At 71.4% G+C, this 56,011-nt stretch carries 52 protein-coding genes and 3 pseudogenes (1 of these 55 cut by a window edge); 32 read left to right on the top strand and 23 right to left on the bottom strand.

What is annotated here, in order from left to right; genetic code table 11:
• On the bottom strand, positions 1-143 hold the 5' end (the start) of the coding sequence (locus tag ABEA15_RS20960) for a DoxX family protein (RefSeq protein WP_345558455.1). It extends 220 nt beyond the left edge of the window; only the first 143 of its 363 coding nucleotides appear in the window; the start codon lies at positions 141-143; its stop codon lies off the left edge, out of view.
• A 105-nt stretch (positions 144-248) separates the two neighbouring features.
• On the opposite strand from ABEA15_RS20960, the gene ABEA15_RS20955 reads away from it, so the two are divergent.
• Entirely contained in the window at positions 249-641 is a 393-nt protein-coding gene (locus tag ABEA15_RS20955) for a winged helix-turn-helix transcriptional regulator (protein ID WP_345558453.1), read from the top strand.
• 81 nt (positions 642-722) lie between these two features.
• Here the strand turns inward: ABEA15_RS20955 and ABEA15_RS20950 are convergent, their stop codons facing one another.
• Positions 723-1,580 carry an alpha/beta fold hydrolase gene (locus tag ABEA15_RS20950; RefSeq protein WP_425579427.1) on the bottom strand — a complete coding sequence of 286 codons (858 nt, stop codon included), beginning with the start codon at positions 1,578-1,580 and terminating at the stop codon, positions 723-725.
• Positions 1,581-1,694: 114 nt separating this feature from the next.
• Here ABEA15_RS20950 and ABEA15_RS20945 point away from each other — a divergent pair, with 114 nt between their 5' ends.
• From ABEA15_RS20945 to ABEA15_RS20925, 6 genes and pseudogenes are all read left to right on the top strand, one after another.
• Positions 1,695-2,231 (top strand): CGNR zinc finger domain-containing protein, encoded by a 537-nt coding sequence (locus ABEA15_RS20945; RefSeq protein ID WP_345558476.1) that lies wholly within the window; start codon positions 1,695-1,697, stop codon positions 2,229-2,231.
• A gap of 126 nt (positions 2,232-2,357) precedes the next feature.
• A complete protein-coding gene (locus ABEA15_RS20940) occupies positions 2,358-2,738 on the top strand; it encodes a hypothetical protein (protein ID WP_344148899.1) in 381 nt (126 codons plus the stop codon).
• Complete coding sequence (locus ABEA15_RS20935; protein ID WP_345558451.1) at positions 2,735-3,175, top strand: MarR family winged helix-turn-helix transcriptional regulator; 441 nt, start codon at positions 2,735-2,737, stop codon at positions 3,173-3,175. Before ABEA15_RS20940 ends, ABEA15_RS20935 begins: the two co-directional genes overlap by 4 nt.
• 40 nt (positions 3,176-3,215) lie before the next feature.
• A pseudogene (locus ABEA15_RS25695) lies at positions 3,216-3,539 on the top strand (DUF6597 domain-containing transcriptional factor); the annotation flags it as partial.
• Positions 3,540-3,621: 82 nt separating this feature from the next.
• Positions 3,622-4,044 carry a helix-turn-helix domain-containing protein gene (locus ABEA15_RS20930; RefSeq protein WP_345558449.1) on the top strand — a complete coding sequence of 141 codons (423 nt, stop codon included), beginning with the start codon at positions 3,622-3,624 and terminating at the stop codon, positions 4,042-4,044.
• Between the two features lie 71 nt (positions 4,045-4,115).
• On the top strand, positions 4,116-4,733 hold the full coding sequence (locus ABEA15_RS20925; RefSeq protein ID WP_345558448.1) for a dihydrofolate reductase family protein: 618 nt from the start codon (positions 4,116-4,118) through the stop codon (positions 4,731-4,733).
• Between the two features lie 89 nt (positions 4,734-4,822).
• Here ABEA15_RS20925 and ABEA15_RS20920 read toward each other — a convergent pair whose 3' ends face one another.
• From ABEA15_RS20920 to ABEA15_RS20910, 3 genes are all read right to left on the bottom strand, one after another.
• Complete coding sequence (locus tag ABEA15_RS20920) at positions 4,823-5,008, bottom strand: DUF397 domain-containing protein (RefSeq protein WP_345558446.1); 186 nt, start codon at positions 5,006-5,008, stop codon at positions 4,823-4,825.
• The gene (locus tag ABEA15_RS20915) at positions 4,998-5,795 is read right to left on the bottom strand and encodes a helix-turn-helix domain-containing protein (RefSeq protein WP_345558444.1); all 798 of its coding nucleotides are present in this window, start codon (positions 5,793-5,795) and stop codon (positions 4,998-5,000) included. Before ABEA15_RS20915 ends, ABEA15_RS20920 begins: the two co-directional genes overlap by 11 nt.
• A 216-nt stretch (positions 5,796-6,011) precedes the next feature.
• The gene (locus tag ABEA15_RS20910) at positions 6,012-7,331 is read right to left on the bottom strand and encodes a DUF418 domain-containing protein (protein WP_345558442.1); all 1,320 of its coding nucleotides are present in this window, start codon (positions 7,329-7,331) and stop codon (positions 6,012-6,014) included.
• A 71-nt stretch (positions 7,332-7,402) separates the two neighbouring features.
• Between ABEA15_RS20910 and ABEA15_RS20905 the strand changes: the two genes are divergently transcribed.
• Positions 7,403-8,170 (top strand): TetR/AcrR family transcriptional regulator, encoded by a 768-nt coding sequence (locus tag ABEA15_RS20905; protein ID WP_345558440.1) that lies wholly within the window; start codon positions 7,403-7,405, stop codon positions 8,168-8,170.
• A gap of 222 nt (positions 8,171-8,392) precedes the next feature.
• Here ABEA15_RS20905 and ABEA15_RS20900 read toward each other — a convergent pair whose 3' ends face one another.
• Positions 8,393-8,770, bottom strand: coding sequence for a hypothetical protein (locus ABEA15_RS20900; protein ID WP_344147473.1), 378 nt, complete (start codon positions 8,768-8,770; stop codon positions 8,393-8,395).
• A gap of 1,141 nt (positions 8,771-9,911) precedes the next feature.
• On the opposite strand from ABEA15_RS20900, the gene ABEA15_RS20895 reads away from it, so the two are divergent.
• The 6 genes and pseudogenes from ABEA15_RS20895 to ABEA15_RS20875 all read left to right on the top strand — a co-directional run bounded on the left by ABEA15_RS20895 (position 9,912) and on the right by ABEA15_RS20875 (position 16,185).
• Complete coding sequence (locus tag ABEA15_RS20895; protein WP_345558438.1) at positions 9,912-10,556, top strand: GntR family transcriptional regulator; 645 nt, start codon at positions 9,912-9,914, stop codon at positions 10,554-10,556.
• A gap of 197 nt (positions 10,557-10,753) precedes the next feature.
• Entirely contained in the window at positions 10,754-12,067 is a 1,314-nt protein-coding gene (locus tag ABEA15_RS20890; RefSeq protein ID WP_345558436.1) for an MFS transporter, read from the top strand.
• 312 nt (positions 12,068-12,379) lie between these two features.
• Positions 12,380-13,027, top strand: a complete 648-nt coding sequence (locus ABEA15_RS20885) for a DUF1449 domain-containing protein (protein ID WP_345558434.1) — start codon at positions 12,380-12,382, stop codon at positions 13,025-13,027.
• A 127-nt stretch (positions 13,028-13,154) separates the two neighbouring features.
• Positions 13,155-13,413, top strand: a pseudogene (locus ABEA15_RS25690) (hypothetical protein); the annotation flags it as partial.
• 227 nt (positions 13,414-13,640) lie between these two features.
• Positions 13,641-15,464, top strand: a complete 1,824-nt coding sequence (locus ABEA15_RS20880) for an acyl-CoA dehydrogenase (protein ID WP_345558432.1) — start codon at positions 13,641-13,643, stop codon at positions 15,462-15,464.
• Between the two features lie 511 nt (positions 15,465-15,975).
• A complete protein-coding gene (locus ABEA15_RS20875; RefSeq protein WP_344147488.1) occupies positions 15,976-16,185 on the top strand; it encodes a DUF6458 family protein in 210 nt (69 codons plus the stop codon).
• Positions 16,186-16,317: 132 nt separating this feature from the next.
• Here the strand turns inward: ABEA15_RS20875 and clpB are convergent, their stop codons facing one another.
• The 5 genes from clpB to dnaK all read right to left on the bottom strand — a co-directional run bounded on the left by clpB (position 16,318) and on the right by dnaK (position 23,431).
• Positions 16,318-18,939 carry an ATP-dependent chaperone ClpB gene (gene clpB, locus ABEA15_RS20870; protein ID WP_345558430.1) on the bottom strand — a complete coding sequence of 874 codons (2,622 nt, stop codon included), beginning with the start codon at positions 18,937-18,939 and terminating at the stop codon, positions 16,318-16,320.
• A gap of 160 nt (positions 18,940-19,099) precedes the next feature.
• Positions 19,100-19,522: a heat shock protein transcriptional repressor HspR gene (locus tag ABEA15_RS20865; protein ID WP_344147494.1), complete on the bottom strand. Its 423-nt coding sequence runs from the start codon at positions 19,520-19,522 to the stop codon at positions 19,100-19,102.
• Positions 19,523-19,527: 5 nt separating this feature from the next.
• Complete coding sequence (dnaJ, locus tag ABEA15_RS20860; RefSeq protein WP_344147497.1) at positions 19,528-20,685, bottom strand: molecular chaperone DnaJ; 1,158 nt, start codon at positions 20,683-20,685, stop codon at positions 19,528-19,530.
• 129 nt (positions 20,686-20,814) lie between these two features.
• Positions 20,815-21,549: a nucleotide exchange factor GrpE gene (gene grpE / locus ABEA15_RS20855; protein ID WP_344147500.1), complete on the bottom strand. Its 735-nt coding sequence runs from the start codon at positions 21,547-21,549 to the stop codon at positions 20,815-20,817.
• Between the two features lie 34 nt (positions 21,550-21,583).
• Positions 21,584-23,431 (bottom strand): molecular chaperone DnaK, encoded by a 1,848-nt coding sequence (gene dnaK / locus ABEA15_RS20850; protein ID WP_344147503.1) that lies wholly within the window; start codon positions 23,429-23,431, stop codon positions 21,584-21,586.
• Between the two features lie 559 nt (positions 23,432-23,990).
• Here dnaK and ABEA15_RS20845 point away from each other — a divergent pair.
• Positions 23,991-26,177, top strand: a complete 2,187-nt coding sequence (locus tag ABEA15_RS20845; RefSeq protein WP_345558427.1) for a (Fe-S)-binding protein — start codon at positions 23,991-23,993, stop codon at positions 26,175-26,177.
• Between the two features lie 133 nt (positions 26,178-26,310).
• On the opposite strand, the gene ABEA15_RS20840 is transcribed toward ABEA15_RS20845, so the two are convergent.
• Positions 26,311-26,514, bottom strand: coding sequence for a hypothetical protein (locus tag ABEA15_RS20840; protein ID WP_344147509.1), 204 nt, complete (start codon positions 26,512-26,514; stop codon positions 26,311-26,313).
• 419 nt (positions 26,515-26,933) lie between these two features.
• On the opposite strand from ABEA15_RS20840, the gene ABEA15_RS20835 reads away from it, so the two are divergent.
• The gene (locus ABEA15_RS20835; RefSeq protein ID WP_344147512.1) at positions 26,934-27,353 is read left to right on the top strand and encodes a hypothetical protein; all 420 of its coding nucleotides are present in this window, start codon (positions 26,934-26,936) and stop codon (positions 27,351-27,353) included.
• A gap of 168 nt (positions 27,354-27,521) precedes the next feature.
• Here the strand turns inward: ABEA15_RS20835 and ABEA15_RS20830 are convergent, their stop codons facing one another.
• The gene (locus ABEA15_RS20830; RefSeq protein WP_345558424.1) at positions 27,522-28,022 is read right to left on the bottom strand and encodes a DinB family protein; all 501 of its coding nucleotides are present in this window, start codon (positions 28,020-28,022) and stop codon (positions 27,522-27,524) included.
• Between the two features lie 608 nt (positions 28,023-28,630).
• Here ABEA15_RS20830 and ABEA15_RS20825 point away from each other — a divergent pair.
• A complete protein-coding gene (locus ABEA15_RS20825; protein ID WP_345558422.1) occupies positions 28,631-29,236 on the top strand; it encodes a helix-turn-helix domain-containing protein in 606 nt (201 codons plus the stop codon).
• 126 nt (positions 29,237-29,362) lie between these two features.
• Here the strand turns inward: ABEA15_RS20825 and ABEA15_RS20820 are convergent, their stop codons facing one another.
• Positions 29,363-30,508, bottom strand: a complete 1,146-nt coding sequence (locus ABEA15_RS20820) for an aromatic acid exporter family protein (protein ID WP_345558420.1) — start codon at positions 30,506-30,508, stop codon at positions 29,363-29,365.
• A gap of 320 nt (positions 30,509-30,828) precedes the next feature.
• Entirely contained in the window at positions 30,829-31,383 is a 555-nt protein-coding gene (locus ABEA15_RS20815) for a gamma carbonic anhydrase family protein (protein WP_345558418.1), read from the bottom strand.
• 364 nt (positions 31,384-31,747) lie between these two features.
• Here ABEA15_RS20815 and ABEA15_RS20810 point away from each other — a divergent pair, with 364 nt between their 5' ends.
• Complete coding sequence (locus ABEA15_RS20810; RefSeq protein WP_345558416.1) at positions 31,748-33,133, top strand: hypothetical protein; 1,386 nt, start codon at positions 31,748-31,750, stop codon at positions 33,131-33,133.
• A 203-nt stretch (positions 33,134-33,336) separates the two neighbouring features.
• The gene (locus ABEA15_RS20805) at positions 33,337-33,786 is read left to right on the top strand and encodes a GNAT family N-acetyltransferase (RefSeq protein ID WP_344147531.1); all 450 of its coding nucleotides are present in this window, start codon (positions 33,337-33,339) and stop codon (positions 33,784-33,786) included.
• Between the two features lie 135 nt (positions 33,787-33,921).
• On the opposite strand, the gene ABEA15_RS20800 is transcribed toward ABEA15_RS20805, so the two are convergent.
• Positions 33,922-35,484, bottom strand: coding sequence for an MDR family MFS transporter (locus ABEA15_RS20800; RefSeq protein ID WP_425579426.1), 1,563 nt, complete (start codon positions 35,482-35,484; stop codon positions 33,922-33,924).
• 282 nt (positions 35,485-35,766) lie between these two features.
• On the opposite strand from ABEA15_RS20800, the gene ABEA15_RS20795 reads away from it, so the two are divergent.
• The 3 genes from ABEA15_RS20795 (at position 35,767) to ABEA15_RS20785 (ending at position 38,882) form a co-directional block, all read left to right on the top strand.
• A complete protein-coding gene (locus tag ABEA15_RS20795; protein WP_345558414.1) occupies positions 35,767-36,351 on the top strand; it encodes a TetR/AcrR family transcriptional regulator in 585 nt (194 codons plus the stop codon).
• Between the two features lie 161 nt (positions 36,352-36,512).
• Positions 36,513-37,868, top strand: a complete 1,356-nt coding sequence (locus ABEA15_RS20790; RefSeq protein ID WP_345558412.1) for an alkaline phosphatase PhoX — start codon at positions 36,513-36,515, stop codon at positions 37,866-37,868.
• Positions 37,869-38,366: 498 nt separating this feature from the next.
• The gene (locus tag ABEA15_RS20785; RefSeq protein ID WP_345558410.1) at positions 38,367-38,882 is read left to right on the top strand and encodes a C40 family peptidase; all 516 of its coding nucleotides are present in this window, start codon (positions 38,367-38,369) and stop codon (positions 38,880-38,882) included.
• Positions 38,883-40,783: 1,901 nt separating this feature from the next.
• Here ABEA15_RS20785 and ABEA15_RS20780 read toward each other — a convergent pair.
• Positions 40,784-41,326, bottom strand: coding sequence for a Clp protease N-terminal domain-containing protein (locus tag ABEA15_RS20780; protein ID WP_345558408.1), 543 nt, complete (start codon positions 41,324-41,326; stop codon positions 40,784-40,786).
• Positions 41,327-41,490: 164 nt separating this feature from the next.
• Positions 41,491-42,642, bottom strand: a complete 1,152-nt coding sequence (locus tag ABEA15_RS20775) for an aminotransferase class V-fold PLP-dependent enzyme (protein ID WP_345558406.1) — start codon at positions 42,640-42,642, stop codon at positions 41,491-41,493.
• Between the two features lie 84 nt (positions 42,643-42,726).
• Here ABEA15_RS20775 and ABEA15_RS20770 point away from each other — a divergent pair, with 84 nt between their 5' ends.
• A complete protein-coding gene (locus ABEA15_RS20770) occupies positions 42,727-43,695 on the top strand; it encodes a LysR family transcriptional regulator (RefSeq protein ID WP_345558404.1) in 969 nt (322 codons plus the stop codon).
• A 43-nt stretch (positions 43,696-43,738) separates the two neighbouring features.
• Here ABEA15_RS20770 and ABEA15_RS20765 read toward each other — a convergent pair whose 3' ends face one another.
• On the bottom strand, positions 43,739-44,434 hold the full coding sequence (locus ABEA15_RS20765; RefSeq protein ID WP_345558402.1) for a class I SAM-dependent methyltransferase: 696 nt from the start codon (positions 44,432-44,434) through the stop codon (positions 43,739-43,741).
• A gap of 297 nt (positions 44,435-44,731) precedes the next feature.
• On the opposite strand from ABEA15_RS20765, the gene ABEA15_RS20760 reads away from it, so the two are divergent.
• From ABEA15_RS20760 to ABEA15_RS20735, 6 genes are all read left to right on the top strand, one after another.
• Complete coding sequence (locus ABEA15_RS20760) at positions 44,732-45,622, top strand: SDR family NAD(P)-dependent oxidoreductase (RefSeq protein ID WP_345558400.1); 891 nt, start codon at positions 44,732-44,734, stop codon at positions 45,620-45,622.
• A gap of 148 nt (positions 45,623-45,770) precedes the next feature.
• Positions 45,771-46,034: a phosphoribosyl-ATP diphosphatase gene (locus ABEA15_RS20755; RefSeq protein ID WP_425579425.1), complete on the top strand. Its 264-nt coding sequence runs from the start codon at positions 45,771-45,773 to the stop codon at positions 46,032-46,034.
• Positions 46,035-46,119: 85 nt separating this feature from the next.
• Positions 46,120-46,974: an ATP phosphoribosyltransferase gene (gene hisG / locus ABEA15_RS20750; RefSeq protein WP_345558396.1), complete on the top strand. Its 855-nt coding sequence runs from the start codon at positions 46,120-46,122 to the stop codon at positions 46,972-46,974.
• 393 nt (positions 46,975-47,367) lie between these two features.
• A complete protein-coding gene (locus tag ABEA15_RS20745; RefSeq protein ID WP_345558394.1) occupies positions 47,368-49,611 on the top strand; it encodes a hypothetical protein in 2,244 nt (747 codons plus the stop codon).
• On the top strand, positions 49,604-50,113 hold the full coding sequence (locus tag ABEA15_RS20740) for a hypothetical protein (RefSeq protein WP_345558392.1): 510 nt from the start codon (positions 49,604-49,606) through the stop codon (positions 50,111-50,113). Before ABEA15_RS20745 ends, ABEA15_RS20740 begins: the two co-directional genes overlap by 8 nt.
• 108 nt (positions 50,114-50,221) lie before the next feature.
• Positions 50,222-50,962 (top strand): spermine/spermidine synthase domain-containing protein, encoded by a 741-nt coding sequence (locus ABEA15_RS20735; protein ID WP_345558390.1) that lies wholly within the window; start codon positions 50,222-50,224, stop codon positions 50,960-50,962.
• Positions 50,963-51,017: 55 nt separating this feature from the next.
• Here the strand turns inward: ABEA15_RS20735 and trxA are convergent, their stop codons facing one another.
• Positions 51,018-51,401 (bottom strand): thioredoxin, encoded by a 384-nt coding sequence (gene trxA / locus ABEA15_RS20730; protein ID WP_344147572.1) that lies wholly within the window; start codon positions 51,399-51,401, stop codon positions 51,018-51,020.
• 356 nt (positions 51,402-51,757) lie between these two features.
• Here trxA and ABEA15_RS20725 point away from each other — a divergent pair, with 356 nt between their 5' ends.
• Positions 51,758-52,156 (top strand): YidH family protein, encoded by a 399-nt coding sequence (locus tag ABEA15_RS20725; RefSeq protein WP_345558388.1) that lies wholly within the window; start codon positions 51,758-51,760, stop codon positions 52,154-52,156.
• Positions 52,153-52,575, top strand: a complete 423-nt coding sequence (locus tag ABEA15_RS20720) for a DUF202 domain-containing protein (protein WP_344147578.1) — start codon at positions 52,153-52,155, stop codon at positions 52,573-52,575. Before ABEA15_RS20725 ends, ABEA15_RS20720 begins: the two co-directional genes overlap by 4 nt.
• 89 nt (positions 52,576-52,664) lie before the next feature.
• Here the strand turns inward: ABEA15_RS20720 and ABEA15_RS20715 are convergent, their stop codons facing one another.
• From ABEA15_RS20715 to ABEA15_RS20705, 3 genes are all read right to left on the bottom strand, one after another.
• The gene (locus tag ABEA15_RS20715) at positions 52,665-53,657 is read right to left on the bottom strand and encodes an NAD-dependent epimerase/dehydratase family protein (protein WP_345558386.1); all 993 of its coding nucleotides are present in this window, start codon (positions 53,655-53,657) and stop codon (positions 52,665-52,667) included.
• Positions 53,658-53,733: 76 nt separating this feature from the next.
• Positions 53,734-54,447 carry a PIG-L deacetylase family protein gene (locus tag ABEA15_RS20710; RefSeq protein ID WP_345558472.1) on the bottom strand — a complete coding sequence of 238 codons (714 nt, stop codon included), beginning with the start codon at positions 54,445-54,447 and terminating at the stop codon, positions 53,734-53,736.
• Positions 54,448-54,636: 189 nt separating this feature from the next.
• Positions 54,637-55,356 carry a WbqC family protein gene (locus tag ABEA15_RS20705; protein ID WP_345558384.1) on the bottom strand — a complete coding sequence of 240 codons (720 nt, stop codon included), beginning with the start codon at positions 55,354-55,356 and terminating at the stop codon, positions 54,637-54,639.
• A 375-nt stretch (positions 55,357-55,731) separates the two neighbouring features.
• Between ABEA15_RS20705 and ABEA15_RS20700 the strand changes: the two are divergent.
• Positions 55,732-56,011 (top strand): annotated as a pseudogene (locus ABEA15_RS20700) (glycosyltransferase family 2 protein); the annotation flags it as partial.

Below are 56,011 nucleotides of genomic sequence, written 5' to 3'. Positions count from 1 at the left end.
CAGCGGACCAGCCACATCGGGATCGTGTCGACCCAGCCCATCATCGGCTCCAGCCGCTCCCGGCTCTGTACCGCCTTCTTTCCGCCTGCGTAGAGATAGAAGACTCCCAGAAGCGCGGCGACGATCCAGTAGGCGAACTCCATGACGGCCCTTCCGATGGTTACGGCTTGTAAGCATGCTCATCATGGGTGACTATCGGGATCGGTACAAAAGGCACAACCGTGTGCGTAACTGACAGGAGCGTGTCCATGTCGCGGTACGAGAGGACCTGCCTGATCCGGGGCGACGGGGGCCGTGCGATCCGCGGAATCCTGGACCGGATCGCCAACAAGTGGACCCTCCTGGTGGTTGCGACGCTCCACGAGCAGCGCATGCGGTTCGGCGAGCTGCAGCAGCGCATCCCCGGTGTCTCGCAGCGGATGCTGTCGCTGACCCTGCGGCACCTCGAACGCGACGGGCTCGTCTCGCGGACCGCGTACCCCGAGGTGCCGCCCCGCGTCGAGTACGAGCTCACCGACGTCGGCCGCACCCTGATCGACCCCGCAGTGCGGCTCGCCGAGTGGGCGGTGGAGCACAACCCCGACATCGACCGGAGCCGGCGGTCCTACGACGAGCACCGTCCGCCGGAGCCGGACCGCTAGCACTGCGGCGGCGGCCGGTCGGTCCGCAGCGGACCGCCGCCGCTGTGGTCGTGGTCCCGTGCGTGCTGGGGCGGGCGGCGGCTATGCGACGGCCCGGCCGAGGAAGTCGCGGACGCGGGCCGCGACCGTGTCGAGATCGGATTCGAGTGCGAAGTGCCCCGCGTCGAGAAGGTGGATCTCGGCGTCGGGAAGGTCGTCGCGAAACGCGCGGGCGCCGTCGGGACCGAAAATCCCGTCGTTGGCCCCCCACACGGCCAGCAGCGGCACTCGGCTCTCGCGGAAGTACTCGTGCACGCGCGGATAGAGGGCGACGTTGGTGGCGTAGTCGCGGAACAGGCGCAGTTGGATCGCGTCGTTGCCGGGGCGCTGGATCAGAGCGTGGTCGTGGGTCCAGGTATCGGGGCTGACGAGGCTGGGGTCGGAAACGCCGTGCAGGTACTGCCAGCGGATCGCCTCCAGGCCGAGGGCGCCGCGCAGGGCGGTCTCGTTGCCCGGGCCGGGATCGGCCGCATACGCCCAGATCGGTGCCCAGAACGACTCCACGAAGCCGGCTTCGTAGGCGTTGCCGTTCTGGCTGATGATCGCGGTGACCCGCTCGGGCCGGGCCAGGGCGAGCCGCCAGCCGATGGGCGCACCGTAGTCCTGCACGTAGATCGCGAACCTCTCCACATCCAGCGCGTCCAGCAGGCCCTCGGTGATGGAGGCCAGCGCGTCGAAGCTGTACTCGAACTCGTCGACCGGCGGTGTGTCCGACTGGCCGAATCCGAGATGGTCCGGGGCGATGACGTGATAGCGGTCGGCCAGTGCCGGGATGAGCTCGCGGAACATGTGTGAGCTGGTCGGATAGCCGTGCAGCAGCAGCACGGTCGGCGCCTGGTCCGGTCCGGCCTCCCGGTAGAAGACCCGATGGCCGTCGACGGTCGCCGTTCGGTGGTGCACCACGTTCACTCTAACCCCATTGCAAGATTTAACAGGTTAACTCGACGAAGGCGACTGTAGGCCGCCGTGCTAACCTTGTCAATGAGTTGTTACTGGTTAGATTGGTGGGTGGTGATGGTCGAGGACGGTGAGCTGCTGCTCGCGCTCCTCAACACCAGGCCGATACGGGACGGCGTCGAAAACGACGAACTCTCCGACGACGGATGCGCCCGAAGGTGGTCCCAGGCGCGCGGCGGCACCGGGTCGACGGCCGAGCTTCGACGGCTACGGCATCTCCGAGAGCACCTGACCGATGTGGTGCTGGGTCGAGCGCCCGTGACGGTGCTTGCCGAGGCGCTTGAGGGCGTCCATCAGCGTCCCCGGCTCAGCGAGGCCGGCCTGAGCTGGGAGCTCGTCACCGAACCCGACATGCGCCTGCCGGCGCGCGTGGTGTTGGCCTGGGCCCGGGTAGACGAGAACCTGCCGGGGCGCCTGCGCCCGTGCGGCAACGACGAGTGCCGGCTGTTCCTCCTGGACCAAAGCAAGGCCAACAGGGCCCGCTGGTGCTCGATGGCGACCTGCGGCAACCGCATGAAGGCCCGACGGCACTACGAACGCAGTCGAAGCCGTGTCCCGGCCGGACCGGGTGATCGGCAGGGCGAGCCCGGATGAACCGCGGGCCGCGGCACGGGTCGGGGGAAGGCCTGTTCGACACACGCAGGGCCGGGTGCTGCGGGGGCAGGCCGTCACCGACATCCCGGCCGTCGCTTAAATATGCGTTTCGCATATAATCGCGCTATGGAGTCAGCACTGGAAGCGGCCGTAAACGAGTGGCACGCGAGCGTCAACGACGGTGACCCGGAGCGTTCAGCCAGTGCGGTCGGCGATCCGGTCGTCGTCTTGGGACCGAAGGGCGCCGGTCCGATCACGCCTGCGCAGTTCGCGGAGTGGGTGGAGCGCTCGGGGATCACGCTGGCCCCGCGGTCGTGGCATCCGGTCAGTGAGCGCCTCATGGTCGTGGAGGAGGACGCCGCCTGGCCCCAGAGCACGGCCCCGACACGAGTGGCGACGGTGTTCCGGGTCGCCGGCGACAAGGTGACCGCATCGCTCCGGCTGCCCGATCTCGCGTCGGCGCTGGAGCTCGCCTACATCTGCCGCGAAATGGCGGCCACCGAGTGAGCGCCCCCGGGCCCGGGGAGGTCCTGTTCGCGTTCGTCCGGCACTGGTCACGCAGGTCGTCGGCCGGCGACGCCGCTGCCGCCGAGCAGGAGCGGCTGGTCCTCGCCACCGAGGCCGTCGACTCCCTGAACCGCCGTGGGACAGCGGCGACGGTCAACGCCGTCGCCCGCGAGATCGGCATCGACCAGAGCGGAGCGTCGCGGTTGATAAGGACCGCGGCGGAAGCGGGGTACCTCACGATGCGGGGATCGCCGACCGACGGCCGCCGACGCCAGGCGAACGTCACCCCCTCGGGCCACAGCCTGCTGGAGCAGGCTCACGCCTGGCAGGAGCGTGTCTTCGACCGGCTGACCGAAGGCTGGACCGAGCAGCAGCGCCGCGACTTCCAGCAGGCCATGACGGCCCTGATCGACCGGTCCTACGCGTTGGACGCCTGACACCCTCGCGCCCCGCGCCCTCGTTGGCGAAACTGAGTGGATGGAGTACGTCGGCCACGTGCCCGCGCCGCCGCTCGACCGGTTCGTCGACGACGTCTACTGCCTGACGGGGGTGCCGCGCCACCGCTGGATGACCGTCCCGCCGATGCCCTCGGCGCACCTGTTCGTCAACCTCAGCGGGCCCGTCCGCCTGCGGGACTCCGACCCCTCGGTACCGCCGGCGGTGTTCGCCGACGGATGGTTCATGGGCGTGTGGACCAGGCGCTTCCACTTCGAGTACCCCGCACGCGTGCGGCTCGTCGGGGTGCACTTCAAGCCCTGGGGCATGTCGCCGTTCGTCGACCTGCCGGCGGCGGAGCTGCGCGACCGATGGGTTCCGCTCGACGCCGTCTGGCAGCGGTCGTGGGACCGGATCCGCAACCGGGTCGGCCACCGAGGCGCTGCGGGTGCTGGAGGAGGAGCTGCGGTCGCGGCTCGCCGAGGAGCCGCCGCGCGGCCTCGACCTGGTCCGCCACGCCGGAGGGCGGCTGGAGGCCTCCCACGGCGCGCTCTCGGTCGGAGCACTGACCGATGCCGCCGGTGTGAGCGGCAACCACCTGGCCACGCAGTTCAAGGCTCAGATCGGGGTGACCCCCAAGCGGATGGCGCGGATCTACCGCTTTGCGCGGCTGATCGTGTCCGTGGACGCCCTGCGTCCGGTCGACTGGTCGGAGCTCGCCCAAACGGCGGGCTACTTCGACCGCGCCCACTTCAGCAGGGAGTTCACGGACTTCACCGGCCACACCCCGGCGGCGTACCTGGCCCTGCGGCGCCGGTTCCCACCCGAGAAGGGGTTCCCACCGGACAACGGCCCGATGCCCGCCGATTGATTTCTTACAAGCCCGGAGCCCCCCGGCAGCGGCAGGATCGGAGTAAACGCGCGAGAGAGTCGGGAGAACCTGTGGGCACGGTAATCATGCACAACGTGGTTTCGGTGGACGGCTTCATCGCCGACGAGAACGACGGCGTCGGCCCGCTCCACGAGTGGTACTTCAACGGGGACACCCCGATCACCGAAGGCGACGACCAGCACGACCATTCCGGAACGGGAACCGCCTTCAAGGTCTCACGTGCGTCGGCGGAGTACGTCCGGCCCATGTGGGAGTCGATCGGCGTGATCGTGATGGGCCGCCGCCTCTTCGACCAGGTGAACGGCTGGGAGGGTCGGCCGCCCACCGGCGACCACGTGGTCGTGGTGTCCCACCGCCCCAAGCCGGCGGGCTGGCACCCGGAGGCGTCGTACCACTTCGTCGACGACGTGGCGGCCGCGATCGACAAGGCCCAGGAGCTCGCCGGTGAGCGCACCATCTCCGTCGCCGCCGGGGATGTGGGCGGCCAGATTTTCGCGGCCGGCCTCGTGGACGAGGTGGCGATGGACGTGGTGCCCGTGGTGTTCGGGTCGGGCAGGCGCTACTTCGGCGGCATTCGCGGGCAGCACCTGCTGGAGGAGCCCCACGTGGTCGTCCAGGGCGACCGGGTGCTGCACCTGAAGTTCGCGGTGCGCCGCCGGACCGACTAGGAGGCCGTGTCGGCCGGGGTGGGCGGGACCGGCGGTCCCGCCCACCCCGCTCTGCCGCTTCGTCTCGGGGGCGGACGGCTGCCGGCGCCTCAGAGGTCGCCGGTTCTCAGCGCGGTGACGAAGGCCCGCCACTCGTCAGCGGGGAAGGCCAGATGGCCCAGATCACGGTGCCGCGTGTCCCGCACCAGCGTCCGCGCCCCCTCAGCCACCTCGACGCAGTCGGCGTCCTTCGCTCCGCTGTGGCTGCTCTTGTGCCACTTGGTTTTAGAGTTCATCCCTCATCTTCCTGAGCAACGCTATCGAGTCCGTGGGAGAGAGGGATTCGGCCTGGAAGTCGCCGAAGAGTCCGACCAGTTCGACGACCTCAGACGGCTTCTCCTTGACGACGTGGCCGAAAATGTGCGTCAGGTGCACGATCTGCCGCCCTCCCTCCAGGGTCATGATGCGGAACGCACCTTTGGCAATCGGTCGCCAGGGAGCATACTCGGGCGTAATCATCAGGATGACCCGTCCCGACTCGGCCAGATGCAGAATGTGGTCGTACTGCTCGCGCATGATGTCGACCGAACCGGGGATACGACGAAGCACCGGCTCGTCTACTACAGCGCGGAAAGTGGTTCCCGGCTTGAGTTTGTCGAGTCGAGCGAGCCGAGCCGAGACGGCCCTGTCCCACGTGCCTTCGCCTTCGCGTCCGCGCCTGAAGATCCAGCGCATATACTTGGCGGACTGGAGGAGTCCGGGAATCAGGATCGCCTGGTACTCCCGGATATCGATCGCCTGCTGTTTAAGGGCCAGGAAGTCGACCCACTCCGGCGGAACGTGCCCAGTTCCATCGATGTCCTTCCACATCTGGTGGAGCAGCCCGCCTGTAGACGAGACCCGGTCCAGACGATGCACTATGTCCAGGTTCGGCTTTCTTGTCGCCATTTCGTATTTACTTACCGATTGCCGACTCATACTGGCCGGACCGGAGAGTTGACCTTGAGTGTGACCTGCAAACTCGCGTACCCGCCGCAACTCCTGACCCCAACCGGCCCAGGGCGTAAGCACTTCCTCAACCATGGGGCCATACTCGAATACGGAGATACTGACGTTCTACAGATTCTCCAAAAAAATACGAACGTGTAGCACTGCAGACAGGCCGATGCTCTTCAGGTGAAGCTGAACATGAATGACCCCCGCGGCGACGAATCGCGGTGCAGACTCGCCGGGGCGCGGTGACTCGTCGGCGAACCGCGGACGTCCGCGGCCCGGCGTCCGAAGGCTCGGGTGCGTGCTTCAGCTTCGCGGAGCCAGGTGCTTCCGCGCCCAGGCGGCCAATTTGGTGAGCGGAACACCGGCCGTCGCACGCACCTCGCCGTCCGCTGACGCCGGCGGGCGGCCGTACATCAGCCGTCGTAGGACCGCCTCCGCGGGGCCGCGGCGGTGGGCGCGGTCGAGGGCGCAGGCGCCGACGACGGTGACCAGCCAGACGCCGACCGCGAAGAGGGCCATGCTCCAGCTGGTCAGATGCGCGCCCCAACCCAGGCCCCAGGCCGCCAGCAGCGGGGCGAAGATCAGCGAGTGCGCCAGGTAGCAGGACAGCGACCGCCTGCCGACCGCGGCCACGGCGACGACCGGGAGGCTGCGCCGCGCACGGGCGGAGGGGGCGTGGGCGACGAGCGCGAACACCGCGACGTAGCCGAGTCCGCCCGCCAGGCCCGTGATCGACTGCGCCGCGTACAGCGGCCCGGCCTCCGCCAGCACCGCGGGCGGGGCGTCCACCGCGTTGATGTGGGCGAGGGCGGCGGGCAGTCCGCCGAGCCATCCGATCGCCAGGCCGACGACCGCGGTGGTGCGCAGCAGCGGCAGGTGCCGGCCCGGTTCCTCCAGGACGCGCCGTCGAGCGCACCAGAACCCGAGCAGCATCGCCGCGTGGAAGGAGAAGCCGAGCAGCCCGCCCCCGAAGGCGACGAACAGCCACGTGGAGAACCGCGTGGCGACCGAGGCGGGATAGCTCTCCTCACCGGAGGCGTAGTAGAGCGTCGAGGGGTTCACAGCCCGGGCGGCGGCGTTCCCGGCGTCGAGGACGTCGAGCGCGGATCCGACCTCGCCGAACACGAGGAGAGCGACCGCGATCCCCGCCCACACCAGCAGGGTGGTGTCGCGGCGGCGCAGGAACAGCGCGCCGACCACGAGGCTCGCCACACCGTAGGCGCCGAGGATGTCGCCGCCCAGCAGCAGCGCGCCGTGCAGGAGGCCGAAGGCGAGCAGCCACAGGCTGCGGCGGCGCAGCACCCGGACGGCGCCGCGCTCGGTGCCGCCGGCGGCGGTCTGCCGCTGCATGACCTGCATCATGCCGTAGCCGAAGAGGAACGCGAAGAGCGGGAACACGCGCAGGTCCAGGCCCGTGATCATCGCGAACTGCACGGCCCGGTCGGCCGCGGAGCCGTCGACGGGGTGCCAGCCCGACGGCCCGTGCTCGGCGGCGTAGAGGAAGAAGGCGGTGTTGGACAGAACGATCATCAGCAGCATGGCGCCGCGCGCCAGATCGGGGGCGAGAGCGCGCTCGCCGGTGCGTACTCCGCCCCGCGCGGCGGGGCGTGTGCGGACATCCATGGCCAGAAACTCCGAACACCATTCGATATTATTTCTCCGAACGGTATACGGAGTTCTATGCTGTCTGCAAGATGACTACTCACGACAACGCCGCCGCCGAGCCGGACAACGACCCCACGCCCGCGCTGAAGCTGCTGTGGGGCGTGGACGAGCCGCACCCCAGCCGCGGGCCGAGACAGGGGCTCACCCGCGAGCGGGTGGTACAGGCCGCGATCGAGGTCGCCGAGGCCGAGGGGCTTGCCGCGCTGTCCATGCGCAGGGTGGCCCAGCGCCTGGAGGTGGGCACGGCGTCGCTGTACACCTATGTCCCGGGCAAGCCGGAACTGCTCGCACTCATGCTCGACGCGATGATCGGCGACGGCGTGCTGCCGCACACCCTTCCGGGCGGATGGCGCGAGCAGCTGGAGGCCGCGGCCCGCTCAGACTGGGAGGGGTTCCGCCGGCACCCGTGGATCCTGCAGCTCGCCTCGGACCGCCCGCTGCCGGGACCGAACTTGATGGCCTGGTTCGACTCGGCGCTGAGCGTGCTGGAAGGCACCGGCCTCACCGACGCGGAGCGGTTCACCGTGGTCGAGGGGATCGACGGCCTCGTTCGCGGCATGGCGCGCAACGCCACCGATCCGGCCTCGGACGGGGGGCCGGGCGAGAGCGCGAAGACCTGGCGTGCGACGCGCGACGCGTTTCTGGAAGAGCATGTGGACTTCGGCCGCTACCCGCATTTCGCCGCGGCGCTCGGCGTCGGCGCGCCGCCGGGTGCGGACGAGGTCTTCGAGTTCGGCCTGCGGCGCATGCTCGACGGCGTCGAGGGCCTCATGAGGGAGCGCGGCGGCGCCGACTGAGGTGGCGGCGGGCGCCGCCGCGCGTGATGCGGACACACCTGTGCCGCAGGAGTGTCGGGAAGCAGACGGGATGGTGCGAGATTTTCGCGGGAAGGGGGGAACTCAACGGGCCGATGCGGCGTCTGAGTGGGTAGGAGCGGCACTCGCCGACCTGGGCGGGGGAACCGTCGGACCGGTGCCGAGTGGGCGCTCTGACGCAGGCTCAGCGACGCCGTCGCCTCTTCAAGCGGCCGAGAGGGAGGAAGCGTGGTGCCGGCCGCGTTGGAAGGGGCTGGTGAAGGGAAAGGAGAGGGAGTTCAGCAGGGCCGCCGCGCCGGCGGGGTCGTTCGCCGGGTGGGTGACGGTGCTGCCGAAGAGGTCGTTCCAGAAGAACTTGCCGTCGCGGCACCAGACGTTGATACCGCGCATGACCGAGATGACCGCGAGTTCCGACGTGCCGGCCCGGTACATCGGGCTTGCCGCGATCGCCACGAGTTCGTCCCAGAGTGCGGTGACGGCCCGTTCGGCGCAGAACGCGTGCCGGGGTCTGTGCTTCACGCGGTTGGCCAGCGCCGCCTTCGCGCGGTTGGCCCGCGGGTTGTTCAACCGCCAGTGACTCACTTCGACGTCTCCTGATCAGTCCGGTTGCCGTGGAACGCCATCCGCAAGGGGGCGCGACCGCGGTCCGAGCATGGGCCGGGCAGTCAAAGATCCACGATCTTCGCAAAGTTGGTAGGCAGCGAACTCTGTCGTTACCTCCTGGTTATTCTTTGCGCTCCGGATAGTAGCAGCAATCGCCCCCTAGGGGTCGACCCTCGAAAATGTGACCCATGCCACAGGCAAGCACGGGGTGACATGCGGGTGGACGGGAAGTTTTTGCAGGTCACGACAGCTTCTTCGGCGTTTCGTGGCCACAGCTGGCCGCCCGCCACCCCCCAGGGACGTCAGGTGGGTCACCCGGCGCGACGGAGGGGCACCGATCGCGTCATCCCAGCTAAGAGCGGCAATCCCGGGGCCGGAAGGGGTCCCCTCGAGCGCTCCGCGCCGCTCAAAACCTGTTGAACCGTACAAATCTGCCGGTCGACTGCGAAGCGGGTGCCGCACCCCCCGTTCTGTAGGCGCCGAGCACCCGAGCAGTCACCCAACGTGGTATCCGGGAGAGGTGCTTGGAGCCGCGTCGCATTCGTACCGACCCGGCGTTTCGACCCCGGTTTGCGACGGAATCACCGTGTCTTTGCGCCCCCATGGGACCAACCGGACCAACAGGATCCTCGCGACCACTCGACTCCTCCGCACCGGCGGTGCACCCGGCGCCCGGGAAAGACGGGGCGGCCGGCCCGCCGCGCCGCTCAGGTCGCCCGCAGGGCGGCGCGGAGCCGCGGCCGAGCGCCGGCCCCGCGCTCGCCGGTGTGCGCCTCCTGACGCCCCTCGCGCGCGTGCGAGAGCCTTCCCCACCGTCCGGCACGCCGTCGCGCTTCCCTGCAAGCCCCCGCGTGGACGCGAGAGCGAGCGCGAGGGGGCGAGGGGCCCTCAGAGACTCACGCGGTCCCTACATTCATCCGCATTCATCCGCGCGCGGAGCCGGCGGAGCCGCTCAGGCTACGGCCCGCTCACTGCGGCGGCCCGCCCCTTCTCCGCTTCCGCTGCGCCGGGCCCCCGGCGCGGCGTGCTCCGCGCCACCGCCGGACGTGGCCGGTCACACCCCTCTTCTTCCCGCGTATGCCGCCACAGAGCCGCAGGCCGCCGCTAGCATAGATACAAGATGCATACAAAGACCTCGGCGACCGACCGCGCCTACCGCCACACCAAGGACGCGATCCTCGACCGCCGCTACGCCGGCGGCGATCTGATCAGCGAAGGCGACATCGCCGCCGGGGTGGGCGTGTCCCGCACCCCCGTCCGCGAAGCGCTCTTGCGCCTGGAGGCCGAGGGGCTCGTGCGCCTCTACCCCAAGCGCGGCGCTCTGGTCGTGCCCGTCTCCCAAGACGAGATCGACGACGTGATCGAGACGCGGCGGCTCGTCGAAGGGCACACGGCGCAGAAGGCGGCCGCCGCCGAGGCCGGGGAACGCGGCGCGCTCGCAGTGCGGCTGAACGAGCTGCTCGACCGGATGCGCACCGAGGTCGACGGCGACCGCCAGGCGTTCGTCCTGGCCGACCGCGGCTTCCACCGCGAGATCGTCGCCGCCGGAGGCAACGCGATCCTGGTCGGCCTGTACGACTCACTGCGGGACCGGCAGCTGCGCATGATGGAAGAGGGGGTCCGCACCGTGGCGCGGATGTGCAGGAACATCGACGAGCACGCCGCGATCCTCGCGGCCGTCGAGGCGGGCGACGCGCCTTCCGCGGGCCGCGCCGTCCAGGTCCACCTGGACGGGGCCGCACAGCTGCTGGGGGCGCGAACGTGAGCGGCGCCGGGCGCGATTCCACCTCCGCCGGCACCGGTACTCGCGGCGCCTTCCGCAGGGCAGGCCCGCGGAGGGGGCGACGTCCGGGCCGGGTGGGCCCGGTGCGCCGTGATTCATCCGGTGACCGGGTGACCGACGTCTCCTCGTCCTCGCGACCTGCGACGTCCTCCGCACCGTCGACCGCCTCCGCTGCCGCCATGACCGAAACCGCCGCGCACACCGCCACAACCACGACCGCACCGGCCGGCCCCGCCGCGTCCCCGGCCCGCACCGTCCCCGCCGGACCCGCCGGCGGCGCCCGCGCCTGGCTGGTGTGGGGAATCGGCGTGGGCGTCTACTTCCTGGCGATGTTCCACCGCAACGGGCTGGGCGCCGCCGCGCTGGAGGCCCAGGAGCGCTTCGACGCGGGCCCGGCGCTGCTGTCCATGCTCCCGATGCTGCAGCTGCTGGTGTACGTGGTGCTGCAGGTGCCCACCGGCCTGCTCGCCGACAGGGTCGGCCCGCGGGTCTCGCTTACGGCGGGCGCGGTGCTGATGGCGGCGGGCGTGGCGCTCTTCGCGGTCGCGCCCTCCCTCGGAACCGCCATCGCCGGCCGGGTGCTGATCGGCATGGGCGACGCCGTCACCTTCCTCAACGTCATCCGCCTCGCCGCGCTGTGGTTCCCCCGCTCCCGCTACGCGCTCGTCAGCGGGCTCACCGGGGTGGCCGGAGGCATCGGCCAGGCCGCCAGCGTCGCCCCGCTGTCCTTCGCGCTGCACGGCCTGGGCTGGACCGGCGCCTTCCTCGCCTTCTCCGCGGTCACCCTGGTGATGTCGCTGCTCGTGCTGCTGGTGGTGCGCGACCGCCCCACCGGGCCGCTGCCCGGGGGTACGCGGCCCCGCGTCCGCGCCCTGGAGAGCATCGCCGAGGCGCTGCGCACCCGCGGACCGCGGCTGGGTATGGTCCACCACGCCGCGATCATGCCTCCGTACACGACGCTCGGCGTGCTGTGGGGCTACCCCTTCCTCGTGGAGGGGGCCGGCTTCGCCCCGGGCGTGGCCGGCACCCTGCTCTCCGGAATCGGCGCCGCCGTGCTGTGGGTCTCCCCGCTCATCGGCGCGCTCGCCGGACGCCACCCGGGGGTGCGGCGCCCGCTGGCCACGACCCTGGCGAGCCTGTTCGCGGTCGGCTGGCTGGCCGTGGTCGGCTGGCCCGGCGGCCTCCCGCCCACCGGGGTGGTACTGGCGGTGCTCGTGGTCAGCGCGGCCGGGGCCGTCGCGGCACCCGCGCTGTCGTTCGACTTCGCCCGCGACGGCCTGCCCGCCGAGCGCACCGGCGTGGCCTCGGGGCTGGTGAACATGAGCGGCTTCCTCACCACGGTCGTGGTGACCGTGGCGGCGGGCGTGGTGCTGGAGACCGGTGCCGGGTTCCAGGCCGCGTTCGTGCCGCTGACGGTGACCACCGCACTGGCGGGCGGCGCGCTCGTGACCATGCTCTGGAGGCGCCCGCCCCGTCCGGTCGCCGACGGCTGAGCCCACTGGGCGAGGGAACCGCGCCAGGGGGCGGGCCCGGGTGACGACGCAAGCGGTCGGGGAGGGGCGCCGAGGGGCCGCAGCGGCGCGTCGGCGCCCCTCCGGCGCCCGGCCGTGCGGGACAGGCGAACCCCCTGCCCGGTGGCCCTTTCGCGACCGCGGGTGCCGGGGCGGGCGGCCTGCTGACCGGTTGAGGACAATGCACCGGCCGGGGCTGCAGGGGCGCGCACCCCCTTCGGTAAAGTCGGTGCGCACGTGCCGGATGCCGCTGGCGCGGTCGGTCCGGTGTGCGACGGGGGGCTCCAGCGAGCTATGCGTGGTCTACTCGAAGCCTCGCTGTCCTTTCCCACGGTCCTGTTCAGCGTTCTGCTGCTGGTGGTCGCGGGCTACTGGCTGTTCGTGATCCTCGGCGCTGTCGACGCCGACGTCCTCGACGGCGACGCCGGTCCCGACTCCCGCTCCGCCGGCGGGTTCGGCGGCGCCCTCGGAGCCGTCGGCCTCGGCGGCGTGCCCGTGACCGTGGCGCTGTCGCTGCTGATCGCGGTGGCCTGGTTCGTGAGCCTGGTGGGAACCGTGCTGATCGGCTCGCCGGCCGGCTCCTCTCCCCTGATGATCGCCCTGGCACTGGTGATACTGGTGGCGGCGGTGATCATCGCCTGGGGTGTAACCAGTGCGATCGTCATGGGGCTGCGCAGGCTGCTGCCCGCGAAGCGGCGGAGCAGAGGCGCCGACGTCGTCGGCCGGACCTGCGTCGTGCGCACCGGCAGGGTCGACAGCGCGTTCGGCCAGGCCGAGATCTCCGGCGGCGACGGCTCGTCGTCGCTGATCGAGGTACGCACCATCGGCGAGGAGCGGCTGAGCGCGGGCAGCACCGCGCTCATCTTCGACTACGACTCCGAGTCCGGCGTCTACCGCGTCACGCCGTTCGACTCCGCGTCCGACCACGGGTCCTCGGCCTGAAGGCCTGAATCCGACCGCCGCCTCCGCGGTACCGCTGCCGCAGGCCACGACCTGCGACGGCGGCCGCCGTCCCCTCGCTGCCCGGGTGCCGCGGGGCACCGGCGCTGCACAGGCAACGTCCTGTCCGGGCGAGGCGCAGACGCTCCCCTCGGGGGCCGAGGCCGACCTGCCCAAGCTGGGCGAGCTGCGCGGCACGCTCACGCCCGAGGAGGCCGAGCGCTGGAAGGGCGTCAAAGCCCTCCCTGCGCGGCAAGGCGCTGGGCGGTGACGGCGACGACCCGCTGAACCGGGCGGTGGGCGCCATGGGCCTGCTGGCCGACCGCGTCGGGGCCGTCGAGACCGCCATCGAGCGCGCGGCCGACCGCATGCGGGCCGGAGGCGGCTGAGGGCGGGCCTCCTGCCCGGGGTGGGGCCCGGCGCACATCGCCGCGCCCCCGTTGCCGTGCGGATCCGGCAGGTCCCGAGGCGGCGGTTCGGTGGGGTGACGGGACTCTCTCCGGCCAAGTGCGGCCTCCCGCTGGCAGATCTCTACTACTGGGTAGTAACCTATATTTGTTACCAGTCAGTAGATCGCGTGTGGACACACAGCGGCCCGGACAAGCGGAGCGCGCCCATGTCGCATTACAAGAGCAATCTCCGTGACCTCGAGTTCAACCTCTTCGAGGTCTTCAAGCGCCAGGACGTGCTGGGCGGCGGCCCGTTCGAGGAGCTGGACGAGAACACGGCCCGGACCATCCTCGACGAGGTCAACCGCCTCGCCACCGGCGTCGTCGCCGAGTCCTTCGAGGACGCCGACCGCAACCCGCCGGTGTTCGACCCGGCTACCAACAGCGTCGCCCTGCCCGAGAGCCTGAAGAAGTCCTACCGGGCCTTCATCGACGCCGGCTGGTACAACCTCGACCTGCCCCCGGAGCTCGGCGGCCTCAACGCGCCCCGCTCGCTGGCCTGGGCCGCCTCCGAGCTGATCCTGGGCGCCAACCCCGCCGTGCACATGTACGCCGCCGGACCGGGCTTCGCCAACGTCCTCTACCAGGAGGGCAACGATGCCCAGAAGCGCATCGCCCACCAGGCGATCGAGCGTGGCTGGGGCGCCACCATGGTGCTCACCGAGCCCGACGCGGGCTCCGACGTCGGCGCCGGGCGCACCCGGGCCGTCGACCAGGGCGACGGCACCTGGCACATCGACGGGGTGAAGCGCTTCATCACCTCCGGCGAGCAGGACATGACCGAGAACATCTTCCACCTGGTCCTGGCGCGCCCCGAGGGCGCCAAGCCCGGCACGAAGGGCCTCTCGCTGTTCCTGGTACCCAAGTTCCTCATCAACGAGGACGGCTCGCCCGGCGAGCGCAACGGCGTCTACGCCACCAACGTCGAGCACAAGATGGGGCTGAAGGCCTCCACCACCTGCGAGCTGACCTTCGGCGCCAAGCACCCCGCCGTGGGCTACCTCGTCGGCGACAAGCACGACGGCATCCGGCAGATGTTCCTCGTCATCGAGCACGCCCGGATGATGGTGGGCACCAAGGCCATCGCCACGCTCTCGACCGGCTACCTCAACGCGCTGGAGTACGCCAAGGAGCGCAAGCAGGGCGCCGACCTCACCCAGATGGCCGACAAGACCGCCCCGCGCGTGCCCATCACGCGCCACCCCGACGTCCGGCGCAGCCTGATGACCCAGAAGGCCTACGCCGAAGGGCTGCGCGCGCTGGTCATCTACACCGCCAGCCAGCAGGACGCCGTCCAGATCGCCCAGTACGAGGGCGCCGACTACAGCGAGACCGACGCGCTCAACGACCTGCTGCTGCCCATCGTCAAGGGCGTGGGCTCCGAGCGCTCCTACTCGCTGCTGGCCGAGTCGCTGCAGACCCTGGGCGGGTCGGGCTACCTGCAGGACTACCCGATCGAGCAGTACATCCGCGACGCCAAGATCGACACCCTCTACGAGGGCACCACCGCGATCCAGGCGCAGGACTTCTTCTTCCGCAAGATCGTCAAGAACAACGGCGAGGCCTTCGGTCGGCTCGTCGGCGGGATCAAGGAGTTCGCCGCGGGCGAGGCCGGCAACGGCCGGCTCAAGGAGGAGCGCGGCGCGCTCGCCGACGCCGCCGGGCACGTCGAGAAGATGGTCGAGACCATGGTCGGCGACCTGATGCGCTCCGCCGAGCAGACCGACGAGCTCTACAAGGTCGGGCTGAACACCACCCGGCTGCTGATGAGCGCCGGCGATCTGGTGCTCGGCTGGTTGCTGCTGCGCCAGGCCGAGGTGGCGCTGGCCGCCCTCGACGGCGCCGAAGGGGCCGACCGCGACTTCTACACCGGCAAGGTCGCCGCCGCCCGCTTCTTCGCCGACCAGGTGCTGCCGCGCCTGGCGACCGAGCGCGCGCTGGCCGAGAACGTCGGCCTGGACCTGATGGAGCTCCCGGAGTCGGCCTTCTAGAGGCCCGCCCCGAACCCGCCCCGGGAGCGGCACGACCGCCCCGGACTTCGGGCCCGGTGCGCACGACCCCTGCGCACCGGGCCGTCGCGCGTCCTGCGGCGGTCGCACCGAAGCGCCGCCGACCGCCGACCGGTGCGGCGCGCCGGCTCCGCGAGCCGCCCGACCGGCTGGGGCCGAGAGCCTCGGCTCCCCCGGCCCGGAGCCCGCCGACACGCGGCCCACGGCCCACGGTGCTCCGCCATCCCGTGCGGCCTGCTGAGCATCGGCGTCCCCGGCTTCAGCGCCGCCGGCGCGGCCGGATACCGGCTCGTGGTCGGCCGCGACAAGGCCGCGATCAGCTGAGCGCCCGTCGCCGGGCCGTGCGCCGCGCGACCCGCGCCACCCCGCCGGCTGCCCGCTCGCCCGACCGCCCGACCGCCGCCGATACGTGGCCGGGCGCGCGGGATGGCACGTCGACGAACGGGTAGTAGTAGGCAACGGGATCGCAAAAGACGCGGCGCGGAGGCAGCGAATGGGAATCGGACTCGGCATCTTCCTGGTGGTCATCGGGGCCGTGCTCGCGTACGGCATCACCGCGGAAATCGCCGGACTCAACCTGGACGCCATCGGCATGATCTTCATGGTCGCCGGTGTGGCGGTGGTCGTCCTGACCATCATCCTCATGATGGTCCGCCGCGACCGCACCCGGCAGTCGATCCAGGACGACTCCGACGTGCTCTGACGCGAACGGGCACCCCCGGCGGCACCGCGCGGCGGCGCCTCTCGCCCCCTCGTCCCCTGACACGGCGCCGGCCCCGGCACCGCGAACACGGTGCCGGGGCCGGCGCTTGGGTCGAGGCGCCGCGCCGCGGCGTCAGGCCGAGGCGGGCTCGGGCCGGGCCGCGGGGCGGACGCTGAGGGCGTCGGCGTCCTCGTCGAGGTCGACGACCACCGTGTCGCCCTCGGTGAGCTCCCCCGCCAGCATCGCCTTGGCCAGCGGGTCGCCGATCGCGGCCTGCACCAGCCGGCGCAGCGGCCGGGCGCCGTAGACCGGGTCGTAGCCGGTCAGCGCCAGCCACTCGCGGGCGGCCGGGGTGACCTCCAGCTCCAGCCGCCGCTCGCTCAGCCGGGCGGCAAGGCGGTCGACCTGCAGGTCGACGATGCGGGTCAGCTCGTCGGTGGACAGCGCCTCGAACACGATCAGGTCGTCCAGCCGGTTCAGGAACTCCGGCTTGAAGGTGCTGCGCACGACCGACATCACCTTCTCCCGCCGGTCCTCGCTCGCCAGCGCGGGGTCGACGAGGAACTGCGAGCCGAGGTTGGACGTCAGGACCAGCAGCGTGTTGCGGAAGTCGACGCTGCGCCCCTGGCCGTCGGTGAGCCGCCCGTCGTCGAGAACCTGCAGCAGCGTGTCGAAGACCTCGATGTGCGCCTTCTCCACCTCGTCCAGCAGCACCACCGTGTAGGGCCGACGGCGCACCGCCTCGGTGAGCTGGCCGCCCTCCTCGTAGCCGACGTAGCCGGGGGGCGCGCCCACCAGCCGCGAGACCGAGTGCTTTTCGGAGTACTCGCTCATGTCGATGCGCACGATCGCCCGCTCGTCGTCGAACAGCAGCTCGGCCAGCGCCTTGGCCAGCTCGGTCTTGCCGACGCCCGTGGGGCCCAGGAACAGGAACGAGCCGGTGGGGCGGTCCGGGTCGGAGATGCCGGTGCGCGCGCGGCGCACCGCGTCGGAGACCGCGGCCACCGCCTTGTGCTGGCCGACCAGCCGCTTGCCCAGCTCCTCCTCCATGCGCAGCAGCTTGGCGGTCTCGCCCTCCAGCAGCCGACCGACGGGGATGCCCGTCCACGAGGAGACCACGTCGGCGACGTCGTCGGCGCCCACCTCCTCCTTGACCATCGTCGGCTCCGCGGCGGAGGCCGACCCCTGCTCCTCCTCGGCGTGGGACGCCTCCTCCAGCTGCTTCTCCAGCTGCGGGATCTCGCCGTACATGAGCCGGGAGGCCTCGGTGAAGTCCCCGTCGCGCTGGGCGCGCTCGGCCTGCGTGCGCAGCCCGTCCAGGCGCTCCTTGAGCTCGCCGACCCGGTTCAGCCCGGCCTTCTCCTGCTCCCAGCGGGCCACCAGCGCGTTGAGCTCCTCCTGCCGGTCGGCGAGGTCGGCGCGCAGCCGCTCCAGCCGCTGCAGGGAAGCGGCGTCGGACTCCTTGTCCAGCGCCATCTCCTCCATCTTCAGCCGGTCGACGGTGCGCTGCAGCTCGTCGATCTCCACCGGGCGGGAGTCGATCTCCATGCGCAGGCGCGAGGCGGCCTCGTCGATCAGGTCGATGGCCTTGTCCGGTAGGAACCGGGCGGTGATGTAGCGGTCCGACAGCGTGGCCGCGGCCACCAGCGCCGCGTCGGCGATCTGCACCTTGTGGTGCGCCTCGTAGCGGCCCTTGAGACCGCGCAGGATCGCGATGGTGTCGGCGGCCGACGGCTCGCCCACCAGCACCTGCTGGAAGCGGCGCTCCAGCGCCGGGTCCTTCTCGATGCGCTCGCGGTACTCGTCCAGCGTGGTGGCGCCGACCATGCGCAGCTCGCCGCGGGCCAGCATCGGCTTGAGCATGTTGCCCGCGTCCATGGCGCCCTCGGCGGCGCCGGCGCCGACCATGGTGTGCAGCTCGTCGATGAAGGTGATGATCTGGCCGTCGCTCTCCTTGATCTCGGTGAGCACGGCTTTGAGGCGCTCCTCGAACTCGCCGCGGTACTTGGCTCCGGCCACCATCGACGACAGGTCGAGGGCGATCAGCCGCTTGTCGCGCAGGGACTCGGGCACGTCGCCGGCCACGATGCGCTGCGCGAGCCCTTCGACCACGGCGGTCTTGCCGACGCCGGGCTCGCCGATCAGCACCGGGTTGTTCTTGGTGCGCCGGGAGAGCACCTGCACCACCCGGCGGATCTCGGAGTCGCGGCCGATCACCGGGTCCAGCGCTCCCGAGCGCGCCCGGCCGGTGAGGTCGACGCCGTACTTGTCCAGCGCCTGGTAGGTGTCCTCGGGGTTCTCGGTGGTGACCCGGCTGGGGCCGCGCACCTGATCGAACGCTTCGAGCAGCGCCTCGGGAGTGGCGCCGGCGTCCTTGAGCAGCCGACTGGCCTCGCCGCCGTCGGCGGCCAGCCCCACCAGCAGGTGCTCGGTCGAGACGAACTCGTCCTCCATCTTCTGGGCGCGCTGGGCCGCGGTGTTCAGCGAGACGATCAGCTGTCGGGAGCTCTGCGGAGCGCCCACCGTGCTGCCGGCGGCCTTGGGCAGGCCGGTCAGCGTCTGCCCGAGCTTGGCGGAGAGGTCGTCGGGCGCCGCACCGACCTCCTTGAGCAGCGGGCGGATGATCCCCTCGCCCTGGTCGAGCAGTGCGGCGAGCAGATGGACCGGCTCGACCTGCGGGTTGCCGTCCGTGGTGGCCCGCCGCATCGCCGCCGCCACGGCTTCCTGGCTCTTCGTGGTGAGTTTGTAGTTCATGCGTCGCCGCCCCCTTCGCGCGTGATCGCTATGCGGTTGTATGTGGTGGGCCCGCCGGATCGGCGGCGGGGCGCGCACCCGTTCCGGGCACAGGCGGCCCCCGCCGGCCGCCTCGGCGCCCGCCCGGTGCCGGTCGGCCGTCGCGGCCAGGCCGGACCGGCTACTGGTCCTGCTCGGGCGGAGGGGAGGTGTTGAAGATCGTCACCCGGGCGCGCCGCACCGGCAGCAGCTCGCCGCCGCCGGTCTCGCCCGCCGAGCGCCGCGCCACCGCAGAGCGGGCCGCGTCCAGCTCGTTGCGCAGGTGGAACAGGTGCTCGCGCAGCTTCTCCACCTCGATCTCCAGTTCCAGGATGCGCTTGATCCCGGCGAGGTTGATCCCCTCCTCCTGGGAGAGCCGCTGCACCTCGCGCAGCGTCCGGATGTCGCGCATCGAGTAGCGCCTGCCCCGGCCGGAGGCCCGGCCCGGCGAGACCAGGCCCAGCCGGTCGTACTGGCGCAGCGTCTGCGGATGCAGTCCGGACAGCTCAGCGGCCACCGAGATCACATAGACCGGGATGTCGTCGCCCAGTCCGGGATCGGTCATGACATTCACATCCCCTTCGCGCGAGTCTCCAGACCGCTGCGCGGGTCCTGGTCCGCGGTCGCGGCGCGGAACTTCTCAAGCGCCTCGCGCGCCTCCTCGTTGAGGCGGTCGGGTACCGCCACTTCGACGGTGACCAGCATGTCGCCCGCGGTCCCGTCGCGCCGGGCCGTGCCCTTGCCGCGGACCCGGAAGGTCCGGCCGTTGGGCGTGCCCGGTGGGATCTTGACCGTGACGGGCAGGCCGTTGAGGGTGGGCACCCGCACGTCGGCGCCGAGCGCGGCCTCGGGGAAGGTCACCGGAACGGTGATCGTCAGGTTGTCGCCGGACTTGCCGAACACGGGGTGCGGCTGCACATGTACCACCACATAGAGGTCTCCGGCCGGTCCACCGTGCTCGCCCGGCGCGCCTTTGCCCTTGAGCCGGATCCGCTGGCCGTCGGAGACACCCGCGGGGATCCGGGCCTGGATCGTTCGGGTGCTCTTGCCGCGCCCGCTGCCGCTGCACGTCAGGCAGGGGTCGTCGACCACCAGGCCGCGCCCCTTGCACTCGCCGCACGGCTCGGAAAGCGAGAATCCGCCCAGGTTGCGGTTCTCGTGACCGGTGCCCGAGCAGTTCGGGCACACGCGGGGAGCGGTGCCGGCGCGGGCGCCGGTGCCCTTGCAGGTGGGGCACGCGGCGTCGCTGCTGAGCTGGAAGGACCGGGTCAGTCCGGCGGACGCCTCGCTGAACGTCAGCCGGGTCTCGGTCTCGATGTCGGCCCCGCGCCGGGGCTGGGTCGTGGTCCGGCCGCGCCCGCCGAACAGGCCGCCGAACAGGTCGCTCAGCCGCTCGCCGCCCCCGCTGGTCTGGGTGCCGCCGCCCTGGCCGAACAGGTCGCCCAGGTCGAACCCGCCCGCGCCGGTGTTCCCGCCGGGGCGGTAGGAACCGCCGAAGAGGGAGCGGGCGTCGTCGTACTCCTTGCGCCGCTTCTCGTCACTGAGCACGTTGTAGGCCTCGGAGATCTCCTTGAAGCGCTCCTCGGCCTGCGCGTCGCCGGTGTTGGCGTCGGGGTGGTTCTCGCGCGCGAGCTTGCGATAGGACTGCTTGATCTCGTCCTGCGAGGCGGTCTTTGAGACTCCGAGGACCTTGTAATAGTCCTTCTCCAGGTAGTCCTTCGTGCTCATCGACGTCTGCCTTCTCCCGCTTCGCGCTGTGAGTCGGATTGTCCCCGGGACCGCTTCCCCGCATTCGGCGGGGGTGCGGCCCGGTGGCCGCGTGCCCCGGGCGCCGCGCGGCGCCCGGGGCTCGACGGTCTACTGCCTGTCCTCACCGGCCCCGCCGGAGGACTCGGGGCCGGGCTCCTCTGCGGAGGCGCCCGGCTCGGCCTCCTGTTCGGTTCCGGCGGACTCCGGAGCCTCAGCGGCATCCTCCCCGGGACCGGCCACCACCACGCGTGCCGGGCGCAGGACCCGTTCGCCGATGAGGTAGCCGGGCTGGAAGACCTCGATGACCGTGGGCACCTCGGCGTCGGGCGACGGCACCATGGTCAGGGCCTCGTGGACGTTCGGGTCGAACTCCTCGCCCGATTCGCCGTACTTCTGCAGCCCCAGCCTGGTGACCAGCGCCTCCAGCGCCTCACCCACGGACTTGAACCCGCCCGCGAGCTCGTCGTGCTCACGCGCCCGGCCGATGTCGTCCAGGATCGGCAGCAGGTCGCCCACCACCTGGGCGGTCGCCTGCTCGCGCAGGGCCACCCGGTCGCGCTCGACGCGCTTGCGGTAGTTGGCGTACTCCGCCTGGATCCGCTTAAGGTCGTTGGTCAGTTCCACGACCTGCTCGCGGGCCTTGAGAAGCTCGCCCCCCTCGACGGTCCCGTCGATGACGACGGGCTCCTCTTCGGCCTCGACCGCGGCCTCGGGGGAGTCGGGAGCGGCACCCTCGGCCCCCTCGGGCGTACGGAGCTCACCGGTTTCGGGATCTATGCGCCGCTTGTCGCGGATCACCGGCCCCTGCTGCTCCTCGCCGTTCTCGTTCTCCGGCAGCGCCATTGGCTGCGCCTCCCTTGCCTTGCCTCTCGGCCGATCAGGCGTTGCCGTCCTTCTTGTCCTCGTCGACGATCTCGGCGTCCACGACGTCTCCATCGTCGTCGGACCGGTCCTGGGCGTCGGCCGAGGCGTCCTCACCGCCGCCCTGCTGGCCCTGGCCGTAGATGGAGGAGCCGATCTTCTGGCTGGCCAGCGCGACCTTCTCGCTCGCCTGCCGGATGGCCTCGATGTCGGTGCCCTCCAGCGCCGTCTTCAGCTCGCCGACGGCACCCTCGGTCTCGGACTTGACGTCGTCGGGGATCTTGTCCTCGTTGTCCTTGATGACCTTCTCGGTCTGGTAGACGAGGGACTCCGCGTTGTTGCGGACCTCGGCCTCCTCGCGGCGCTTACGGTCCTCCTCGGCGTACTCCTCGGCCTCGCGGACCATCTTGTCGATGTCGTCCTTGCTCATGGCCGAGCCGCCGGAGATGGTGACCGACTGCTCCTTGCCCGTGCCCATGTCCTTCGCGGTCACGTTCACGATGCCGTTGGCGTCGATGTCGAAGGTGACCTCGATCTGGGGCACGCCGCGGGGCGCCGGCGGGATGCCGCTCAGGTCGAAGACGCCGAGCTTCTTGTTGTACTGCGCGATCTCGCGCTCGCCCTGGTAGACCTGGATCTGCACCGAGGGCTGGTTGTCGTCGGCGGTGGTGAAGATCTCCGAGCGCTTGGTCGGGATGGTCGTGTTCTTCTCGATCAGCTTGGTGAACACGCCGCCCTTGGTCTCGATGCCCAGCGACAGAGGGGTGACATCCAGCAGCAGGACGTCCTTGACCTCGCCCTTGAGCACGCCGGCCTGGAGCGCGGCACCGATGGCCACGACCTCGTCGGGGTTGACGCCCTTGTTGGGCTCCTTGCCCCCGGTGAGCTCCTTGACCAGCTCCACGACCGCGGGCATGCGGGTGGAACCGCCGACCATGACCACGTGGTCGATCTTGTCGACGCTGATACCGGCGTCCTTGATGACCTGGTGGAAGGGCGACTTGGTGCGGTCCAGCAGGTCGGAGGTCAGGCGCTGGAACTCGGCCCGGCTCAGCTTCTCGTCCAGGTGCAGAGGGCCCTCGGACGAGGCGGTGATGTAGGGCAGGTTGATGGCCGACTCGCTGGAGCTGGACAGCTCGATCTTGGCCTTCTCGGCGGCCTCGCGCAGCCGCTGCAGCGCCATCTTGTCCTTGGACAGGTCGACGCCGTTGGAGTTCTTGAAGCGCTCGACCAGCCAGTCGACGACGGCCTGGTCCCAGTCGTCGCCGCCGAGGTGGTTGTCGCCGTTGGTGGCCTTCACCTCGACCACGCCGTCGCCGACCTCCAGCAGGGACACGTCGAAGGTGCCGCCGCCCAGGTCGTAGACCAGGATGGTGGCCTCGTCCTCCTTCTCCAGGTGGTAGGCCAGCGCCGCGGAGGTGGGCTCGTTGATGATGCGCAGGACGTTGAGGCCCGCGATCGTGCCCGCTTCCTTGGTGGACTGGCGCTGGGAGTCGCTGAAGTAGGCCGGCACCGTGATGACGGCGTCGGTGACCTCCTCGCCCAGGTACGCCTCGGCGTCGCGCTTGAGCTTCTGCAGCACGAACGCGCTGATCTGCTGCGAGTTGAACGTCTTCTCGTCGATCTCGGTCTTCCAGTCGGTGCCGATGTGGCGCTTCACCGAGCGGATGGTCCGGTCGACGTTGGTGACCGCCTGGCGCTTGGCGACCTCGCCGACGAGCACCTCGCCGTTCTTGGCGAAGGCAACGACGGACGGGGTGGTCCGGGCGCCTTCGGCGTTGGCGATGACCGTGGGCTCGCCGCCCTCCAAGACCGAGACGACCGAGTTCGTCGTCCCCAGGTCGATACCGACCGCACGTGCCATGAGTTCGTTCCTCCGTCAGAGTTGAGTCTTACAGACGTAAGTTTGCTTCGCGGTTCGTCTGCTGTCAAATCACTTGAGTCGCTCGGACTCAATCCTTGGTTCCGCCCCTATAACGGCTGGGGGCGCGCCCTTTGTTCCCGCGGCGGGACCTCGCCGAGGGAAGTCCGGGCGGGCCCCGGGCAGATCTCAGGGGCGCGTCAGGGGCGCACCGGGGACGAGCGGGGGCGGCCGACCGCCGAGTGTGCGCGGCGTCTCCGCGAACGCGGACGGACGCGGCCGCGCGGCGGCCCGCGCGCATCACGCACCGGCGCGCCCGGGCCGCGGGCCCCCGCGCGCGGGCGATGATGGGAACGAGGGCCCCACCGCAGCTCGGCACGGCGGCGCAGGCGAACCCGCCGATTCGCGGCGGCGCGCGGGCCTCTACCGTTGGAGCCCGCGGCCGTCGATGCGCCTGAGCCGGGGGTGATGGACCCGCCCGGCATTACTGGCTAGTAACATTTGGTGGACCGCCGGTGTGTGGCGCATCGGAGCAGGACAGCAGGATGGGAGGCCGCAGGCGATGCTCTACATCGTTCTGGGGATCATCACAACCCTCGTCGCCGTGGTCGGGGTCGCCGTGTTCGCCTACGGCATCCGCCGGATGGTGCAGACCGTGCGTCTGGGCCGCCCGGTGGAGAACGGGCGCACCGGGCCCTTCGGCCGGCGACTGACGACCACGCTGATCGAGGTGCTCGGGCACAACCGGATGCTCAAGCGGCCCTGGGTGGGAGTGGCCCACTGGTTCGTGATGGTGTCCTTCCCCCTGCTGGTGTTCACCGTGGCCGAGGCGCACGGCGAGGTGTGGGACCCCCACTTCCACCTGCCGCTGATCCACGACTGGACCGTCTACGGCCTGGCCATCGAGCTCATCGCGGCGCTGGGCCTGGTCTCCATCGCGGGACTGGCCGTCTACCGCCAGATCAAAAGCCCACGCCGGATCGGGCGCGACTCCCGCTTCGCCAACTCCGTGCACTGGACGGCCTACTACGTCGAGGCCTACATCATCGCGCTGCTGGCCGCCATCTTCGTGATCCGCGGGATCAAGGTCGCCATGGACGACTTCCCGTTCCCGGTCTGGGCGACGCCGGTCTCGCACGCGCTGGGCGCAGTGCTTCCGGCGAGCGAACCGGCCCTCGCCCTGGTCGCCGCGTTCAAGCTGGTCATCTCCTGGATGTTCTTCATGGTCCTGGCCGCGGTGCTGACCATGGGCATCGGCTGGCACCGCTTCACCGCGCCGTTCAACATCTACTTCAAGCGCGACCCCGAGGGCGCTCCGGCGCTGGGCGCCGTCAAGCCGATGATGGACAAGACCGGCAAGCAGCCGCTGGACTTCGAGGAGGCCGACCCCGACGAGGACCCCTTCGGCGTCGGCAAGGTCGAGGACTTCACCTGGAAGGGCCTGCTCGACTTCTCCACCTGCACGGAGTGCGGCCGCTGCCAGTCGCAGTGCCCCGCCTGGAACACCGGCAAGCCGCTCTCGCCCAAGAAGCTGGTCATGGACCTGCGCGAGCACGCCTACGCCAAGGCGCCCTACCTCATGCAGGGCCTGACCGCCGAGACGCTGGAGGAGAAGGCCAAGGAGGACGCCGCGCACGCCGACACCGACGTGCTCACGCTCCTGCAGCGGCCGCTGGTGGGCACCGAGGAGGAGGGCGGCGTCATCCACCCCGACGTGCTGTGGTCCTGCACCAACTGCGGCGCCTGCGTCGAGCAGTGCCCGGTCGACATCGAGCACATCGACCACATCATGGACATGCGCCGCTACCAGGTGATGATCGAGTCGAGCTTCCCCTCCGAGGCCAACTCGCTGCTGAAGAACCTGGAGAACAAGGGCAACCCGTGGGGCATGGCCGAGGACCGGCGCATGGACTGGATCGGCGAGCTCGACTTCGAGGTACCGGTGGTCGAGGACACGCTGCCCGAGGGCACCGAGTACCTGTTCTGGGTCGGCTGCGCCGGGGCCCTGGAGGACCGCGCGAAGAAGACCACCAAGGCGATCGCCGAGCTGCTGCACACCGCCGGCGTGAAGTTCGCGGTCCTGGGCGGCATGGAGGCCTGCACCGGCGACCCCGCGCGGCGGCTGGGCATGGAGTACGTCTTCCAGATGCTCGCCCAGCAGAACGTCGAGACCCTCAACGAGGCCGGGGTCACCAAGATCGTGGCCAGCTGCCCGCACTGCTTCAACACCCTGGGCAACGAGTACCCCCAGCTGGGCGGCGAGTACGACGTGGTCCACCACAGCCAGCTGCTGGCCCAGCTGGTCGAGGACGGCCGGCTCACCCCCGTTCAGCCGATCGAGGAGAACATCACCTACCACGACCCGTGCTTCCTCGGCCGGCACAACAAGGTCTACACGCCGCCGCGCGACATCATGGCGCAGGTGCCCGGCATCACCACCAAGGAGATGCACCGGCACAAGGAGCGGGGCTTCTGCTGCGGCGCCGGCGGCGCGCGCATGTGGATGGAGGAGCGCATCGGCAAGCGGATCAACACCGAGCGCGTGGACGAGGCGCTGACCACCGACCCCGACACCGTCTCGACCGCCTGCCCCTTCTGCCAGGTGATGCTGGGCGACGCCATCAACGAGAAGAAGTCGGCGGGCGAGGCCAAGGAGACGCTGGAGGTCGTCGACGTCTCCCAGCTGCTGCTGCGCTCCGTCAAGGGCGGGACCGCCCCGGCGGGCGAGGAGGAGAAGGAGAAGGCCTGACCGCCCGACCGTCCCCGCCGCGCCGCGGGTCCGCCGGAACGGCCGGACCGCGCTCCGGGCAGGCCGCCGCCCGGGGCGCGGCCCCGCTGCGCCGGCCGGACCGCCGGCGCGGCGGTCGGGGCACGGCTTCGGATCAGCCCGCGCGGTTCGGTTCGGCGGCGGGCCCGCACACGCAGCGCCTGGCCTGCTCGGGTACCGGCGCGCGCACGCCGAGCACGAGGTCGATCTCCTCATAGGTCAGCCGCCGGTCCGCACCGGCGACCGCGGTGAGCAGCTCGGAGTAGAGTTCGATCTCCGCCAGCGCCACGTGGTCATGGAGGCGTACGTCCGGATCCATCCGCGCCCACCTCCATCGAGAACACCGCAGGGGCGCGCCCCGCCCGGGACAAGAGGAACGCGGGAGGCGACCGTCCGGCGACACGTATCCCCGGGTCGGACCGCCGACCTACGTGGGATCCCGCCGGAGACATCCCGCTGGATGAAGGTTACGTCCGGGTAGGCCGCCGCCGCATGACCCAGACGGGCCATTCTCAGAACCACGTTCGAGTAGTCTTCCGGCGGTATACACGCACGCTCCCCGGGCGCCGGGAGGACTAGGACCGGCACTTCGGCACCCCGATCCCGGCCGCCCGCGCGGACCGCACGGGCGGGGTGGGCGGCGCGGTCCAGGGCCCCTCACTCCGCCGCCGCGCTCGGATGAGCGCTCCGCAGAGTGTCCCGCTGGTCACGCCGACCACCGCGTGCGAACATCGGCACGTGCACTACCACGGCTACTTCTGGCGCGGGTCCGACGACGAGCGCTCGCGCCGGGCGCGTGACGCCCACGTCGACGGCCCCCGGTTCGCCACCGCCGAGGTGCCCCCCGCCAAGATGTGCTGGTGGCTGCGCAAACCGGCCGACATGGTCTCGGGCACCTGGGACGACCCCGAAGGCGCCGCGAAGTGGATGCTCGCGCAGTACGAGCGGGTGAGCCGCGAGATCGACGACACCGCCGCCCACTGGACGCCCGATGACAGCCGCTACGCGGCGGCCCTGCGCGACATCGCCGACGGCCGCGACGTCACCTGGCAGTACCAGGTCGGCGGCGACGAGCGCGCCTTCGTCTCGGTCGTCGCCTGCTCCCCCAACGAATGGGACCGCGAGGCTCCCTGCCCCCTCGACGGCACGCGCGGCTAGCGCGCCGATCGGCGGCGCTGCCCCGCGGCCGTGCGCGGCCGAGAGCCGCTCGGCCGGAAGGAAGGCGGAGGGCGGCGGCCGCCTCGCACGGAGCAGACGGAGCAAGCGGTGCGACGAGCGCCGCGGCGGCGGGATGCTGCGTGCCCGCTTGCGGAGCGCGCGGTGGCATCAGCGTCCGGTCGCGCCGTCGATCAGCTCGCGGAGGATGTCCGCGTGGCCGGCGTGGCGGCCGGTCTCCTCGATCATGTGGGTGAGCGCCCAGCGGACGCTGGGCGCCGGGCTGTCGGGCCGCGGTCGGGGCACCGGCGCGCCGAGGTCGCCGCACCCGTCGAGTACGTCGTTGGCCTGGGCGACCGCCTGCCGGTAACGGGCGACGACATCGGCCGCGCCGTCTGCCGGTTCGGCGCGGAAGGTCGCCTGCCAGTCGGCGACGCGGTCCCCGAGGAAGACCGCTCGCTCGACGAAGGCGAGGTGGTTGAGCAGGCCGAGCAGGTTCGTGCCCGACGGCACGCCGGCCGTTCGGACCTGCGGTTCGGGAGCGCCCTCGACCTTCGCGGTGACCGAGTCCCGGAGGTAGTCGAGGAAGCCGCGCAGAACCTCCGTCTCGCTGCCTCCGGTCCTGGGCGGCGGGGTGTCGCCGCGGCGGTTGCGGCGCGACGCGGTGGACATGGTGCCTCCTAAGGCGTGCTGATGGGTCCGTCCGTAGCGGGCGGCGCACCCCCGGGTGCGCCCCGCGCCCCGGGTGCGAAGCGCCGCCGGTCCGGCGCGGGGCGCTGCGGCAGGGACCGGCGCCGCTCGCGCACGGCCGGGAAGGAGTCGGGTCGCGTCCCCTGCTGACCGACGAGACTGACGAAAAGCAGCGGGAGTGGTGCTGGGGCGCTGCACAGGCTGCACAGGGGGACAGCGACCCATCCGGCACGCCCTTGCGGCGGTGCCGGGCCGAGCGGCGCGGCGGATGAGCTGGACGTGGCCGGTGACCTCGGCGGCGCGCCCGCCCCGCCCGGTCGCGATCCGGCACGGAGCGCCGGCCCGCTATGCCGTACACGCCGCCGGGTCCGGTCGGTCCGTGGCCGACGACCGGCGGCCGCCGCGGATCGCCGGGTGCGGATCGGGGCCGTGCGTGCTCCGTCCCAGAACGCGGCCGCATGGGCGGTGCTCATCAGGGGCTCCTTCGGCGGGGCTCCTTCGGCTGCCGGGTTCATCCGGGGTACGGGTCCGATCATGGCCCGCCCCCCGCGTTCCGGCACGCGATCTTGCGGTTCTGGCAAGATGCCCGAGTGGACCGCGAATCCGAAGAGGTACTCGACTCGGTGGGGCCCCGCCTGCGTGCGCTGCGTCGCGAGCGCGGTATCACCCTCGCCGACCTCGCCGCGGTGACCGGGGTCTCGGAGAGCACCCTGTCCCGGCTGGAGAGCGGGCAGCGCCGGGCGACCCTGGAGCTGCTGCTGCCGCTGGCCCGCACCTACAACGTTCCGCTGGACGACCTCGTCGGCGCCCCGCGCACCGGCGACCCGCGGATCCACCTGAAGCCCATGCGGCGGTTCGGGATGGTCCTGGTTCCGCTGTCCCGGTGGCCGGGCGGCATGCAGGCGTTCAAGATGGTCATCCCCGCCCGGCCCGAGCCGCTCGAACCGGATCCGCGGACTCACGAGGGCTTCGAATGGCTCTATGTGCTCAGCGGGCGCCTGCGGCTGCTGCTCGGCGACCGCGACCTCGTGCTGTCGCCGGGCGAGGCGGCCGAGTTCGACACGTCCCTGCCGCACTGGCTTGGCAGCTCCGACGGGGGCGTGGTGGAGCTTCTCATCCTGTTCGGTCCCCAAGGGGCGCGTACACATCTGCGTGCGACGCCCGACCGGTCGCCTGGCGGCGGACGCCGGGGCTGAACCCGGCGGGGCCGACGTCCGTTCCGTTCACGCCGGCGGCCGCACCGGCGGCGGGCGGGCCCCGCCGTACCCGACCCGCGATCGGCGCCTGTGTCCGACGGGCCGCCCCGGTCATTGCGACGAATCCTACTCCACGGAGCGTTTGAGGAGGTCGCACGCGTACTCGAACTCCTCCTGGAGGCGGGAGGCCTCGACCAGGAGGGTGGCGTAGGGATTCGAACGGCCGGTGACGCTGATCCTGACGGGCTCGTGGCCCTCGGCTTCCTCGGTCATCAGGCTCGCGCACTCCCGGGCCTGGCGAACCAGGGAGGTCAGCTCCTCGGTCTGTTCGGCGAGGCGGTTCTCGTCGAGCTCGCTCAGCTTCGCGGTGATCTCGGCGAGCGCGGCGAGGAAGTCCGCGTAGCGCCCGAGGAATTCGGGGTTCTCCGGCCGCTCGCCGTCCGAGGACGCGGCCTTGTCGAGGGTGCGGGTGACGGAGGCCAGCTGGTGGGTGATGCGGTCCAGGGCTTCCACGGCGCCCGCATAGCCGGAGAACGTGGGGATCCCGCGCCGGAGGAGAAAGCGCCGCGGGTTGTAGTAGGTGCTCTCCTCGGCCGTTCGCACCGAGCTGTGCGCCTGGGCGACGGTGGAGTCCAGCCGGCTCGCGCGCCGGCGCCACTGGCCGGTCCGCTCCTGGTCCAGGTCGCCTTCGCGCAGCGGGGGGTGCATGTCCGAAAGCAGGTCGCACATCGCGTGGGCCAGCGCGCGGACGCCGTGCTCGGCGCTGCGGAACCGCATGGGCGGTACGACGACCAGGTTGACCAGCACACCGATGGCGCAGCCGATGAGGACCAGCAGGAGGATCCAGCCGAGCTGGGAGGCGCGCTCGAGGGTGCTCGTCGCCGTGACGTACATGGCGAAGGCGAAGAACGCCGCCGTGACCACCTGGGAGCCCTGCGATCCCAGCCGGGGCCAGCGCCCGATGACCAGCGCGACCATCGTGACGACCGCGAACGTCACCAGGCCCGGACCCGCCAGGAATCCGATCAGCCCCTGCACGGCCACGCCCGCCCCCACCGCGCCGAGATAGCGCACCGACTGGGCGACCGACTGGTAGATCGTCACCTGGATCATCAGCACGGCCGAGAACGGCGCGAACGCGGGAGCCGCGGCCTGCAGGAGGCTGTGGGAGATGATCCAGGCGACGGTCGCGGCCAGGGTGCTCTTGGCGATGAGCAGCAGGGTGTTGCGCTCGTGGCCCTCATGGCGGGCGCGGCGCAGCCACTGCCCCATACGGGCCCAGCGCCCCTGCGGCGCGGGGCGCCTCCCGGACCTCTGCGACGGCCGCATCACGCCTCGCCCCCTTCGCTCCTCCCTCCGCCCTTAACCCGAATGCGGTCGCGCATGTGCGTTCTGCGCAACGAATCCCGGTGCGGGTGTGCACGCGGGTCGCGGCGGCACGCGGCGGATCCGGTCGGCCGCGGCCCTGCCGGAGCCGCGCGCAGGTGTCGGACACTAGTGGCGAGCAGCGGTGACGGGCGCGGGTGCGGGTGTGGGAGAGCGGGAGACCGGTGGAGGACGCGCGGACGAGGGCGGCTCAGGTCATCGGAGGTTCAAGCCCGCCTGCCGGCCCGAGGGGCGCTGAGCCAGGTGACCTCGCGGTGGCGGTCGGCGTAACGGGCGTACTTCTCGGGCGTCTCGGCGAAGCCCGCGCGGTCCTCGTCGGTGAGCTCGCGGACGACCTTGCCCGGCAGCCCGGCCCACAGGGTTCCCGCCGGGACCTCCTTGCCCGGCGGTACCAGCGCTCCAGCCGCCACCAGGGCCCCCTCGCCCACGCGGGCGCCGCCCAGCACGATCGCGCCGATGCCGATCAGCGCGCCCTCACCGATCTCCGCGCCGTGCACCATGGCCTTGTGCCCGAGGCTCACACGGTCGGCCAGCACCGCGGGCTCCCCGGGGTCGGAGTGCAGCCCGCACTGGTCCTGGATGTTGCACATCCGGCCGATGACGATGTCCTCGGTGTCGGCGCGGACGACCGACCCGTACCAGACGCTGCTTCGAGCTCCGAGGCGGACGCGCCCGACGACGACGGCGCCCGGCGCGATCCAGGAGTCGGGATGGATGTCGGGCTCACCGAACGGGGCGTCTCCGACGAGCGGAGCGGACACATGCACCTCCCTGGACGCGGGCCGACCCGGCGAGGCGCGCCGGAAAAGGCGGACACCGGCCCCGCGCCGCCGTGAACGGGCATACCTTAGTAGTGCGGTGAGCACGGCGGCCGCAGCGGCACGCCCCCAGCGCACGATCCGCCCAGGCTATTGAGCAGGAGGTGTACTCGGCATTACCGTAGTCGCCTCCCCTCGTGTTCACTACGTCACACTTCGCACGCGAAACGGGTCTCTGTTGCGGTTTCCCATCACACCGCCAAGCTTGAGGAATGAATGTCATTGACGTGTTTTCCGGGTGTTATGGGAATGATAGGCAGGGAGTCCGGCCACCATCCCATTGGCAGCCAACCTGGTTGATTAGGACATGAACGAGCACAGCGCAGAGATCTTGCCGAACTTCCTACGCGAGGAAGCCTTCCCGACCGAGAAGCGGGGCTACAGCAAGCGCCAGGTCGACGACTACGTGGTGCGCACTCACAACCAGACCCGCGATCTGCAGGAGCGGCTGGCGCGCGCCCACGACGAGCTGGAGCAGCTCCGCCGCGAGCTGGCCGAGGCCAAGGAGCAGGCCGCGGTCAAGCCCGAGCACGAACAGATCAGCGAACGCATGTCCACGATCCTTCGCATAGCAGAGGAAGAGGCGAAGGAGAAGCGCAGCAAGGTCGACAGCGAGGTCGACGCCATCCGGGGCAAGGCCGAGGAAGAGGCGGCCAAGCGGGTCAAGGACGCCGAGGAGCACGCCGAGCGCGTGGTCTCCAGCGCGCGCTCCGAGGCCCAGGAGATGGTCGCCGCGGCCAAGCAGGAGAGCGAGCAGCTCCGGGCGCAGGTCGAAGACGAGACCCAGCGCCGCGTCACCGACGCCGAGGCCCGGGCGCAGAAGATCAACGACACCGCCGACCGCCGCCTGGCCACGCTGACGGCCACGCACAACGAGGCGGTGCGCAGGCTCAACGACATGCACGGCACACTGGCCGAGCTCCTCGACGCCGAGAAGAAGTCGGGGCCGCTGGAGGCCGGGCTGTCCCAGGCCGAGGTCGCGGCCGACCAGGAGGCGACCGAGGCGGCGAAGCAGTCGCAGCAGGGGCAGCCGAACCGGCAGGGCCAACCGGCCCAGCCGACCCAGAAGGGGCAACAGGCGCAGCAGGGGCAGCAGCCCTCGCAGGGTCAGCAGGGTCGTCAGCCGCAGCAGGCCCAGGCCGGGCAGCAGGGTCAGGGTCAGCAGAAGCAGGGCCGCCAGCCCGCCGACCAGCAGGCCAAGGCCGCATCGCCGCAGCAGCCTCCGGCGGAGGCCCGCAGCGACTCCGGGGCCCAGGCCCCGGTTTCGGGGCCCCAGGCCGCCTATTCCGGGTCCGCGCAGGCCGCGCCGGACGACGCCACCGCGAAGTCCGAGCCGGCTGTGCAGCAGCTGGACGTGGCCGACGAGTCAACCGTCCGTCTCAACCCGGGGCCCTCGGCCGGAAAGCAGGGCGAAGCGGCAGCCTCGCAGCCGGTCCGCCAGGCCCCGCGGCCGCAGGGGGCGCCCTATGCGGGCCCCGCACCTCAGCAGCACCAGCCGCAGGTGCAGCAGCCGCCGCAACAGCAGCAGCCACCGCAACAGCAACCGAACCAGAGCGGCCAGCCCCAGCAGGCGCAGCCTGTGCAGCCGGCCCACGACCCGGGTATCACGGCCATGCACCAGCGGTCCGACGCGGCGCCGGCCCAGCCCGACGACGCCGACGGCACTGAGGGCGTGCGCATCATCAGGCCGTGACCCGGTGCGGTCCGCGCACCCGGCGGAGTGTCCATCGCGTGCGCACGCGGCCCGCGCGGACCGCGACGTCGGCCGGACCGGACTGGACTCGCTCATGTCGTAACCGGAGCGGGGCGCCCAGAGCGCCCCGCTCCGTGCCGTTTGTCCAGGCCTGAGGGGCGACGTCGGTCTTCGACCGAGTGTCGGCTACGATGCCGAAAGCCATGATTATCCGCTCGGCCATCCGGTCTGACCTCGGTGCGATTCTGCGGCTTCTACGCGAACTGGGCGACACGACCGCCACGCAGAGCAGCACCGTCCGCATGTCCTCCGCAGCCGTACGCGCATGGACCCGGATGGAGAACGACCCCGACCGCCAGGTCCTGGTCGCCGAGCGCCGCGGCCAGATCATCGGGACCGTGGACTTACTGGTGGTCGCCAACCTCACGCACGACGCGCAGTCCTGGGCGGTGGCCGACAACCTGGTGGTGGACCCGGCGTGCCGCCGCGGCGGCGTAGGGCGGGCGCTGATGGACGAGGCGGTGGACCGCGCCGCCCGGGCCGGCTGCTACAAGGTCGAACTGCTCTCCCACGAGAGCCGCACCGGCGCGCATGCGTTCTACTCCGCGATCGGCTTCGAGAACTCGGCCGAGGGCTTCCGGCGCTACCTCTGAGGCCCCTCCCCGCTGACCCCGCCTCTTGCTGCCTGGTCCCCCGCCGGAGGCCGCTCGGATCGTCCGGCAGGCGGCCGCGCGGCGCGCCGCCGGGCGGCTCAGCGTCCCAAGACCGGCCGGCGCCTGAAGACCGGCTCAGCGGCCCGAGCGCAGCGGGATCTGCTTGAAGAAGAGCACGGTCACGAAGGCCACCACCGCGATCGGCATCCCCAATGTGAACACGGTGTGCATGGCGTTGCTGAACGCAGCGATCACCGCGTCCTGCACCGCGGGCGGGAGCGCGTGGATCGCCTCGGGCGAACCGCTGACCCCGCTCGACAGGTCCGACGAGCCGGAGGAGCCGCCGGCGCGCTCGGCGATCTCGTCGTGCAGCCGGTTGGTCATCACCGCGCCGAAGGCGGCCACGCCCATGGCGCCGCCGAGGTTGCGGAAGAAGGAGACCGCCGAGGTGGCCGAGGCCAGGTCGGCCCGCTTGACCGCGTTCTGCGTCGCCAGGATCAGGATCTGCATGCACATCCCCAGGCCCAGGCCGATCTGGCAGACGCCGACGCCGACCAGGACCAGGCTGGACCCGGCGTCCAGGAACGTCAGGGTGAAGAACCCGGTGCCGATCAGCACGGTGCCCGTGACGGGGAAGATCTTCCACTTGCCGGTGCGGCTGACGAGGAAGCCCGAGGTGACCGAGGCCGTCAGCAGGCCGAGCACCATCGGCAGCGTCATCAGGCCCGAGGCCGTGGGGCTGAGACCCTGCACGATCTGCAGGTACTGCGGCAGGTAGATCATCACGCCGAACATGCTCATGCCCACCGCGGCGGAGGCGAGCGAGCCGAGGACGAACGTGCCGTTGCGGAACAGGTGCGGCGGCAGGATGGGGGCCTGCGCGCGCCGCTCGACCAGCACGGCCCCGAGGAACAGCACGGCCGCGACGGCGACCAGCACGTAGGAGGGCGCCGACAGCCACTCGAACTCCTGCCCGCCCAGGCTCAGCAGCAGCATGACCGCGCTGGCGGCACCGACGATGCAGGTGGCGCCCCACCAGTCGATGCGGTTCTCCGATCGGGGCCGCGCGGGCAGCTTGAGCAGGCGCTGGATGACGATGAACGCCACCACCGCCAGCGGCACGGTGATGAAGAAGCACCAGCGCCAGCCCAGCGGGCTGTCGACGAGGAACCCGCCGAGCAGTGGGCCGCCGACCGTGGCCACGCCGAACACCGAGCCCAGAAAGCCGGAGTAGCGGCCGCGCTCGCGCGGGGCCACCACGTCGCCGAGGATGATCTGGGGCAGCGCGGCCAGTCCGCCCGTGCCGATGCCCTGGAAGAACCGCGCGACGAGCAGCCACGTCATGCCGTCGGCGAACCCGGCGGCGACCGATGAGCCGATGAAGATCACCAGCGCGATCTGGAACAGCAGCTTGCGGCCCCAGACGTCGGAGAGCTTGCCCCAGACGGGTGTGGAGGCCGTCATCGTGAGCAGGGTGGCGCTGGCCACCCAGGACAGCCGGTCCTGGCCGCCGAGCTCGCCGACGATGGTGGGCAGCGCGGTGCCCACGATCGAGGTGGTGAGCATCGACGTGAGCATGGCCAGCATCAAGCCGACGAGGATCTCGAGGATCTGGCGCCGCGAGTAGTTCGCCGGCGCCTCCTCGGCGGCCTCGTCCGCGTCGTGCTCCCCCGGCACGTCCGCGGTTCGCCGGTCCACTGCGCCTAAGCGTTGCTCCACGTTCGGGATCTCCTGTCCGTCGCCCCGTTTTGTGCTGCTGCGGCGGCCCCGGCGCAGGCGCGTGGGAACCGAGGTGCGCGCGTAAGCCGACCGGGACCGGACACGACGGACCGCCCTACAGGTTCGGGGCGGTCCGCTGGGAATCCCTTACAGGTATAAGTAAACAGTGTTGACTTGTCAAGCGGAAACGTTATAGTGCGGTGAACCGCGCACGAGCAGCCGCGCTGAGCAGGGACTCCGCGGCTACAGCAGGGGAGCCCGATGAACCGCACGGACGCCGCCGACGGCACCTGCCCGGGGCGGGTGCGCGACCGCGAGGCAACGCGCCAGCGCATCCTCGACAGCGCCCGCGAACTGTTCACCCAGGAGGGCTACGCGCAGGTGTCCTCGCGGCGCATCGCCGCCGAGGCCGGGGTCAACGTCGCCCTGATCAACCGCTACTTCGGGGCCAAGCGCGGCCTGCTCGCCGAGATCGTCGCCGAGGACGCCGCCTTCCCCGGGGTCTTCGAGGGCGACCGCGCCACCCTGCCGCGGCGCGTCGCCGAACACGTCGTCCACCGCACCCTGGGCGAGGGCACGCCGCTGCAGCGTGCGCTGATGCATTCGATCGGCGACCCGGACCTGCGGTCGGTGTTCGAGGAGCGGCTGCAGAGCGCCATCATCGGTCCACTGACCGACTGCATCGGCGGCGCCGACGCCCGCACCCGCGCCACGCTCGTGGCCGGCCTCGTGATCGGCATCGGCAACGTCCGCCGAATGGGCGGTGCCGACTCCCTGGTCGAGGAGGATCCGGAGGCGCTGACCCGGCGTCTCACGGGCATCATCGAGCGCTGCCTGGACGAGTGACCGACGAGTGACCAGCCGGGCGGCGGTCGCCGAGCCTGTGCCGGCTCCGCAGGCAACGCGTATTGCCTGCCAGGTCAACCGCCGGAGAGGCGGACATCACGCGCGGGTCACTTCGACGGGGTTGGCTCAGCCTGCCCGCACGCTCGTCGAAGGAGGGGCAGATGCCCGACAGAACCGATGCACCTACGCCCGGCGTGAACCGCAGGCGCTTCCTGGCCGGGACCGGCCTGATGGGCGCCGTGACCGCCCTGCAGGGACTCATGGGCCAGACCGCCGCCCACGCCGCCGGCCCCGGCCGCGGCAACAACCGCGGCACCGTCGCCCCCGACAACGGTGGCTACGGACCGCTGCAGCCGGCCGGCCCCGACGGGGAGCTGCTGCTGCCCGCCGGCTTCACCTACACCGCGTTCGGCCAGACCGGAACTCCCATGCGCGACGGTTCGCCGACCCCCGGCCGCCACGACGGCATGGCGGCGTTCGAGGACGAGGACGGCACGCTGCGCCTGGTCCGCAACCACGAGCAGAGCGGCGGCGGAGCGTTCGCCGCGCCCAGCTACGACCCGCAGGCGGCCGGCGGCACCACGACCATGGCCTTCGACCCCGAGGCGATGCGCCTGGTCGACTCCTTCCCCAGCCTCGCCGGGACCATCCGCAACTGCGCAGGCGGGCCGACCCCCTGGGGCAGCTGGCTGACCTGCGAGGAGACCTTCACCGGGCTGGACACCGAGAACCCCCACGGCTACATCTTCGAGGTGCCCGTCGACGCCGACGGACCGGTGGAGCCCGTGCCGTACAAGGCGATGGGCCGCTTCACCCACGAGGCGGTCGCGGTCGACCCCGCCACCGGCATCGTCTACGAGACCGAGGACCGCGGCAGCTCCGGCCTCTACCGGTTCGTCCCGCAAACCCCCGGGCGCCTGAGCGAGGGCGGCAGGCTGCAGATGCTCGCGATCAAGGACAGCCCCCGCTACGACACCCGCACCGGTCAGCGCGCCGGCAAGCCCCTGGCCGTCGAGTGGGTGGACATCGACGACCCCGACCCCGACAGCGGCGACTCGCTGGCCGTGTTCAACCAGGGCCGCGCGAAGGGCGGCGCGGTCTTCGCCCGCCTGGAGGGCGCCTGGTACGGCGACGGCGCCATCTACGTCAACTCCACCAGCGGCGGCGACGCCGGGCTGGGCCAGGTGTGGGAGTACCGGCCGCGCGGGCGCTCGGGCGGCCAGCTCATCCTGGTGTACGAGTCGGTGGACCCGGACCTGCTCCAGAGTCCGGACAACATCTGCGTCTCGCCCAACAGCGGCGGGCTGGTGCTGTGCGAGGACGGCTCGGGCGGCGACATGCTGCGCGGCGTCACCGACCGCGGAGAGATCTTCGACTTCGCGGCGCTGAACAGCAGCAACACCAGTGAGCTGGCGGGCGCCACCTTCAGCCCGGACGGCAGGGTGCTGTTCTTCAACGTGCAGAGCCCGGGCGTCACCTACGCGGTCACCGGGCCCTGGGGCAGCGGCGCACTGTAGAGGCGGTGCGGGAGGGGCGCATCCCCTCTACAGGTACGCCCTTTCCGAAGGTATTTCCTGTTCATTGCATATTGCCTGTTCTACAGGCACCCCCGGTAAGCCGGTCCGCTGGTCCGCGCCGGCCCGGCGAGCGGGGGGACTCCGATAGTTCCGGCGTCCCACGGCGGGGCGGTGGCCGCGGCCACCGCCCCGCCACACGTTCGCAGGGGCGTAGGCCGGAGGGAGCGGGGAGAGCGGGGCGCGGGGAGAGCGGGGCGCGGGGAGAGGGGAGAGCGGGCTGCGAATCGGAATTGTCCTGACAGCAACCGCCAAACTTCGCGTACCGCCCGGAATCGCTGTTCGAACGGCCGCGCCGAGTGCCCTGTCGCTTGCACCGCAGGCGAATTCGCAGCGACACGCCAATGCACGGATAAGAGCAAACCCGGATGATCCCTGTGTTTCCCTGTGGAACTGTGCCCCGGATCAGACGATTCGGGGAAGCGAGAATACGGGGGAACGATGAACGCGACAGCAGGATTCGAGTCGGCGAAGCGCGGAAGCAGACCGGGGATGATGACCCGGGCGGCGCTGACCTTATCGTCCCTGGCGGTACTCGCCGCATTCGGTCTCGGTTCCGCCGCGGTAGCGGTGGCCGAAGAAAGGGTGCACCAAGCGTCGAGTGTCGCCAGGTCAGCGGTCCAGCACGCAAAGGACCAGAAAGGAAAGCCTTACCGATACGGCGCCGAAGGCCCACGGGCCTTCGACTGCTCCGGACTCGTTCAGTACGCCTACAAGAAGGCCGGAAAGAGCATCAGCCGCACCACCTACAGCCAGTTCGACCAAGGGCGCTCGGTTTCCCGGTCGAACCTCCAGCCCGGAGACCTCGTCTTCTTCTATCCCGGCCCCGGACACGTGGGAATGTACCTCGGAAAGGGCCGTATGATCCACGCTCCGGGTTCCGGTAAAAGGGTCCAGATCACCAAGATGGCCGGCTACTACAACCGGCACTTCGTGGGAGCGCGCCGAGTCGCCTGAGACTCCGCCCGGCGCCGTGCGTCCGGGCGTCGAGACCGGCTGACCACGCCGCCGCCCGGCGGCCGCCACCCGCATGCATGTCCCCGAGGAGTCGGTGCAGACTCGTTCCAGCGGCGCCGCGCTGCGCCGAGCGCACCCGTGCGCGCAGCCCGGCACCGCCGCGGGACAGCAACAGCACCACCGGGTGGCGGCCGCCACACCGAGAGCTGAACCGAGCCGACGCGAACAGCACCGGCAGGATCCCGCGGACGTCGGATCTGGTGCCCGCCGGTTACGCGCGCGACGAGGGCGGCGACGGCAGCGGATGGCCGAGCCCGCGCCGGTCGGTCCGGATGGCTGTCGGTTGCGCACCCAACGAGACAGTAACGGCAGCGGATGGCCAAGCCCGCGGATATCGAACCCGGTGCCCGCCGGTCAGGCACCCGACGATGGCGGCGAGGGCGGCGGATGGCTAGGCCCGCGCCCATCGGTCCGGGTGCCCGCCGGTGCGGCGTGCGACGAGGACAGCAACGGCGGTGGATGGTTGAGCCCGCGGATATCGGATCGGATGCCTGTCGGTTGGCCGCCCTGACGGGGCGGCGACGGCAGCAGGCGACCGAGCCCGCGCCCATCGGATCTTGTGCCCGCCGGTTACGCATTGCGACGAGGGCGGCGACGGCAGCGGATGGCCGAGTTCGCGGATATCGAACCCGGTGCCCGCCGGTCGGGCACCAAACGAGGCAGTAACGGCAGCGGATGGCCAAGCCCCCGGATGTCGGATCGGATGCCTGTCGGTTGGCCGCCCTGACGGGGCGGCGACGGCAGCAGGCGACCGAGCCCGCGCCCATCGGATCTTGTGCCCGCCGGTTACGCATTGCGACGAGGCCAGCAACAGCAGCGGACACCCGAGTTCGCGCCGGTCGGTCCGGCTGCCCACAGGTTGACCCATCCCAAAGAAGAACATTTCGGGCATATCGTCCTTGCGGGAACCACTGCGGGGGCACGAGTCCCGCTTGAACCAGCGCGACGGAGCCGCCACCCCATCTCGCTTTCGCCATACGGAAGACATGGGGTTACTTCGCCCCGATTTGCCCGTTTCTCCGGGCGGTGTGATCGCCGCCGGGGCCACGAGACCGCCGAAAACCGCAGCCAGAGCCGCCTCAGAGGTGCATTCGGCGGGTCTCGTCGCCAGCGGCGCCGCCCGAGGACCCTCGAACCCGGGCACAATACGGACAGTTGGGGAGGAATTCGCCCTGCGTGGAGAGGTGGTGCGGCACTTGGCGGCGCCGCCGAATGCATCAGGCGGTCTCGTCACCGCCCCTAACCCCCACGTCTGCCCGAAATACCCGATTCTCCGCCCCACGGCACTGCGATCACAGGCAACCGCCCCCTTCATCACCGCCACCCCGGCCACCCGCTGCCCTCGCAGTCATCGTCAGGGCGGCCAACCGCCAGGCGCCGGGACCGGTGACCGCGGGCCCGGCCGTCCGCTGCCCTTGCCGCCCTCGTCGGGTGGCCGACCAGCGCTCACTCCAACCGATACCGCTGGCCCCGCCATCCACCGCCCTCGCCGCCCCCGTCGGGCACCCCACCGACTGACACCGGGACCGGTGACCGCGGCCCAGCCGCCCATCACCGTCGCCGCCCCCGTCGGGTGGCCGACCAGCGCTCACCCGAACCGGTGATCGCGGGCCCCGCCATCCGCTGCCGTCGCTGCCCTCGTTATTCAGGGTCACCGGCGGACACGGGGTCCGACATCTGCAGACCTCCCCGCCCACCGCCGTCGCCGCCCCCGTCGTGTGTGCAGCCGTCGGCAACCCCGCCGACCTCTCGTTGGGGTGGTCGTACTCCTTGCCGAGACTTCCCCGCCGTCCACCCCCACGTCCCCCACACTCCCCACATCCCCGCGCCCCACATCCCGCTCAGGACGTCGAGTCGCTTGCGCCGGCGAAGGCGGTTGCGGTGGTGCGCAGGGCTCCCGGGTCTATAGCGGCGTCGGCGAGGACGCGGTGGGCGGTCGCGTCGGGGACGCGGAGGACTCCGAGGAGGATGTGGCCGCTGTTGATGGACTTGGCGTCGTTCTCCAAGGCGGCGCGCAGCGACTGCTCCAGGGCCTGCTTCGCCCGCTGGGAGAGCGGCAGGTGCCCGCCGCTCACGCTGTCGCGCAGCCGTCGGAGCAGCCCCCGCCCGCGCCGGCCGGAACCCGCCCCGGGCGTCGCCGCCGTGCCGTCCGCTTTCGGTGTGGCGAGGAGTCGGACGGCGCCGCGCAGAGACTCCGGGTCGGCACCGTGCTCGTGCAGGGCGCGGTGTCCGGCTCCGGTGGGCTCGGCGAGGATCCCAAGCAGGAGGTGCTCTGTGCCGATGCGGTCGCAACCGGTCGCCCGGACCTCTTCCTGGCTCTGTATCACGACGTCCCGTGCGTCTCGGGTGAAGCGCTCGAACATCTCCTCCGCCTGCCTTTCCAACACGGTGGTTCGGCGGGTCGTGTCGCCCGCCCGATTGTCAACATACGTTGACGCCATCGCGGTGTCAATGGAAGTTGACAGGCGGATGCTACTAAGTTCCTCGCCCCCGCCTCCCGCGCCCCTCGTCGCACCGCGCGCCTGATCCGCCGACAGCGCCCAGCCCCCTAAACGGCCTCCGCGGACTCATCAGCCTCCCCGGCCCCCGCATCCCCCGAGGCCTTCACCTCCTCCACGGCCTCCACGGCCTTGTCCACATCGGCAGGCGTGGTGGACAGGTGGAAGCAGAACCGCACGCGCCCGGCCCGCTCGGAGGTGATGACGCCGGCGCGGGCGAGCCGCTCTGCGCTTCCGGGCGGCAGCGCCAGGGAGACGATCGCCGAGTCACCGCGTTCCAGACCGAGTCCGGACCTGAAGCGCGCCGCCAGTGCCAGGTTGTGGCGGTGGACGGCCTCGACGCCGACATCGGCGATGAACTCCAGCGCCGGCGCCTGCCCGACCCACGACGTCCACACCGGCGAGACGTCCAGCCGCCGCGCGTCGGCGGCCAGGCGCAGGGGGCCGCCGTAGACCGAGTCCCAGACCTCGGCCCCGGCGTACCAGCCCGCCGCCAGCGGAGGAAGATCGGCCAGGGCTTCCGGGGTGCCCGCGAGGAAGCACGTCCCGCGGGGCGCGAGCAGCCACTTATAGCCGCAGGAGACCAGCAGGTCGATCCGGTCGGCCGGCAGCGGCAGCCAGCCGGCGGCCTGGGTGGCGTCGACCAGGGTCCGGGCGCCGTTGGCAGCGGCGGCGGCGAGGACGTCCTCCAGCGGTGCGACGGCGCCGTCGGCCGACTGCACCGCCGAGACCGCGACAAGGTCCGTCGTCGGCCGCACCGCGGCGGCCAGGTCCGCCAGCGGCACCAGGCGCACGCTGACCCCGCGCTCCCGCTGGGCCAGCAGCGGGAACAGCAGCGACGAGAAGTCCCCCTCCACCGCGACCACCTCGGCGCCGTCGGGCAGGGAGGCGGCGGCCAGGCCGACGAACTGGGAGGCCTGCGATCCCACCGCTACGCGCTCGGGCGTCAGTCCCATCAGCTCGGCGAACGCGGAGCGCGAGGCGCTCACCGCCTCGTCCAGAACGGACAGGTCCAGCCGCCCCGCGGCCCGGTCACGCTCGGCCCGAAGGACCTCCTCGTGTGCGGCGAGCGGCGGCAGGCCGTAGGTGCCGGTGTTCAGAAAGGCGGTCCCGGTGCCGGCCGTACCGAAGTGCTCGGCGATGTGCGCGGGCAGGAGGTCCTCAGCGGAGCCGCCCGGGTCGGCGGCGTCGTGTGTGTCCATGCCACCGATCCTGGTCCCAGTGGACCCCAAGGACAATCAGAGGTTTTCCGCAGGAGCCCAAGAAGAGGTTGATACCTTGCCCGTATGTTCGAACTCCACCGGTTGCGCGTGCTGCGCGAGGTCGCCCGCCTCGGCTCGATGAGTGCGGCCGCCGCGTCCCTCTCCTATAGCCAGCCCGCGATCTCCCACCACATCTCGCGGCTGGAGGCCGAGGCCGGGACCCCGCTGGTCGCCCGGCACGCGCGAGGGGTGCGGCTCACCGAGGCGGGCCGGATCCTGGCGGAGCACGCCGACAGCGCGCTCGCGGCGCTGGCCGAAGCCGACGAGAAGGTCGCCGCCATCGCCGGCCTTCGCGCCGGGCGGGTGCGCCTGGCCGCGTTCCCGACCGCCGTTTCCTCGTTCGTGCCCGATGCGCTGGCGGCTCTGCGCAGACGGACCGGCGACGTGCGCGGCGCGCTCTCCGAGGCCGAGCCCGCCGAGGCCCTCGCGGCGCTGCGGGCCGGTGAGACCGACATCGCGGTCGCCTTCGACTACGCCGAGACCTCCGGCGACACCGACACACGGCTGCGCTTCGTGCCGCTCACGCGCGACCCCGTCGTGCTCGCGGTCCCCGATGACCACCCGGCGGCACGCGGCGAGCCGCCGCGCCTGGCCGACCTGTCCGGCGAAGCGTGGGCCTCGGGATGCCGGCGGTGCCGCGACCACCTGGAGTTCCGATGCCGGGTCGCGGGCTTCGGGCCCCGTGTCGACTTCGCGACCGACCAGTACGTGGCCGTGCAGCGGCTGGTGGCCCGCGGTCTGGCCGTGTCGGCGCTGCCGGACCTGGCGTTCGCCTGCCACAGCGAGCCCGGCGTTGCCCGGATCGCGCTGCCTGAACTCGGTGCGCGCCGGATCTACGCTGCGGTGTCGGCGGGGCCGCAGCCCCCGGCCGTCGCGGCGATGCTGGACGAGCTGGCGGCCGCCGCGGGCGCGGTGGAGCCGGCGGCCGTGCGGGCGCCCGCGGCCGGCGCCGACGCGCTCTCCGCCGCGGTCGGCGGCTCCGGGAGCGGATGACCGCGGAACCGGGCCGCCGACTGCGGATGCGTGCGCAAGGGCGTCAGTCCTCCGTGGGCCTGCGCAGGTGCTGGATCCAGGCCGGGGGCAGGTTGGCCAGCACGCGCTCGGTGCCGACCCCGTAGCGGTTGACCCACTCCTCGACCACCCAGCCGGACCGCGCCTGGCGCAGGAAGTCCTCGCGAGGGGCGATGACCGCCTTGACCTGCTTGGTGTAGAGGTAGCCGAAGAGGGACAGGCGGCCGCCGGGGCGGAGCACGGAGAAGTAGTACTCCATGATCTCGCGGACCTCTTCGGCCGTGAAGTTGGCGAAGGGGAGCCCGGAGATGATGACGTCGTAGCTGACGTCCGGCCCCATGTCGGTGACCAGCTTCTGGTGCACCGTCGCGCTGTCGGCGATCCCGCTGAGATCGGGGTCGGAGGTGAGCTGCTCGGCCAGGCGGCCGGCGAACTCCGGGTTGGACTCGACCAGGTCGATGGTGTCGCCCGCGCGCATGTGCTGGGCGATCACCCGCGAGACGGCCCCTGTGCCTGCGCCCGCCTCCAGGATGGCCAGGGGGGCGGTGGGGTCCTCGCGTTCGTCGACGAACCGTGCCAGCGCGTGTCCGAGAGCGCGGCTGCTGGGAGCCACCGCCCCCGTCGCGCGAAAAGTGCGGACCGCTTGGCGGACGAAGAGCCCGGCGTCGCGGAGCCGCGAATCGATTCCGGTTGACTGCAGTGGTTTCTGTGGCGCTGCCATGCCTGAACGGTAGTGCTTATCACCGTAAGCCGCAGGTTAGCCGGTGGGCGTGTGTGGCGGCGGAAACGCTGTGCAACGGACAGGATGGGACGCAGCGCCGGTCTCCGTGGACGTTCTCCGCGGCTGAGCGGGGCGAATGCGACTCGATCCGTATCCGGGGGTCGGTTGCGCGCACGTTCGGACGGGATCGGAGCGAAGCCGTCAGGCGGCCGCCGCCGCGGGTAGGGGCACGGCAGGGCCGCCGCCCCTGGAGCCCAGCGAATCCCGGGCCGCGCCGCCCGGTGGAGAGGAACAGACGTGAGCGAGACCGAGCCTTCGACCGAATCCGCGCGAACCGCTCCCCGCAGTCACTCGCGCCGCACCGCGCTCGTGACCGGCGCCTCTTCCGGCATCGGCGAGGAGTACGCCCGCCAACTGGCCCGCCGCGGCTACGACCTCGTCCTGGTCGCGCGCCGTGCCCAGCTCATCGAGGAGCTGGCCGACGACCTGGCCGAGCAGTGCGGAGTGTCCGCCGCCGCTCTGCCGGCCGACCTGTCCGACCCCGGCGACGTCGCCCGCCTGGAGGAGCGGCTGCGCGCCGACGGGACCGGCGATGCGGCGCCGATCGACCTGCTCGTCAACAACGCGGGCACGGGCGGGGGCGGCGAGTTCGTCCGCCAGGACCCCGACAGGGTCGACGCCATGCTCGACCTGAACATCCGCGCCGTCGTGCGGCTCGCCCGCGCGGTGCTGCCCGTGCAGATCGCGCGCCGCCGCCGCGCCGGGCTCGGGGAGGGCGACCTTCCGCGCATGGGCGTCATCAACGTCTCCTCGATGGCCGGAGAGCTGGCCGCCAACCCCGGCGGCGCGGTCTACGGTGCCACGAAGTCCTTCGTCCGGCTGTGGAGCGAGAGCGTGGCCCTGGAGGTCGCAGGGCACGGGGTGCACGTCAGCGCCGTGCTTCCCGGCTTCGTGCGCACCGAGATGACGCGCGGCGTCCAGCGGAGGAGCCTGCCCGACATCGCGTTCGTGGCCAAGGAGCGCATCGTCTCCGAGTCCCTGCGGGCCTGGGCCGCCGGCCGCACGTCGGTCGTACCCGGTCAGCAGTACAAGACCGCCGACGGGCTGCTGCGGCTCATCCCGCGCAGCCTGTTCAAGACGTTCGCGCGCCGCAGCGCCTACCGGGAGGTCCAGCGCGAACTGGAGTGAGGCGGCGGCCGCGTCCGCCGCCTGCCGCGTCCGCCGCCTGCCGCGCGCACCGCGGGGCCGCCTTCACCCGCTGTTCGCCCGTGCGCAGTCACGAGCGGGGGCGGCGTGCGCCTAGGCTGGGAGGGCACGCCGCCTGAGGAAAGTGATCATGAAGACCTTCGATGAGCTGTTCACCGAGCTGTCCGAGAAGGCGCGCACGCGTCCCGACGGCTCGGGCACGGTCGCGGCGCTGGACGCCGGCGTGCACGGCATCGGCAAGAAGGTCGTCGAAGAGGCCGCCGAGGTGTGGATGGCCGCCGAGTACGAGTCGGACGACGCCGCGGCCGAGGAGATCTCCCAGCTGCTCTACCACCTCCAGGTGCTGATGCTGGCCCGCGGGCTGCGCCTCGAAGACGTCTACCGGCATCTGTAGGCCGGTCCGGGCGGTACGCCATCCCCCGATCGGCCGACTCCGTGCCCCTGCTCGAAAGTCGATGCTCAACGAGGACACCCGCACCATGGCTGACCAGCTCCGAATCGCCGTGCCCAACAAGGGCCAGCTCGCCGAACCCGCCAGCGCCATGCTCCGCGAGGCCGGCTACCGCCAGCGCAAGGACTCCCGCGACCTCGTCATGGTCGACCCGGAGAACGACGCCGAGTTCTTCTTCCTGCGCCCCAAGGACATCGCCGTCTACGTCGGCGAGGGCATCCTGCAGGCCGGCATCACCGGCCGCGACATGCTGCTCGACTCCGGTGCACCGGTGGAGGAGGCGCTCGCCCTCGGCTTCGGCGGCTCCACCTTCCGCTTCGCCGCGCCGGGCGGCGCGGCGATGACGGTCGACGACCTCAAGGGCAAGCGGATCGCCACGTCCTTCGAGGGGCTGCTGGAGCAGTACCTCGAACGGAAGGGGATCGAGGCGCGCGTCATCCACCTCGACGGCGCGGTCGAGAGCTCGATCCAGCTCGGCGTGGCCGACGCGGTCGCCGACGTCGTCTCGACCGGGACGACGCTGCGCAACGCCGGGCTGGAGCTGTTCGGCGATCCGATCCTGACCTCCGAAGGCGTGGTCATCCGCCCGCGCGGCGCCGCGGAGGACCCCAAGATCGAGCAGCTGCTGCGCCGGCTGCGGGGCGTGCTGGTGGCGCGCGACTACGTGATGATGGACTACGACGTCCACGCCGAGCAGCTCGACGACGCGGTGGCCCTGACTCCCGGCATGGAGGGGCCCACCGTCTCGCCGCTGCACCGCGAGGGGTGGGTGGCCGTGCGCGCGATGGTCCCCCGCTCGTCCGCCCAGCGGATCATGGACGACCTCTGGGAGCTCGGCGCCCGCGCGATCCTGGTCACCGACATCTACGCCTGCCGCCTGTAAGTGGGGCCGGCGGCCGACGCCCCCGGCCGCGGCCGATATCCCGCGTACCCGGCCCCTGCACCGTCCGCGTGAGTCCGGGTGAGTCCGCGGCGCGCCCGCATCCCCCGGTTCGGACGCCCTCGCTCCGCCCGCGGTTCCCTCCGCTTCCGGTCACACGCCTCCCATCTGCGTCCTCGCTCCGCGTCCGGTTCCGGACGGGCCGAAGCGCTCGCCGAGCGGCCCGGTCGCGCGCATCATGGAACCCGGATCACCTGTCCGGCCGCCGGTCCCGGTCCCGCTCCGCCCCCGCGGAGACCGTGTCTTCGGCCGGTGCGGCGAGCCGGCAGAGCACGACTTCATCGGTCCGCCTCCCCGAGGCCGTAGGCGGACCGCTGACCGAACCCAGGTGGTGCCGTGGCGACCGAAGGCCTGATCGACCCGAGCGCGATTCCGATTCCGCAGGTCAAGCCCGAGGACCTGCGCACAGCCGCTTCGGCGCTCAGAACCGACGGCGGCGACATCTCCCAGTTCGGCCAGGACATCAAGTCCTCGTGGAAGGGCCTGGAGGGCATCTACACCGCCCCCGAGGACGACCTCCTCCTCTCGGCCATCGACCCGGTGGCGACCAAGGGCGACGAGGTGGACGAGGCGGTCGCCACGGCCGCCGACGCGCTGGAGACCTTCGCCGACGAAGCCGAGCGGATCAAGGGCAGGCTGCAGGGGCTGAAGGCCGACGCGGAGGCGTTCGTCGCCGACGTCGAGGACGACGACGACTGGCGCGAGGACGAGGGCAAGGTCAACGAGCACAACGGCATGAACGACGACGTGCTCGCCGCCCTCAACGAGTACATGGCCGCCGAGCGGGAATGCGCCAACAAGATCACGGCGCTGTTCGGCGGCACCGCGTTCGTGGCCGCGGCACCGGGCGAGGAGGGGTCGCTCGGCCCCGACGAGCAGGCCCACGGCTACACCGAGGTCCCCGAGGGCGTGGAGACCCCGTGGGCGAAGCCGCAGGAGTACGACGCGCCCTGGTACGAGGACGCCTGGAACGGCGTGAAGGACTTCGGCGTCGGCATCGTCGAGGACCTCGGCGCTATGGCGGGGTTCTACGGTGAGAACGGCTGGGAAGGCCTCAACGACTGGGGCACGTGGTGGGACAACCTCAAGACCAACTGGGGCGACACCCTCGCCGGCCTGGGCAGCCTGGTCGGGCTCTACGGCGAGGACGGCTGGGGTGTCAGCTCGTGGAGCGAGTGGGGCGGCAACCTCGGCAACGGCTGGAAGGAGTTCGCCCACGCGATCGTGCCCTGGCGTGAATGGGGCGACCGGCCGGGCTACGTGATCACGCAGAGCGTTCTCAACATCGGCAGCATGGCGGTGGGCGGCGTCGGGATCGTCAAGGCCCTGGCCAAGGGGGCGCGCAAGGTCGGCGGCGAAGGCTCGGACGGCTCCAACGGCGATTCCGACGGCTCTCGGCAGGACGTCGACATGGAGGGGTTCCAGCAGGTCGGCGACCGTCCCGGGAACACCCAGGCCCTGCAGGACAGGTTGGACGGCGTCGGCGTCGACGAGAGCCGGATGGATGGCATCGACGACGCGCTGGACGAGGCCAGGGGCTTCGAGTCCCAGCCCGCCCCCGTCGGCGGCGGCGACCCGATCGACACCGGCGGCGACGCGCCCGGTGGCGGCGGAGGCGGTTCGGGCGGCGGCTCGGGCGGCGACTCCACGCCCGACGGCGACGGCGTGCCCGACGGCGACGGCGTGCCGGACGGCGAATCCCGCGCGCCCGAGGATCCGGTCGACACCGAACCGGCGGGCGACGCCGACTCCGACCCGTCCGAGGACGCCCCCTCGACACCCCAGCGCCCGCGCCTGGGCGGAAGCGAGGGGCCGCCGCTCGACGGTGACGCCGACGCGGAACCCGACGGCTCCGACTCCCTGCCTCCCGACGACTCCCCTCGACCCGACCCGCAACCGGACCCGCCGCTCGATGAGACGTACCAGCCTCCGGGGGGAGACCGCAGCAAGGGGTTCCTCGGAACCAGCACCGGCGACATGTACCGGGTGGGCTGGACGGACGACAACGGCTACTACCACGACGGCCAGGGCAACACCTATGTGGAGCCCCCCGACTCCCTGGATGCGCTGCGCAGATACCAGGAGATCCGCGGCACCGACGGCGACACCGCGCAGATCGCCGACAACACCGGCTTCGACCGGTCGGTCCTCGACCGCATCAAGGAGCACCTGTTCACCCGCGAGCACGTGATCGCCACCGACCCCGGACAGCACCGGTCCGGGCTGTTCAGCCCCGTCGACCACGTCGGCACCCTCTGGCAGAAGGCCGCTTCGGGGGAGCTGTCGCCTCGCGAGGCGGTGCGGTTCCGCAGGCTGATGATCCACGAAGGTGTGGAGAGTGCGCTGATGGAGCGCGACATCCCCTACCGTTCGACCCATCCCGGCTACTACGACGACGGACGCCCGAACGCCGGTCCCCACCACTTCGGCGCCCACGACCTGGCTCCGGGCGAGAACGGGAACATGTGGGCGGTGACGGATAGGATCGGCGTCCGGCGGCCGGACTTCGAGATCAGCGAGGACCTGTCGAACCTCGACCAGCTTGTCGACCACGTGCTGCGGGAGATCGGCCATGAGTGACACCGTCGGCGAACTCGCGGAGCGGATCGCGGGGTTCACGTTCGTGGAGGACCCGCGCAAGCAGCGGTCGCAGATCGCGCTGTTCGAGGAGTACCTCCGCCGCTCCGCGCTGTGGTTCCGCGCCGTTCCCGGGGCGGCATGGCCGTTCGGCGACCTCGCCGCCGCCCTGGCCCCGTCCGTCCGCGCGGACGACGCGCTGGTACGGCGGGTGGACGAGGCGCTCCCGCTCGACCAGTCGAAGGAGGTCGTCGACTCCTGCCTGAACGCGTTGCACTTCGAGGCGCTCAAGGCGTCCGCGGCGCAGCTGCCCGACCTCCCCGCTCCATACGAGCCCCTGCTGTTGATGTACGAGCGGGGCAACGGCGTCCACACCACCCAGATCTACTTCCAGATCGGGGCGTCGGGCGTGCGGAAGGGGCCGCCGGAGGACTTCGCCTCCGCCGCGCCTCTGCCGTCGCTGGACTCGACGACCCTCGATGCGATCGACGCGCGCGCGTCCTGACGGGGCGGCCCGCCGGCTAGGGCGGCTCGCGGCGGGGTGGGTAGGATCCGACTCGGCGGCCGGGGCGGATCCTCCGACCCCGGGAGCAGCCGACGCCGAGGAGGACCGGTGGACCGCGCAACGGCACCGCCCGCGGGCTTCGGGCCCGAACCGGCGGTCGTCGAACGCACCGTCGGGGCCACCGGCGGGGAGCTGGTGCTGCGGCGCTCCGGGGACCACTTCGAGATCATCAGCAACGGGGTGTTCCTGATGGACACCCGCGACGGCGCGTCCGAGCGGGAGATGGTGCGGGCCTGCCTTGCGGCGCTGCCCGACGGCGGCCGCGGCGCACCGGGCGCGCGGGTGCTGATCGCCGGTCTGGGCGTGGGCTTCTCGGTCCGCGAGGCGCTGGACGACCCGCGCGTGGAGCGTGTACGGGTGGTCGAGCTGGAACCCGCGGTCGTCGAATGGCACCGCGGCCCGCTGGGCGACGCCGCGGGCGGTGTCCTCGCCGATCCGCGGTGCGAGGTGGTCTGCGCCGACTTCGGCGCGTGGCTCGCCGCTGCCGCCGAGGAGGCCGAAGGCGCCGGGCCCTGGGCCGACGTGGTCTGCCTGGACACCGACAACGGGCCGGACTGGACAGTGGTCGAGGGCAACGGCCGGCTGTACGAGCCCGCCGCGCTTGAGCGGCTGCGGAGGCTGCTCCGGCCGGGCGGCGCCGTGGCCTTCTGGAGCGCCATGCGCGCGCCGGACTTCGCCGGACTGCTGGAACGCGAGTTCGGCGCGGTCGAGACCATCGAGGTCCCCGCACGGGCGGGGGAGCCCGACGTGGTCTATCTCGCGCGGACGGGGCCCGCGCCCGCGGCCTGACCATACGACGAAGGGGGCGCACCCGTACGGGTACGCCCCCGGGCACGGCGTGCGTTCACTCGGCCGGTGCCTCGCCGTCGGCCTGCTGCTTCTCGATCTCCTTGCGGACCTCTTCCATGTCGAGCTCGCGGGCCTGGCGGATGAGGTCTTCCAGGCTCTCCTTCGGCAGCGCGCCCGGCTGGGCGTAGATCACGGTCTTGTCCCGGACCACCATCAGCGTGGGGATGGACTGGATGTCGAAGCTGGCGGCCAACTCCTGCTGGTCCTCGGTGTCGACCTTGGCGAAGAGCAGGTCGTCGTGCTTCTCCGAGGCCTCTTCGTAGACCGGGGCGAACTGCTTGCAGGGTCCGCACCAGGACGCCCAGAAGTCGATGAGAACGAACTCGTTCTCCGTCAGGGTCTCGTTGAAGTTGTCCTTGGTGAGTTCTTTCGTGGCCACGAAGTCTCCTGCTGACGGGTCGGTTACGTGCTGCCTCGTAGAGCGGTCGTGCCCGCTGTTTTGTTCCACAAGCCTCGCCGTGGCCACAGATCAGGGCACACCCGCGGTGTCGAGCCTCCAGGGCCCGGGGGCGACGCTATGCCCTCCCCTTGCCGGCCGTCATATCGGCGGCCGGGCCCGGCGCCGCGTGTTGCCCGCTACCCGCGAAGGTCCGCCCGTTCACCCTCGCAGATCCCTACAAAACACCGGTTCAATACCGGTTTGGGAGGAATATGCCGAGGTCACTAGGGTCATTGCGACAGGATGATCGGAACGCACCGGCCGCCCGGAGGGCGGTCGCCGACGGAAGGGCGGGAATGGCGGCGGGTAGAGACCCCTCGGGCGAGGGGAAGGCGGGTTCGAGCGGAGGGCGTTCCGGCGGTTCGCGGGGCGCCGAACCGGACTACCGCTTCACGCTGGCCAACGAGCGCACCTTCCTGGCCTGGATCCGCACGGCCCTCGCGCTCATCGCCGGGGCGGTGGCCGTGCTGCACCTGGTCCCGCTGGACTGGCACTCCGGAGTGAAGCTGGCGGTCGGGTTCGCGCTCACCGGCCTGGCCGTCGTGATCACCGTCTACGCGCCGCTGCGCTGGCTGCACGTGCAGAAGGCGATGCGCCGCGACCAGCCGCTGCCCATGAGCGCACTGCCCGTGCTGACCGCGGTCGGGGTCGCCCTGGTCTGCGCGGTCGTGCTGTTCGGGAACTACTGGTCGTGAGCGCACCTTCCGAGGGCGGCTCCGGAACCGGGCCCCGACCGCCCCGACCGCCGCGGCCCGAGCGCGAGCCGCGCTCCGCCGGCCTGCAGGCCGAGCGCACGCTGCTCGCCTGGCAGCGGACCGTGATCGTGGTCATCGTCGTGGCAATGCTCTACCTGCGCGACCCGCTGGAACCGGGCGGAGCGCAGCACGGCGGCGACCCGCTGTACCGGCTGTTCCCTGTCCTGGGCGTGCTGGCGGCACTGGGTGTGCTCATCGTGCACCTGCGCCGGCGCTGGCGCGCCACGGAGCACGGGCTGCACGACGACCGGACCGGCCGCCCGCCCGCACCGGTGGCCCGGCCGTGGGCGCTGGTGCTGGTCAGCGCCTCCTCCTGCCTACTGGCGATCGCGGTCGCCGTGGGTGGTCTGGTGGCGTGACGCGCGTGCCCGCTCACGGTGAGCGCCCCGGGGCCGGACAGCGGGAATCCGGCCCTTCGCCCAGCAGGATCGGGATCAGCGCCCGGGAATCAGGACGCCAGGGCGGCGTGCGCGGCCGGTGAGCCCGCCCGCTTGTCGTCGAGGACGGAGGTGACGATGTCGTCGAGCCTCCACCGGGGCTCGTAGTCGATCAGGCCCGCAGCCAGCGAGGTGTCGGGCATGCGCCGCCGCATGTCCTCGTAGCCTTCGCCGTAGGCCTCCTCGTAGGGCACGTGGCGCACCGCGCTGTCCGATCCGGTGAGATCGATCACCCGCTGGGCGAGTTCGGAGATGGAGACCTCCTCCTTGCCGCCGAGGTTCACGGCGCGGTTGTAGGCGGCGGGGGTCTCCAGCAGGCGCACCATTGCCGGAACGACGTCGAAGACCGAGCCGAAGCACCGGCGCTGGGTTCCCTCGCCGTAGACGGTGACCGGCTCGCCGGCCAGCGCCTGGTCGACGAACCGCGGCACGACCATGCCGTAGCGGCCCGTCTGGCGGGGCCCGACGATGTTGAAGAACCTCGTGATGACGCAGGGCAGGCCCGAGGCTCCGCCGTGGACGTAGGCGACGAGCTCGTCGAGCCCCTTGGCGGCGGCGTAGGACCATCGGCTCTTCAGGGGCGAGCCGAGGATCCTGTCCGCGTCCTCGGCGAGTCCTTCGGCGTCGTTCTTGCCGTAGACCTCGCTCGTGGAGGCGACGAGGTAGCGTGCCCGCCGCCGGACGGCGGCCTCGACGACGTTCTCGGTGCCGTGCAGGTTGGTGCGCAGCGACTCCAGCGGCTTGTCCACAATGGTGTGCACACCCACCGCCGCGGCCAGGTGGAAGACGGTGTCGCCGGCGGCGACGACATCGTCCACGAGCACTTCGTCCAGCACCGAGCCTTTCACCAGCTCGAAGTCGGGGTGCCCGCTGAGCTGCTCCAGGTTGGACTCGGAACCGGTCGACAAGTCGTCCAGGGCCACGACCTGGTGCCCCTCGGCGATCAGGTGGTCGCACAGGTGCGACCCGATGAATCCGGCTCCGCCGGTCACAACGGCTTTCAAGGTGCCTCCCCCTCTTTCAGGGTCTGGGATACGCGGTATTCCGTGTGGCGGGGGCGGTGCCGGCCGGAGGACGTACTCAGGCCAGCATGCGTGTCGCGTGATAGCCCTCTGCGAACGCAACCCCGCCCTGCATCCCGCGCAGCACGGCCAGGCTCTGCAGAGTGAGCTCGGACCGCGTGTGCGGGTGATCGTGGAACTGGCTGCCGTACAGGCGCATTGCGGCGATCTTCGCTTCGATCGCGGCCTCGTCGAGCTCGACCAGCATGTTCGGTGCGGGCGCCGGCTCCTGGCGCCACTGGTCGGCGGCCTCCTCGTAGGAGAGCACGAGGCAGGGGTGGTGGCGCCGCCGCGCGTCGGACGGACGCAGCGCGGTGTGCACCGCTTCGGCCGCGACCTGGTGGTCCTGGTTGTAGCTGAGCCGGTGCGGCGCGAGCACCGCGGTGGGCCGGACCGACGTGACGGAGATCGGGCTCTGCCGCTCGATGATGTTGGCGACCTCGAAGCGCGGGAGGGTGTCGAGCCGCAGGTGGTAGTCGTCGCCGGGGAACGCGATGTGCCAGTCGTCCCAGCGGTAGTGGTCGGCCACCTCCTTGATCTCGGCTACGCGCTCGCTCGCAGTGGAGAACCCCTTGTCGGAGACGTCGGCGGTGTCGCCGACGGTCAGGAACTGCACGTACACCTCGGCGCCGGCGGACTTGGCCTTGTGGAGAAGCCCGCCGCAGCCCAGGACTTCGTCGTCGGGGTGCGGGGCGATGACCAGGAGGCGCTGCTGGGACCAGTCGAACATGATGCGGCGTCCTTCGCGAGGGATCCGGATGGTGCGCTAGTAGCGCGGGCCGACGCGTCTGCGGACGGCAGCGGGGTGTGTCGCGAGGTGCAGACCGGCGGTCTGGTTCGGCTGTGCTGGATGCTCCGCCGAGTCGGGAGCCGAAGGCCCGATGCCCGGCCGGCGCGGCCGGAGCCGGCAGTGCGCGGGCGGTCAGCCGCCCGAGTCCCGGGCTCGGGTGCTCCGTAGCGCGCGCAGAGCGGCGGCCGGGCCGACGTTTGCGAGCAGGTCGAGCGCGGCCATCCGAGGAAGGAAGTCCTCCTCGGCCCGGTTGTGCTGCGGATACCGGGGGTGCCGGAAGCGCTGCCACTCCACCGCGATTCCGTAGCGGCGGAAGACCTCGGTGTCGATGTAGTCGCGCGCGCCCTCGCCCGAGAGCATCGTGGTGGCACCGACCTTGGCCGCGAGCTGGGCGAGCAGCTCGCTCTTCTGACCGGGGAACTCGCCGAGCTCGCTTGCGCGCACCACCGGGGTCGCGATGCCGAAACCGTCGAGGGCGTCGCGCATCGTGGCCAGGGCGAGGTCGGCCAGACTGTTCCAATCCCGGTCGTAGACGCCGAGAAAGCGCTCGCGGAGCTCCGCCCAGAACGGAGCTCCGCGGTAGCAGTGTTCCTCCAGCGTCCTGCGGTGCTTCTCGCGCCAGGTACGGGAGTTGTCGAGCTCTTTGTCCAGGATTCGTTCGTCGCGGTTGCGTTGTATTACCGGAACGGTCAGTAGGACGGGACCGCTCTTCGTGGCGACGTAGTTACGGTTTTGCCAGCCGCGGCGCTCGTATTGAACATGATCAAGTACGACAAAGAGGTCACTCCGGTCTGCCTTGTCGATGAGTCCCAACCACGGCAGATAATGCGGCTGGTGCATGGCGACGCGCACTGCGGTTCCTCTCCGAGGCGGCTGGGGCACGTGGAGTGCTGGTGACCAGCACGGATTCCGCGGCGTCGGCCCTGCTCACGGATGCTGGGCCGGTCCGGTCATGGGTGTGGGTCGGAAGACTGATATCGACTGATTCGAGCGTGCAGAATTATGAAGAATCTACGGACATCGGGCGTGCTGCTGTCGGCCGCGCGGGCTACGGCTACCTAAGGTATTGCATCAACGGGCACCCCCGACCGCAAGTACATAGGATTCGTGTGGCCTAGATAGGACGCGCGACCAGGTGAACTTTCCGCCTCCTGGGAGCGTCAACTTATCGCCGGTTCTTGCGCCGACATCGGTCGAACCTCTCGAACCTCGCCAGGAGGACAACCCGTGCGTACGGCACGTTTCATCGGAAGTTGGCTCGCCGGGGCGATCGCCCTCGCACTCGCCGTGACGCTCTTCGTACAGTGGCTCAGGTTCGCGCTCGACTCCGCGGCCGAGACCACCCCGCTACCGCTCCTGCTCGGCATGGCGTTCGGCGTCAACCTGTTCGTGTGGAGCCTGGTGGGCGTCGCGCGCCTGGGCGACGACTCCGCGCGGTCGGTGCGCGAGCGGCGCGTCGCCGCGGCCCGGCGCCGGGCCCTCGCCGCCGGCGGCGGCGCCGAGGCAG

It is taken from the genome of Streptomonospora halophila, assembly GCF_039542725.1.
Classification (GTDB): Bacteria; Actinomycetota; Actinomycetes; order Streptosporangiales; family Streptosporangiaceae; genus Streptomonospora; species Streptomonospora halophila.
Note: the sequence above shows the minus strand (reverse complement) of the source record. Positions and strands in the feature narration are given on the sequence as shown.

Bases quoted from the DNA above. Each gene is read 5' to 3' on its own strand.
- ABEA15_RS20740 (WP_345558392.1), top strand. From the start codon at position 49,604: ATGAGTGACACCGTCGGCGAACTCGCGGAGCGGATCGCGGGGTTCACG.
- ABEA15_RS20820 (WP_345558420.1), bottom strand. From the start codon at position 30,508: ATGGGGCAGTGGCTGCGCCGCGCCCGCCATGAGGGCCACGAGCGCAAC.
- ABEA15_RS20770 (WP_345558404.1), top strand. From the start codon at position 42,727: ATGTTCGAACTCCACCGGTTGCGCGTGCTGCGCGAGGTCGCCCGCCTC.
- ABEA15_RS20765 (WP_345558402.1), bottom strand. From the start codon at position 44,434: ATGGCAGCGCCACAGAAACCACTGCAGTCAACCGGAATCGATTCGCGG.
- dnaK (WP_344147503.1), bottom strand. From the start codon at position 23,431: ATGGCACGTGCGGTCGGTATCGACCTGGGGACGACGAACTCGGTCGTC.
- grpE (WP_344147500.1), bottom strand. From the start codon at position 21,549: ATGGCGCTGCCGGAGAACGAGAACGGCGAGGAGCAGCAGGGGCCGGTG.
- ABEA15_RS20875 (WP_344147488.1), top strand. From the start codon at position 15,976: ATGGGAATCGGACTCGGCATCTTCCTGGTGGTCATCGGGGCCGTGCTC.
- ABEA15_RS20915 (WP_345558444.1), bottom strand. From the start codon at position 5,795: ATGGTTGAGGAAGTGCTTACGCCCTGGGCCGGTTGGGGTCAGGAGTTG.
- ABEA15_RS20840 (WP_344147509.1), bottom strand. From the start codon at position 26,514: ATGGATCCGGACGTACGCCTCCATGACCACGTGGCGCTGGCGGAGATC.
- ABEA15_RS20845 (WP_345558427.1), top strand. From the start codon at position 23,991: ATGCTCTACATCGTTCTGGGGATCATCACAACCCTCGTCGCCGTGGTC.
- ABEA15_RS20830 (WP_345558424.1), bottom strand. From the start codon at position 28,022: ATGTCCACCGCGTCGCGCCGCAACCGCCGCGGCGACACCCCGCCGCCC.
- ABEA15_RS20945 (WP_345558476.1), top strand. From the start codon at position 1,695: ATGGTCGAGGACGGTGAGCTGCTGCTCGCGCTCCTCAACACCAGGCCG.
- clpB (WP_345558430.1), bottom strand. From the start codon at position 18,939: ATGAACTACAAACTCACCACGAAGAGCCAGGAAGCCGTGGCGGCGGCG.
- ABEA15_RS20880 (WP_345558432.1), top strand. From the start codon at position 13,641: ATGTCGCATTACAAGAGCAATCTCCGTGACCTCGAGTTCAACCTCTTC.
- ABEA15_RS20905 (WP_345558440.1), top strand. From the start codon at position 7,403: ATGACTACTCACGACAACGCCGCCGCCGAGCCGGACAACGACCCCACG.
- ABEA15_RS20755 (WP_425579425.1), top strand. From the start codon at position 45,771: ATGAAGACCTTCGATGAGCTGTTCACCGAGCTGTCCGAGAAGGCGCGC.
- ABEA15_RS20785 (WP_345558410.1), top strand. From the start codon at position 38,367: ATGAACGCGACAGCAGGATTCGAGTCGGCGAAGCGCGGAAGCAGACCG.
- ABEA15_RS20795 (WP_345558414.1), top strand. From the start codon at position 35,767: ATGAACCGCACGGACGCCGCCGACGGCACCTGCCCGGGGCGGGTGCGC.
- ABEA15_RS20955 (WP_345558453.1), top strand. From the start codon at position 249: ATGTCGCGGTACGAGAGGACCTGCCTGATCCGGGGCGACGGGGGCCGT.
- ABEA15_RS20940 (WP_344148899.1), top strand. From the start codon at position 2,358: ATGGAGTCAGCACTGGAAGCGGCCGTAAACGAGTGGCACGCGAGCGTC.
- ABEA15_RS20725 (WP_345558388.1), top strand. From the start codon at position 51,758: ATGGCGGCGGGTAGAGACCCCTCGGGCGAGGGGAAGGCGGGTTCGAGC.
- dnaJ (WP_344147497.1), bottom strand. From the start codon at position 20,685: ATGAGCACGAAGGACTACCTGGAGAAGGACTATTACAAGGTCCTCGGA.
- ABEA15_RS20890 (WP_345558436.1), top strand. From the start codon at position 10,754: ATGACCGAAACCGCCGCGCACACCGCCACAACCACGACCGCACCGGCC.
- ABEA15_RS20790 (WP_345558412.1), top strand. From the start codon at position 36,513: ATGCCCGACAGAACCGATGCACCTACGCCCGGCGTGAACCGCAGGCGC.
- ABEA15_RS20865 (WP_344147494.1), bottom strand. From the start codon at position 19,522: ATGACCGATCCCGGACTGGGCGACGACATCCCGGTCTATGTGATCTCG.
- ABEA15_RS20810 (WP_345558416.1), top strand. From the start codon at position 31,748: ATGAACGAGCACAGCGCAGAGATCTTGCCGAACTTCCTACGCGAGGAA.
- ABEA15_RS20885 (WP_345558434.1), top strand. From the start codon at position 12,380: ATGCGTGGTCTACTCGAAGCCTCGCTGTCCTTTCCCACGGTCCTGTTC.
- ABEA15_RS20775 (WP_345558406.1), bottom strand. From the start codon at position 42,642: ATGGACACACACGACGCCGCCGACCCGGGCGGCTCCGCTGAGGACCTC.
- ABEA15_RS20805 (WP_344147531.1), top strand. From the start codon at position 33,337: ATGATTATCCGCTCGGCCATCCGGTCTGACCTCGGTGCGATTCTGCGG.
- hisG (WP_345558396.1), top strand. From the start codon at position 46,120: ATGGCTGACCAGCTCCGAATCGCCGTGCCCAACAAGGGCCAGCTCGCC.
- ABEA15_RS20910 (WP_345558442.1), bottom strand. From the start codon at position 7,331: ATGGATGTCCGCACACGCCCCGCCGCGCGGGGCGGAGTACGCACCGGC.
- ABEA15_RS20920 (WP_345558446.1), bottom strand. From the start codon at position 5,008: ATGAACTCTAAAACCAAGTGGCACAAGAGCAGCCACAGCGGAGCGAAG.
- ABEA15_RS20895 (WP_345558438.1), top strand. From the start codon at position 9,912: ATGCATACAAAGACCTCGGCGACCGACCGCGCCTACCGCCACACCAAG.